Here is a 57,671-nt window from a genome sequence, read left to right as displayed (position 1 = left end):
GCTGACCACGGTGGTGGTCAGCAAGGCTGGCAACGTGCAGTTCGAAGCCCTGGAAGTCGATGCGGCCCGGGCACAGCTGGACACCCTGCTGGCGGCCTGGCGGGACGGCATGCGTCGGCCGCTGCCCCTGGCGGTGCGCACCGCCTTTACCTGGCTCGACGACCAGGCCGGCCAGCGCAACAACGCCCCGGCCAGCTACGACGGCGGCTTCAACTTCGATGGCGAAGGCCCCGGCAGCCCCTACCTGAGCCGGATCTGGCCCGACTATGCGAGCCTCGTCGCCAGCGGTGAATTCGCCGAGCTGGCCGTCCGCCTCCTCAAGCCTCTGTATGAGGCGACCTTCGCCCGCAAATCCACCGCCACCCGTCAGGAGGGCGCCCAGTGATGCCCACGCGCCCCAGCCCTACAGCCCTGGACCCGCTGCGCTTCCCCCTGCGCGGCAGCCGCCTGATCGAAGCCAGCGCCGGCACCGGCAAGACCTTCACCATCGCCGCCCTCTACCTGCGGCTGGTCCTCGGCCCCCGTGACGAAGCCGATGAGGCGGCCTTCCTGCGCCCCCTGAACCCGCCTGACATCCTGGTGGTGACCTTCACCGATGCGGCCACCAAGGAGCTCCGCGACCGCATCCGGGCCCGCCTGGCCGAAGCTGCCGGCTGCTTCCTGGCCGATCCGGCCGGGGTGGAGGCACGCCCCGCCGGGGAGGACCTGCTCCACGATCTGCGTGCCAGCCATCCCCCCGAGGCCTGGCCGACCTGTGCCCGCAAGCTGCAGCTGGCCGCCGAATGGATGGACGAGGCGGCGGTGTCCACCATCCACGGCTGGTGCAACCGCATGCTGCGCGAGCACGCCTTCGACAGCGACAGCCTGTTCACCCAGCAGCTCGAGACCGATGGTAGCGAGCTGCTCGCCGAGGTGGTGCGCGACTACTGGCGGAGCCACATGTACCCGCTGACACCCGGCCATGCGCGCCAGGTGGCGGACTGGTGGGCGGCGCCCGCAGCCCTGGAGGACGAGCTGGGCCGCCTGCTCGGCCATGTGGATCAGCTCGGTACGGCACCACCGCCAGCCGAGTCCCTGGCGGCGGCCGAGGCCGAGAAGGCGGCCTGCCTGGCCGACCTGAAGGCGCCGTGGGCTGGCTGGCTGGATGAGCTGCGCGGGCTCATCGACGACGCCCGGGCGCGCAAGGCCTGCAAGGGCACCAAGCTGCGCAAGGACTACTGCGACCGCTGGTTCGGCGCCCTCGAAGCCTGGCGTGATGACCCGGCCCTGGCCTGGCCGGCGCTGACCGAGTCCGCCTGGGCGCGGCTGAGCCCGGAGGGCATCGCCGACGCCTGGAACGATCCGTCCCAGGCGCCCGACCACCCTGCCTTTGCCGCCATCGCTGCGCTGCCTGCCGCGCTGGAGGCCCTGCCGGATGCCCGCCAGGCGGTGCTCATCCACGGCGCCGGCTGGGTCGCCGCACGCTTTGCCGAGGAGCAGGCGCGGCGGGCGCAGATGGGCTTCGACGATCTGCTGACGCGCCTCGATACCGCCCTCGCCGGGCCCAATGGCGCGCGCCTGGCGGCGGTCATCCGGCAGCAGTTCCCGGTGGCCCTGATCGACGAGTTCCAGGACACCGATGCCATCCAGTACCGCATCTTCGACACCATCTACCGGGTGGCCGACAACGACCCCGAGACTGCCGTGGTGCTGATCGGCGACCCGAAGCAGGCCATCTACGCCTTCCGCGGTGCCGACATCTATACCTACCTGGCGGCCCGCCGGGCCACTGCGGGGCGGCTGTACACCCTGGGGCGCAACTTCCGCTCCAGCCAGGCGATGGTCGACGCCACCAACCGCTGCTTCGCCCTGGCGGAAGCGCGGGAGGAGGGGGCCGGGGCCTTCCTGTTCCGCAACGCGGACGACAATCCGGTGCCCTTTCTGCCGGCCGCCGCCGCCGGCCGCAAGGAGGTCTGGCAGGTGGACGGCCAGGCGGCGCCGGCCCTCACGGTGTGGCGCCTGCCCCCGCCCGAGGGGGCGGAGTCCCTTACCAAGGGTGCCTACCTGCACAGCATGGCCGGGGTGTGCGCCAGCGAGATGGTGCGCCTGCTGCAGCTGGGCCAGCGCGGTGCGGCGGGCTTCGCCAGTGCGGACGGCCTCAAGTCGCTGCGTCCGGCCGACATGGCGGTGCTGGTCAACAACCGCAACGAGGCCGAGGCCATCCGCAGCGCCCTCGGCGAGCGGGGCGTGCGCAGCGTCTACCTGTCGGAGCGCGAGTCGGTGTTCAAGCGCCCGGAGGCCACCGAGATGCGCCGCTGGCTGGCGGCCTGTGCCGAGCCGGACGACGGCCGCTGCCTGCGGGCGGCCCTGGCCAGCAGCCTGCTGGGCCTGGACTGGGCGACCCTCGACCAGCTCAACCGCGACGAAGTGGCCTGGGAGGCACGTGTGCTGCAGTTCCGCGCTTACCGGGAGTGTTGGCAGCGTCAGGGCGTGCTGCCCATGCTGCGCCGCCTGCTCAACGACTTCCGGGTGCCTGCCCGGCTGCTGGCGGCCGGCGGCACCGGCGAGCGCAGCCTGACCGATCTGCTGCACCTGGCCGAACTGCTCCAGCAGGCCAGCACCCTGCTGGACGGCGAACACGCGCTGATCCGCCACCTGGCCGAGCAGTGCAGCGAGGACAGCGGTGGTGAGGCCCGCCAGCTGCGCCTCGAGAGCGATGCCGACCTGGTCCAGGTGGTCACCGTGCACAAATCCAAGGGCCTGGAGTACCCGCTGGTCTTCCTGCCCTTCGCCTGCGCCTTCCGCGCCACCTCACCCGGCGATCTGCCGCTCAAGTGGCATGACCAGGCCGGCCGGCTGCAGCTGGCCTTGGCCGACGAGGATGGCCTGCTGGTCGAGCGGGCCGACCGGGAACGCCTGGGGGAGGATCTGCGCAAGCTCTACGTGGCGCTGACCCGCGCCTGCCACGCGACCTGGATAGGCACCGCGCCCCTCGACCGGATGGAGATCAGTGCGCTGGGCTACCTGCTCGGCGGCACGCTGGGCGCCGGCCTCGATGCACTGGCCGCGGGCAGCCCGGCGATCCGCGTGATCGACGGGCCGGAAGCCTCTGCCGACGTCTACACGGCGACCGGGCTGGCCCGGGTCGAGGGCGCGGCCCGCCAGCCTCGCCGCAGTGTCCGCGAGAACTGGTGGATCGCCAGCTACTCGGCCCTGCAGACTGCGGCAGGGGAGGGCGCGGATACCCCGGCCGAGGATGTCTTCCGCGAAGCCGCGGCGGCCACGCCGACGAGCCCGGCGGCCCCCGTGCGACCGCCCGCAGCCGGTACGCCCCATGCCTTTCCCCGCGGCGCGGCGGTGGGCACCTTCCTGCACGAATTGCTGGAATGGGCCGGCGCCCAGGGTTTTGCACGGGTTGCCGAGAGTCCGGCCCTGCTGCGCGATGCGGTGGCCCGGCGCTGCGCCCTGCGTGGCTGGGAGGCCTGGATCGAGCCGCTGTGCAGCTGGATCCAGACCCTGCTGGCCTTGCCCCTGGGCGCCGATCCAGGGGATGGCTTCAGCCTGGCCGGGATCGACAACTGGGTGGTCGAGATGGAGTTCTGGATCGCCGTGCACGAAGCCGACCTCACGGCCATGGATGCCCTGGTCTGTCGTCAGACCCTGGACGGCGCCTCCCGCCCGGCCCTGCAGCGTGGGCAGCTCAATGGCATGCTCAAGGGCTTCATCGACCTCGTCGCGGAACACGACGGGCGCTATTACGTGATCGACTACAAGTCGAACTGGCTGGGGCCCGATGACGCCGCCTATTCTCCGGCGGCGATGACCGAGGCAGTGCTCGGCCATCGCTACGAACTGCAGTACGTGCTCTACCTGCTGGCCCTCCACCGCCTGCTGCGGCTACGCCTGCCCGATTACGACTATGACCGCCACGTGGGGGGCGCGGTCTACATCTTCCTGCGCGGCGCCGCTGCCCCCAGCCGCGGGGTGCATCTGGAGAAGCCGCCGCGCGCGCTGATCGAGGCCCTCGACCGGCTGTTTTCCCGCGCCCCTGTTCCGGAGATGTCATGACCCATCCCGCCCTGAAGGACCGGGCCAGCCTGCTGGCCCTGCTCGACGCCTGGGCTGCCCGCGGCTGGCTGCGCAGCCTGGATGCCGCCTTTGCAAGCTTCCTCGCCCGCGAAGTGGCGGAGGCGCCGGCCCTGCTGCTGCTGGCGGCCGCGCTGGCAAGCCATCAGCTTGGTCGTGGCCACGCCTGCCTGGACCTGGCCGACACCCTGGGCGATCCGGGCTTTGCCCTGTCCCTGCCGCCGGAGGGCGAAGGCGCGGATGCGGATGCGGATGCGGAACGCCCTGTCCTGCCGGCCGACCTCCTCGAGGGCCTCAGTCTCGAGGCCTGGCGGGCCGCCCTGGCGCTGCCCAGCCTGGTCGGGCAGGGCGAGGGCGACACGCCCTTGCTGTGCCTCGGCCAGCGGGTCTATCTGCGCCGCTACTGGCAGTATGAAGGTGCAGTGGCCTCGGGTATCGGCTGCCGCCTGGACCCCGCCCGCGAAGGCCCGGTAGGGTTGCCGGCAGACCGGCTGGCGGCGGCCCTGACCGCCCTGTTTCCCCAGGTGGCCGGCGTGACCGGGCCGGACTGGCAGAAGCTGGCCTGTGCCCTGGCGGCGCGCAGCGCCTTCGCCATCGTCACCGGCGGACCGGGAACCGGCAAGACGACGACGGTGGTGCGCCTGCTGGCGGTGCTGCAGGCCCTTGCGCTCGGCGCTGGTGAAGGCGAGCCGCCGCTGCGCATCCGCCTGGCGGCGCCCACCGGTAAGGCCGCGGCGCGCCTCAATGAATCCATCGCCGGTGCCGTGGCGAGTCTCGATCTGGCTGCCCTGGCTGACGGCGACGCGGTGCGCAAGGCCATCCCGACGGAGGTCACGACCCTCCATCGCCTCCTCGGCAGCCGGCCCGGCAGCCGCCATTTCCGGCATCACGCCGGCAATCCGCTGGGCGTGGATGTACTGGTGGTGGACGAAGCCTCGATGGTGGACCTGGAGATGATGGCCGCCGTGCTCGACGCCCTGCCCGCCGGGGCGCGGCTGGTGCTGCTCGGCGACAAGGACCAGCTCGCCTCGGTGGAGGCGGGGGCGGTGCTGGGCGAGTTGTGCCGGCGGGCCCGGGAGGGGCACTACAGCCCGGCCACCGCGGACTGGCTGGCCGCCGTGAGCGGTGCCAGGGTGCCGACTGAGCTGGTCGATCCGGCGGGGCAGCCCCTCGATCAGGCGGTGGCCATGTTGCGCCACAGCCACCGCTTCGGTGCCGCCAGCGGCATCGGCCAGCTGGCGGCGGCGGTCAACGCCGGCGCCGCGGAGAAGGCGGCGGCACTGTTCGACGCGGGCCTGCCCGACCTGGCCCGGTTGTCTCCGGGCGCGGGGGAGGCGGCATTCCGCCGGCTGGTGGTGGAGGGTGACCCGGCGCATGGGCGGGCCGGCTACCGGACCTATCTTGAAACCCTGCAGGCCACCCGGCCGGCCGATGACGCCGGCCAGGCTGCCTTCGATGACTGGGCGCGGCGGGTCCTCAAGGCCCATGGCAGCTTCCAGCTGCTGTGCGCCCTGCGGCGCGGCCGCTGGGGCATAGAAGGGCTCAATCCACGCATCGCCGGCTGGCTGCGCGAAGCCGGGCTGATCCCCGCGGCGGAAGGCTGGTACCTCGGCCGTCCGGTGCTGGTGACGCGCAACGACTACGGCCTGGGCCTGATGAACGGTGACATCGGCATCACCCTGGCCCTGCCCGGGCCGCGGGGCGCCGAGGTGCTGAGGGTGGCCTTCCCGGCGGGGGACGGGCAGAACGGCATCCGCTGGGTCCTGCCCAGCCGCCTGCAGGCGGTGGACACGGTGTATGCGCTGACCGTGCACAAATCCCAGGGCTCCGAGTTCGTGCATGCGGCCCTGGCGCTGCCGGACACTCTCAGCCCGATTCTCACCCGGGAGCTGGTCTACACCGGCATCACCCGTGCGCGCAGTGGTTTCACGCTGGTGGATCAGGCCGCCTCGGGGGTCCTCGAGCGGGCCATCGGCCGCCAGGTGTTGCGGGTCTCGGGGCTGATGGAGCGGCTCGACCGCCATACCGGCGAACAGGCATAAAGGACGGAAATCTTGAAGCTGAGCAATGGACGCTGGCGAGGCCTCGCCTTCGTCGATATCGAAACCAATGGCGGCATGCCGACCATCGATGGGATCACCGAGGTCGGCATTGTAGAGGTGGACGAGGACGGGGTGCGGGAATGGTCGCACCTGGTGCGTCCGGAGGGCCGCATTCCGGAGTTCATCCAGCGCCTGACCGGCATCACCGACGATATGGTGGCCGACGCACCGCGTTTCGCCGAGCTGGCCGAGGAGATCTACAACCGTCTCGATGGCCGCCTGTTCATTGCCCACAACGCCCGCTTCGACTACGGCTTCCTGCGCAATGCCTTCGAGCGCGCCGGCATGCCCCTGCGCCTGCCGGTGATGTGCACCGTCAAGTTGTCACGGGCGCTGTTCCCCGAACACAAGCGGCATGGCCTGGACGCCCTGATCGAGCGCCATGCCCTGGTGGTGGGCGACCGTCACCGGGCGCTGGCCGACGCCCAGCTGGTCTGGCAGTTCTGGCAGCACATCCATGGCTGCTTCGAGCAGGCGGTGATCGACGCCGCGGTGGCCCGCATCGCGGCGCTGCCCAGTCTGCCGCCCCATGTGGATCCCGCGGTGCTGGACGAGATGCCCGAGCGGCCCGGGGTATATCTGTTTTTCGGCGAGAACGATCTGCCCCTCTACGTGGGCAAGAGCAAGGACATCCGCAGCCGGGTGCTGTCGCACTTCAGCGCGGACCACCGCAGTGGCAAGGAGATGAACATGTCGCAGCAGCTCCGCCGCATCGAGTGGATCGAGACCGAAGGCGAGATCGGTGCCCTGCTGCTGGAAGCCCGCCTGGTCAAGGAGCGCCAGCCCATCCACAACCGGCGCTTGCGCCGGGCCAGTGAGCTGTGTGCCTGGCAACTGGTGGAGGACGGGCAGGGCGGCTGGCGGCCGGAGCTGGTGCGGGGGGCCGACCTGGATCCGGGTCGGCAGGACAATCTGTTCGGTTTCTTCACCAGCAAGACTGCGGCCACCAAGGCCTTGCGTACCCTGGCCGAAGATCATGACTTGTGCCAAGTGTGCCTGGGCCTCGAGAAGGTGAGAGGCGGCCAGCCCTGTTTCGGCTACCAGTTGAAGCGCTGCAAGGGGGCTTGCATCGGTCAGGAGGCCCGTCCTGTGCATGGCGCCCGCCTGATGATGGCCTTGCACAAGCTGCGGGTGGAGCGCTGGCCTTACGCCGGGCCGGTCGGCCTGCGGGAGGGCAAGGTGCTGCACCTGGTGGATCACTGGTGCTGGCTGGGGACGGCACGGGACGAGGAGGAAGTCCATGCGTTGCTGGCTTCCGGCCGCCCGGTGTTCGATCTGGATATCTGGAAGATCCTCTCCAGGGCCCTGGCCCGCGGACGGGTGGTCCCCCTGGGCAGCGGGGTGCCCGTGGAGGCGTGAGGGAGGTCCGGGCGCCGGTCGGGGATCCCGCCCCGGCGCCTGCCTGTCTGGCGGGGTTCAGTCCTTGCGGAAGCTGCCGGGAATCGGGCGGGGAGCGAGCTTTTCGGCCGCAACCTCAAGGGCGTACAGGGTGCCGCCGGTGGTCAGCCAGGCCTGGATCCAGTCGGGCGTACCGCCCTGGCCGTCCCAGGTGAGGGCCCGGTTGGAGGGGTGCATGTAGCGGACGTGGCCGGGGATGGCCGGAGGTGTTGCGCCCGTTGCCGGGGCGGCGGCAGCTGTTTCGGGGCCCGCCGTGGCGGCTGTCTTTGCTGCAGCTTCCTGAGCGGCGGCCTGCTTCTCGGCGGCTTTCTTCTCGGCCGCTTCGCGGGCGACGGCCTCTTTCTGCGCTGTTGCGAGGGCCTTGGCCTCGACCTTGGCCTGGGCCCGGGCCTCGACGCGGGCCGCCACCTCGGCGACCTTGCGCGCGGCGGCTTCCTCGGCTGCGAGGCGGGCCGCCTCGGCGTCTGCGATGGCGCGGCGCTCGGCTTCCGCTGCAGCTTCGGCGGCGGCTCGGGCCTGGTCGGCTTCTTCCTGCTCCCGTTTGGCGATCTCGGCCTGGATCTGTTCGGCGAGTGCTTCCAGCTCAGGGAGTTCGTAGGACTTCAGGTCTGTCATGAATGCGTCGGGGTCGGCTCGGGCTGGGGCGGTCGTGCGGGTGGGGCCACCCGGGGGTGGCCCCCGTTGCTTCAGTCGGTGGCTTCCGGGCGCATCTGCGGAAACAGGATCACGTCGCGGATGGCGGGGCTGTTGGTCAGCAACATGACCAGCCGGTCGATGCCGATGCCGCAGCCACCGGTCGGGGGCAGGCCGTATTCCAGGGCGCGGATGTAGTCGGCGTCGTAGAACATGGCCTCCTCGTCACCGGCGTCCTTGGCCTTGGCCTGGGCCTGGAAGCGGGCGGCCTGGTCTTCGGGGTCGTTCAGCTCGGAGAAGCCGTTGGCGATCTCGCGGCCGACGATGAACAGCTCGAAACGCTCGGTGATGTCCGGGTTGGCGTCGGAGGCGCGGGCCAGCGGGCTCACTTCGACCGGATAGTCGATGATGAAGGTGGGTTCCCAGGTGTCGGCTTCGGCGCAGGCTTCGAAGAGCTGCAGCTGCAGGCTGCCGAGGCCGCCCGGCTTCACCTTCTCGCCGAAGTCCTGGATCTTCTGCTTGAGCCAGTCGGCATCGGCCAGTTGGGCGTCGGAGAAGCCGGGGTGGTGTTTGCGGATGGCTTCGACGATGGTCAGGCGGTGGAAGGGCTTGGACAGGTCGAGCACGCGGCCCTGGTAGTCGAACACTTCGGTGCCCAGGGCCTCGCGCGCGGCGTGGCGCAGCAGGCCTTCGGTGAAGTCCATGAGGCTGCGGTAGTTCGCATAGGCCTCGTAGAACTCCATCATGGTGAACTCGGGGTTGTGGCGGGGCGAGAGCCCTTCGTTGCGGAAGTTGCGGTTGACCTCGAAGACCTTCTCGAAGCCGCCGACCACCAGGCGCTTGAGGTAGAGCTCCGGCGCGATGCGCAGGAACTGCTGCATGTCGAGGGCGTTGTGGTGGGTCACGAAGGGCTTGGCCGAGGCGCCGCCGGGGATGGGGTGCATCATCGGCGTCTCGACCTCAAGGAAGCCGTGGCCGGTCATGTAGTTGCGGATGGACTGGACCAGGCGGCTGCGGGCCACGAAGGTGTGGCGCGACTCCTCGCTCATGATCAGGTCGACATAGCGCTGGCGGTACTTGGTCTCGGTGTCGGTGAGGCCGTGGAACTTGTCCGGCAGCGGGCGCAGGCTCTTGGTGAGGAGGCGCAGCTCGGCGCTCTTGACCGACAGCTCGCCGGTCTTGGTGCGGAACAGCACGCCGACGGTGCCGACGATGTCACCGATGTCCCAGTGCTTGAAGTCGGCATAGACGTCCTCGCCGACGCTGTCGCGGGTGACGTAGAGCTGGATGCGCCCGGACAGATCCTGGATGGTGACGAAGCTGGCCTTGCCCATCACGCGCTTGAGCATGATGCGGCCGGCGACCTTGACCTCGACGGGCAGGGCTTCGAGCTCCTCGGCGGTTTTCTCGCCGTAGACCTCGTCGAGTTTGCCGGCGGTGTTTTCCCGGGAGAAATCGTTCGGAAACGCCTTGCCGGTGGCGCGCCATTCGGCGAGCTTCTGCCGGCGTTCGGCGATCAGGTGGTTTTCGTCCTGGGTGGGCGAGGAGGTCTGGTCGGACATGATGGGCTCTTAAATCAACGGAATCGGAGGGCGGCGCAGCCGCGGCAGCATAAACAAAGTGCTGCAAAGCTCTGAATTTTGACACATTCCGAGGCGTGCGTCGCGGCCGGCGGGGCTCCGGAGGCTGCTTTGGCCCGCTCTACAGGAAGATTTCGTCGATGTCGGACTGGATCTGGGCCTGGCCGGCCGGGGTGGTGACCCGTAGCTGGCCGCGCATGATCAGTTCGTCGAAGCCATTGACCTGGTTGCGGCCGTGCTCCTTGGAGTAGTAGAGGGCCTCGTCGGCGCGGCCCAGCAGCTCGGCCGGCGACAGGCGCGGGTCGATGCGCGAGAAGCCTACCGAGCAGCGCACCTGGCCGACGCGGGGGAAGTCGTGCTCTTCGACGGCCTGGCGGAAGCGGTCGAAGATGCTGTTGACGTGGTCCTCGGAGACGTTGCGCAGCATCACCACGAACTCTTCGCCGCCGAAGCGGAAGAGCTTGTCGTGGCCGCGGAAGCTCTGCCGCATGAGGTCGGCGACGCGCAGCAGGACTTCGTCGCCGAAGAGGTGGCCGAAGCTGTCGTTGATCTTCTTGAAGTGATCGATATCCACCACGCCGAGCCAGCAGGGCTGGGTGAAGGTGTGTTCCGTGTCGCGCCGTTCCTGGGGCTCGAGGCGGGCCCGCTCGGCCAGCTCGGCGGCGGCGATGAGGCGTTCGAAGTCGTCGTCGAAGGTCTTGCGGTTGAGCAACCGGGTGAGGGTGTCGAGATTGGCGTATTCCCAGGCGTGGTGCTGGTTCTCGAAGCAGCGCAGGAACAGGCCGAAGGCCTGGAGGTCGGCGGCTTCGGGCTTGCGGGCGCTGTGCAGCTCGAGCACCCAGCGCGCCTGGCCAAGCGCGCCGACGGCGAAGGCGATGCGCCAGGATTCGCCGTCGTGGGCGATGGCGTGGCCGAAGTCGGTGTGCAGGCAGTTGGCCAGCAGGGGATCGACGGGCAGCCAGGAGTGCCCGTCGCAGACATCGTCCCAGTAGGTGTCGGTGCCGTCCGAGACGCAACAGCCGAGCAGCCCCACGGTAAGGTCGGGTGGGGTGAAGCGCACCGCGAAGAGCAGGCAGAAGCCGCCTTCGAGGAAGCGCATGGCGGTTTCGGCGGTGCTCCGGAAGATCTCGCGCAGATCCCGCGTTCTGGACAGGCATTCGGCGCCGGCCAGAAGCTCGATGAGACGGGAGGGGGGCAGCTGGGCTGCCGGGGAGGCGCGCATGAAACTTTCCGGGCTGGGTTGGATGGACGTTATAACGTCTGCCCCCCGGGAATCTGAAGGCCGTTCCTGGCGGGCTGTGTGGACCATGAAGAGGATGGCATCACAGGGCGCGCTGGATCAGCCCGATCGGCGGTGCCCAGTCGTCGCCGGGCTTCTTCTTGCGGGTGACCAGGGTCAGCTGGGCCGGGGCGAAGACGTTGGCGTTGTGGGTCACAGGGGTGGTGATCAGGTATTGGGCGCGGGTGGCGCGCAGGAAGGTGCCGACCCGGTCGATGTTGGCGATGTCGAGGTGGGCGAAGGGCTCGTCGATGAACACGAAGCCGCCGGGGCGGGCTTCGTCCATCAGCAGGGCGATCAGCAGGATGAGGGATTTCATCACCTGCTGGCCGCCGGAGGCCTCGCCGTCGTTGAGGCCGACAGCGCCCTTGCGGTCGAAGTCGAAGCGCACTTCCAGGCCGGCGCCGGCCAGGGCGCGGTCGTCGTTTTCCAGGTGCGGCAGGGGGCAGTCCACGTCCACGTTGGCGAGCTCGCCGAGGGCATGCAGGTTCTTGCCGTACTGGCGGACCGTGGCGCGCAGCTTGGCGATGTAGGCGGCGCGGGCTTCGGTGGTGATGTGGCGGGCCGCATTGCAGTGGCGTTCGCGTTCGCGGTACTGGCTCTCCCGTTCGGCCACGTCGGCCCTGAGGCGGGAGGCGAGGGTCAGCACGGTGTCGTCGGTGACCCAGTCGCCGTCGCCGAGGCGGGTGCGCAGGCGTTCCAGTTCGGCGCGGGCGCCGCGGGCGTCGCCATATTTTTCGGCGAGGCGCGCGTTGTCGTGGGGGTCCCGCCAGGCGGCCGGCATGCCGCGGCGCAGCTTGCGCAGGCGCAGGATGCGGCGGGCCTGTTCGCCGCGGCGCGGGGCGGCCTCGGCGGCCAGTTGATTGACCCGCCCGGCGAGGGCGGCGATGTCGCGCTTGCGGCGGTCCAGTTCGATGTCGATGCCGCGCAGGCTCTGCTCGATGCGCTCCACGTCACCCTTGGCTTCGGCACGGGCGCCGATGGCTGCGGTCAGGCGGGCCCGGGCTGCGGGCAGCGCGGCTTCGGCGGCATCGAAGGCTTCGGCGCGGGCCGCCAGCAACTGGGCGGCCTCGATGCCGTGCAGGCGGGCACGCAGGGCGTCGGCTTCCTCCTTGGCGGCGTCGAGCTGTGGCCGGATCTCGCGCAGGCGGGCGTCGAGGCTGTGCATGTCGGCGTCGAGCTGCTTGAGGCGGGCGGTGCGGGCCAGTTCGCCGAAGTGGAATTCGGTGGGGCTGCCCAGGTGGCGGGCGCCGCGACGCTCCCGGTGGTAGCCGTCGCGGGTGATCCATTCGGTCTCGCGGGGCAGGCGGCGGGCGGCGTCGGCGTCGTCCACCCGCTGGATGCGGTTGAGCAGGTCGGCCAGCCAGCGGGGCACCGCGTCGGCGAAGCGGATGACCTCGGCCAGGGCGCCACGGGTGGCGGGTGGCGCGGTCTCCAGTTCGGGCACGATGAAGTGGCGGAAGCGTTCCTGCTCGCCCAGGCCCCAGGCGGCGTGGCGGTCCTGCTCGCGTTCCAGCAGCAGCACGTGGCGATAGGGGCGCAGCACGGCTTCAACGGCGCCCTGCCAGGCTGGGTCTGTGACCTCGATGATCTCGGCGAGGGCCCGGTGGGCGATGCCGGCTTCCTGCAGGCGCTTGCGGAAGCGATTGACTTCCGGGTCGCCCGGCGGGCCGCGGTGCTCGCGGGTGGCACGCAGCTGGGCGGTCTTGTCTTCGAAGGCGGCGATGGCCTCGCGCTCCTGGCGCTGCAGGTGGAGCAGGCGGGCGTCGGCCTTGGCGTGGGCGCTTTCCAGGTCCACCGCGGCGTCGCCGGCCTCGCGGGCCAGGCGGGCGCGCAGGGCGCTGCGCTCGGCCAGCAGCTTCTCTGCGTCGCGGACTTCGTCGTGGGCGGCGAGGTGTTGCCGTTCGGCTTCCAGGTCGCGGCTGCGGGCTGCCTTGCGCTCGGCCTCGGCGGCGGCCTTCTCGGCCTCGACGCCGGTGCTGCGGGCCTTGAGGGCGGCGAGTTCATCCTGGCCGCGCTGGAATTCGGCGCGGGCGCGGGCGATGTCGTCACGGGCCAGCACGATGTCGCGGGCCAGCTCGCCGGCTTCCAGGCGCGGCACGATCTCGGCGCCGAGGGCGCGGGCTTCGTCGTCCAGCTGTTTCCATTCGAGGAAGCGGTCGGCCTCCAGGCGCTTGGCTTCGGCCTGGGCGCGCAGGCGGTCCAGGTCGAGGCCGAGGGCGGCCAGTTCCTTCTCGGCGTTGTTCTGTTCTTCCCGGGCGGCGGCGTAGTTGTCGAGCACCTCCTTGTCGCCGAAGACGTCGAAGACCAGCTCGAGCAGGGCCTTGGGGGAGTATTCGCAGAGCTTGTCGGTGTCGCCCTGCTCGAGGGCCAGCACCTTGGCGATGGCCGGGGTCAGGCCGCCCCAGGCCAGGCGGCTCTGGTAGTCCCGGTAGCCGACCCATTCGACGACCTTGTCCTCGCGGGCCTCGAGGGCCTCGATGGAGACGTCACCGTCGGCGATGGCGTAGTCGCGGGTCCAGTCGCCGCCGGCGCGGCGGATGCGGCAGGCGAGGGTGACCTCGTCCTTGAGGCAGGGGAAGAAGGGGCGCTTGCCGGTGCTGCCGGGACGGTTGGCCACCACCGCGCGGATCCACGCAAAACTGCGGTTGGCGCGGCGCACGTAGCGGCGGAAGTCGCGCTTGCCGGAGCAGCGCAGGCCGAAGAGGGTGCGCAGGGCGTCGAGCAGGGTTGTTTTGCCGGAGCCGTTGGGGCCGACGATGGTGATGATCTGGGCGTCCAGGGGCAGGTTGAAGCGACGCCAGTAGTCCCAGTGGACCAGTTCGAGTTGCTTGATGTGGAACATCAGGATTCCTCCTGCTCGGAGTCGGCGTCGTCGGGCATGTCGTCGGCGGGCGTGAAGGCGTCCTGGCCGGGGGGCGGGTGGCCGGCCTGGGCCAGGACTTCGCCGAGGGTGCCGTAGATGATGCGGTCGGCCAGCAGGCGGTAGTCGAGCAGCACGTCAAGCAGCGGGCCTTCGTGGATCATGCCGCCGCGCCGCTCGATGAAGCCGAGCTGGGCCAGGCGCGACAGGAGCTTGCCCTGCACATAGGTCTTGTGGCCGAGCACCGGGGCGAAGTCGGCCAGCACGGAGGCTTCGGACAGCGCGCCGGAGACTTCTTCGCCATGGGCCAGCGGGGCGGCCTTGCCGAACATGTCTTCCTGGCCGTCGTCGCCGAGCTTCTGGCGGTTCACCTGGCGTTCCCGCTTGGGCAGGATGATCAGGGACCACAGCACCACCAGCAGGGCCAACTGGTCGCGGGTCAGGCCGATGTTGCTGGCAGCGTATTCGCGGCTGGCGCCGAACACCGGCTCGTGCATGTCGCCGGCCAGGGCCACCGCCACATGCTCGGCGTAGGGGTTGTCGATGAGCTGCAGGCCCACGGCGGCGAGGCGGGCGTCGAGGTCCACGCGGAAGCTCTCGTCCACCAGCGCGCGACGCACCAGCGGGTCGGTGCGCGGCAGGCTGCGGTTGGCCAGCAGGCGGGCGGTGAGGGTCCGGATCTGGTGTTCCATCAGGCTTCGTCAGGCAGGGTTTCGGTGGCGTCGAGCACGGGTACGGCCTCGGCGGCGGGCAGGCTGCCCCTGGCGCCGACCAGGCCGGTGGACATGGCGGCGATCTCGTCTTCGCCGACCTTTACGGTGGTGGCCTCGAAGAGCACGTCGAGGGGCAGGCGCATGAACTCGCCGATGGGGCCGTCGGCCGGGGTGGCGCCGCCTTCGCCGCCGCCATCGGCCAGCAGGGCCAGCAGCGACAGGCGGTAGGAGGCCGCCGGAAAGCCGCCGCCGGCCACCATGCGGGCGAGGCTGGCGGGCTCGCTGCCGTCTTTGGCGAGGCGGGCCAGGCGCTGGCTGAAGTGCTGCAGCAGGCGCAGGTCTTCCTGCTCGGGTTGATTACGGCTGGGGGCTTCCTCGGCGGGGGGAAGGGCGATGTCGGCCTCGATCTGGCGGGCCTCGTCGGAGAGGGCCAGCTCGGCCCGGTCGAGGAGCTCGTGGCCGCCAGCCAGCAGGGTCAGCTCCGGTGCCGGCAACAGGCCGCCATCGGCGGCCAGGGCGGCCAGGGCGCGGGCATCCAGGCGGCGCAGCCAGCCTGCCACGTCGCTGGACGAGATGCCGGAGCCGCCCAGGGTGACCCGCTGGGCTTCGATCTTGTTCAGGGCCCGCTGGAAGGCCGCGTCCACCCGCGCCAGGCGCGACTGGGCCAGGCCGATGCGCTGGGCCACCCGGGCGAGGTCGAAGGGGACCTCAGGGTCTGCCAGCAGCTGGTGCAGCACCTCGGTGCCGCGCTCGATCCAGCGGGTGTTGGCGGAGAGCTTGCGGCGGGCGTCGGCGATGCGGAATTCCGAGCCGGAGGCGATGGCCTCCTCGAAGTGCCAGGCCAGGTCGTTGAGCTTGCCGAGCAGGTGGCCGAGGGCTTCCGGGGTGACGCTGCCGACAGCCTGCAGGCCGGCCAGCTGGGCGGTGAGGAAGCCCAGCTCCAGGTCGTCCTCGGCGCTGAAGCTGACCAGCATGCCGACCGCCGCCACCGCGTTGCGGCCCAGGTCGGAGAGGGCGTAGTGGCTGTCTTCGCCGATGTCGAGCAGGCCGTTGCCGCGCAGGCGGCGCAGCACGGTCTCGAGCTTGACGGTGTCGAGGAAGGCGAAGCGCTGGCGCAGCTGCTCGGGGCTCCAGCGCGGCGATTCGGATTCACGGCCGATCTCGCGCAGTACCAGCAGGCGCATCAGGACTTCGGCCTCGCTGCCATGGAAGAGGGTGCTGAAGGCCGACAGCAGGGCGCGCGCGGCCAGCAGCGGGGCCAGTTCAGGCACGTCGTCGGCGGCGACGCCGGGGGCCAGCAGTTCTTCCAGGCGGACTTCGGACATGGCGGGAGGCTTGGCGGACCAATCAGCGGAACAAGGCGAGGGCCGCGATGCGCCGGTCGATCTCGTCGCTCAGGCGGGTGTAGGCCGGGCCACCCACACCGCCGAAGCGGCGCTGGAATTCGGCGTTCTGCATGGATTCGGGCAGGCCGTGGATGGGTGGCAGCAGGGCGCTGTCGCTGAGCCCGGCGGCCACCGCCGCGGCGAGGCGCTCGGGGTCGCGGGCCGCCAGCTCGCCGAGGCGGGTGCCGGCCTTGTCGGCGGCCAGGTCGACAAAGGAAAAGCCGCTGCCGCCGCGGGAGTCGTCCACTTCCTTGCCGATCCCGATGGCCTGGGCAAGGGGCTCGCCAGCCCACGCGGCGAGGGCCGCCGAGACCAGGAAGTGCTGGGCCAGGTCTTCGCGGCCCCGCAGGATCAGGGTGGTGGGGCGCGGCTGGGGCCATTCCCGGGCTTCGGGAATCAGCTGGGCGATGTTGCGGCCCGATACATGGAAGGCGGCGACGAGCAGGATGTTCCGGTAGGCCTGGCCGAGGGCCTCTCCACCGGTCTGGCCGGGGTCCTGCAGCAGGGGGGCGAGGAGTTCGGCCAACGGGGTCCGGGGGCGCGCGGGCAGGCTGTCCATGCGCGCCACCAGGCGCAGGTGGGCCCGTGCCAGGCCGGCCTTTTCGTCGTGGGTGAGGGCGTGGGCGCGGGCAGAGTCCAGGAGCTCGGGCTGCCAGGTGTAGCGGAGCCGCAGCTCGCCCGGGGTGATCGCCACCTGGTCGATGGTCTTGCCCAGCAACGCCAGGTCGGGGGCCAGCTGGGAGTGGCGTGCGCCATACAGGAGGGCGGCACGGAACAGGGCGCCGGGAACGGGGATCGAGCCGATCCGGACCTTCTGGAACTCCACGCCGTCGGCGCCCACAACGACCCGGGCCCACAGGTTGAGGTAGCGGCCCAGCGGGCTGGGAGGTACGGCGGTGGTGTAGCGCAGATCGGCAATGCCGTCCTCGAGGACGACCGTTGACCGGCCACGGCGGGCGGCGAGCCGGACCAGGGTCTCCACGTCGCGGGCGGCGATGCGGGCTTCCCGCCGTTCGTCCCGCACCAGGCGACGCGGGTCGTTGCGCCGGATCAGGTCCTTGGCGCGGCTGAGGTCTTCGGCCGACAAGGGCGCGTCACCGGTCACCAGCGGCTCGTCCTGGACGGCCCGGAAGGCCAGCAGGGTGACTGCCGCCAGCAGGAGCATGAGGCCGGCCAGCAGGCCGGCGAAAAGACGCTTCATGACTGCTCCCGCGGCGACAGGTGTCAGACGCCCTGCTTCAGGCTGGCCTGGATGAAGCCGTCCAGGTCGCCGTCGAGAACGGCCTGGGTGTTACCGACTTCGTAGCTGGTGCGCAGGTCCTTGATGCGCGACTGGTCGAGCACGTAGGAGCGGATCTGGTGGCCCCAGCCGATGTCGCTCTTGGCGTCCTCGAGCTTCTGCTGCTCGCTCTGGCGCTTGCGCAGTTCGGCTTCGTAGAGGCGGGCGCGCAGCATCGACCAGGCTTCGTCCTTGTTGCGGTGCTGGGAGCGGTCGTTCTGGCACTGCACGACGATGCCCGTGGGGACGTGGGTCAGACGCACCGCGGAGTCGGTCTTGTTGATGTGCTGGCCGCCCGCGCCGGAAGCCCGGTAGGTGTCGGTGCGTACGTCGGAGGGGTTGATGTCGATCTCGATCGAGTCGTCCACCTCGGGGAACACGAACACCGAGCAGAAGCTGGTGTGACGGCGCGCGTTGGAGTCGAAGGGGCTCTTGCGGACGAGGCGGTGGATGCCGGTCTCGGTGCGCAGGAAGCCGTAGGCGTACTCGCCGCCGACCTTGATGGTGGCGCTCTTGATGCCGGCCACTTCACCTTCGGACTCTTCGAGCAGCTCGACGTTGAAGCCCTTGCGTTCGCAGTAGCGCAGGTACATGCGCTCGAGCATGCCAGCCCAGTCCTGGGCCTCGGTGCCGCCGGCGCCGGACTGGATTTCGATGAAGCAGGCGTTGCCGTCCATCGGGTTGTTGAACATGCGGCGGAATTCGAGTGCGCCGACACGGGCTTCGAGGGAAGCCACGTCGCCCTCGACGGCCTGCATGGTGTCCTCGTCCTCTTCCATGGAGGCGAGTTCGAAGAGGTCCTTGCCGTCGGCGAGGCCTTGTTCGATCTCCTGCAGGGTCACCACGATGCCTTCGAGGGTCTTTTTTTCCTTGCCGAGCTCCTGGGCGTACGCGGCGTCGTTCCAGATGGCCGGGTCTTCGAGTTGCTTGCTGACTTCGATCAGCTTTTCTGCCTTGGTATCGTAGTCAAAGATACCTCCGAAGTTCGAGCTCCCGGGACTTCAGGTCGGCGAGCTTGTTGGAGATGGCGTTGAGGCGTTCTGCTTCCATGATCGTGCCCTGCATGTTCGGGAAAACCGCGCATTATACCTTCAGACGCGGTTTCCGGCGGATTGCAGGGGCTGTCGCTTGCGCGGTGGGAAGCGATCAGTCGCCCGCCGAACCGGCGCCGGTTCCGCCGCTGGCAGCCTTGCCCTTGCAGGCCTGGAAGCGCTGCCGGCAGCGGTTGGCGCACAGGAACTCGGCGTTGTAGTCGCCCTGGGGGCAGGCGACCAGGCAGCGGGTGTTGGCGTTGAGGCAGGCGGTCAGCGGGTTGAGCAGCGCGGCTCCCTGATGCGGGCTGCCTCCGGCCTTGCGGTCGAGCCGGAAGTTGCCGGTGCTGCCCTGGGTGCTTGAGCTCAGCGTGTATTTGCCTTCGAAGATCCTGGTCTGGCAGCTTCCCGACATGCGCAGGGTGGTGCCCGGGGTCAGCTGCACCCGCAGGTTGCAGTTTCCGCCGTTGTAGTCGCCGGCCGATACAGGGCCTGCTCCGGCCAGGGGCTGTTCGGTGCGCACCCGGCCTGTCAGTACGCCCTGGGCATCTCGCAGCTCGACGCTGATCGGGATGCTGAGCTCACCCGAGTCCGACACCAGGTTGCCCTCGTAGCGTCCGTCGAAGGTCGACGATTGGGCTCCTGCGGGCAGGGACTCCAGGGCGGCCAGCCCGATCAGTGCGGTGCTGGCCAGGCGGCGCAGGCTGTGGTGCGCGGTGAGGGGCATTGGGGGGATCCGGTTCGGGGTCAGAAGGACTCGTTGGGCCCCAGGTAGCGCCACTGGCCTGGCGGCAGGTGGCCCAGCATCACGCGGCCGATGCGGACCCGCTTGAGGCCGACCACTTTGAGGCCGACCAGCTCGCACATGCGGCGGATCTGGCGCTTCTTGCCTTCCCGCAGCACGAAGCGCAGCTGGTCTTCGTTGAGCCAGCTGACCTTGGCTGGGCGCAGGGCCGCGCCGTCGAGGGACAGGCCGTGGTTGAGCAGCTTGAGCCCGGCCTCATCGAGGCGGCCTTCCACGCGGACGTGGTATTCCTTCTCGATACTGGAGTCGTCGCCGATCAGGGCGCGGGCGACCCGACCGTCCTGGGTGAACACCAGCAGGCCGATGGAGTCGATGTCGAGGCGGCCGGCAGGGGCGAGGCCCCGGTGGTGGGTGTTCAGGTAACGGGTTTCGGACGGGTCCTCGGCCCAGCGGTTGTCGGCGGTGATCAGCACGCTGGCAGGCTCGTAGCCGTCCTCGGCCTGGCCGGAGACGTAGCCGACGGGCTTGTTGAGGAGGATCGTGACGCGCCGTTCCTGGGCGGTCTGGCCGCGACGGTCGAGCTCGACCTCCTGGCCCGGCTTGACCCGCGAGCCGAGTTCGCTGACGACCCGGCCGTCCACCCGGACCCAGCCCTTTTCGATGTATTCGTCGGCTTCCCGGCGGGAGCACAGGCCCAGTTCGGTCATGCGCTTGGAGAGGCGGATCGAGCCGTCGGCAGCCAGTGGTGACGGTGCCTGGGCAGGGCGGGGCTCGCCGTTGCCGCTGCGGCGCTCGTGGCGTGGGGGGGCGTCGCCGGCAGGGCGACGCGGGCGGTCCTGGGGGGCACCCTCTGCGGCGGGGCGGCGCGGGCGGTCGGAAGCGTAGCCTTCGCCAGCGGGGCGACGCGGGCGGTCCTGGGCCGTGCCCTCGGCGGCGGGGCGGCGGGGACGGTCCTGCTGTGAGGACGGGCGTTCGCGCCAGTCGGTCTGGCGCGTGGCGTCGCGGCGCGGGTCATCACGACGCGGTTCGTCGCGGCGGGGCGCATCGCCGCGCGGCTCCCTTGGTTCCCGCGGTGTGGTGGAGCGTTCCTGGCGGGGATCGGCCTGGGCCTGATCCGGGTGCGAGGCCTTGCCGCGGCTGCGGCCGGACGCAGCCTTGCGGCGGTCGGGCACGACGGGTGCGGCAGCGGGCGCTGCATCGGCGCGGGGTTTGATCTTGAGGGTGCCTTCTCGGGTCGGCAGGGGCGGGCGGCGGCGGGGCGTATCAGTCATGTCGGCCCTTTCAGGCGGCGGGATGCAGTTGTCGGAGGTCGGCCTCTTCGAGGTAGACCCATTCGCCTTCGGCCACGCCGGCCAGGGGGCCTTCGCCCAGCGTGAGCCCGCCGAAGCCGCTGCGGTGCAGCGCGACCACGTGGTTGCCGGCAGCGGCGATCATGCGCTTGACCACGTGGTACTTGCCCAGGTCGATGGACAGCTCGAGGCTGCGCGGCGCCAGCAGCTGTGCCGTGAGGGCACGCACCGGCAGGGCCTCGTCGATCAGGTCGACGCCGGCCAGAAGCTGCTGCAGGAGGGCCTCGCTGCCGTCCTCGGCCAGTTCGGCCCGGTAGGTCTTGGGAACATGCTTCTTGGGGGACGACAGGTTGTGGATGAAGGCGCCGTCGTCGGAAAAGAGCAGCAGGCCGGTGGTGTCCACGTCCAAGCGCCCGACGCTCTGCACGTTGCGCACCACCAGGGGGTGGGGCAGCAGGGAGTACACGCTGCGGTGGTGCTTGGGCTCGTGGGAGCATTCGAAGCCGGCCGGCTTGTGGAGGGCGACGTAGGTCTTTTCCCGGTAGGTCCAGGTTTCACCCTCGATGTCGAGGACGAGGCCGGCCGTGGCGATGTCGGCGCCGGGGTTGTCGACTACTTCGCCGCCGATGCGGACTTCACCGAGTTCGATCAGCTGGCGGCACTGGCGCCGGCTGCCGAAGCCCTGGTTCTGGAGGATGCGTTCGAGTTTCACGGAATGCGGGTTCTGGCGATTGCTGGAATAACCCGCCATTGTCGTCCTTCGCAGGAGGTCGGGCAACTCCGCAGGGGGGTCAGCGGCCGCGCAGGAACAACTTGTCGAGGTCGGCCATGCTCAGGGCGGTCCAGGTGGGGCGGCCATGGTTGCACTGGTCGGCGCGCTCGGTGGCTTCCATTTCGCGCAGCAGGGCGTTCATTTCGGGCAGGGTCAGGCTGCGGTTGGCACGCACCGCACCGTGGCAGGCCATGGTGGCGAGCAGCTCGTTGCGCCTGGCGGTGATGACCTCGGTGGCCGGGTAATCGCGCAGTTCGGAAAGCAGGGCGCGTACCAGTTCGGCCACCGGGGCGGAGGCCAGCAGGGCCGGCACGCTGCGTACCGCCAGTTCCTGCGGGCCGGCCGGGCCGATCTCGAAGCCCATCCGTTCGAGCAGTTCGGCGTGCTCCTCGGCGCTGGCCATGTCCTTGCTGCCGACGCCGAACACCGCGGGGATGAGCAGGCGCTGCACCCCGGGGCTGCCGTCGAGGAGGGTCTTGAGGCGCTCGTAGAGGATGCGCTCGTGGGCTGCGTGCATGTCCACCAGGATCAGCCCGCCCTCGTTCTGAGCCAGGATGTACACCCCGTGGAGCTGGGCCAGGGCGTAGCCGAGGGGCGGGGCGAGGTCGCCGGCGGGCAGGGTGGGGGCCGGCATCGGTGACGTGCCGGCAGAGGTGCTGCGGAGCGGGAAGGCGGTGGCGGAGAATCCGGTGGTCGCAGCTCCGGCGGTGGACGGGCCGCTTCCGGCCGGCTCGGGGCGGGCCGAGGCCGCAAATTCGAAGTAGGCCCGGGAGGCCGGCTCCATGGCCAGGCGGGTCTGGTAGGGCTGGGGGGCGTGGGTGTAGCCGGTGGTGGCGGCCGGGCTTGCCGGGCGCGCCTCGTCATCCACGGCAGGGCTGCCGCTTCCCAACGCGCTGCCGGCACCGGCACCCGAGGTGGCGAGGGTCCGGTTGAGGGCGTGGTACACGAACTGGTGCACCGCCCGGGAGTCGCGGAAGCGCACTTCGATCTTGGCCGGATGCACGTTCACGTCCACGCCGAAGGGGTCCAGCTCGAGGAACAGGACGTAGGCCGGGTGGCGGCTGCCGTGCAGGATGTCGGCGTAAGCCTCGCGGATGGCGTGGGTGACCAGCTTGTCGCGCACGAAGCGCCCGTTCACGTAGAAGAACTGGGCGTCCCGGCTGCTGCGGGAATAGGCCGGCAGGGAGGCGAAGCCGTGCACGCGGAGCAGGCCGGACTCGGCCTCCACGGAGCGGGCGGCGGCCAGGAAGTCGTCGCCGAGCAGGGCCCGCACGCGGGCTTCGCGGGTGCCGGCGGGCAGGCGCTGGCTGACCCGGCCGTTGTGGCTGAGCTGCAGGGCCACGTCCGGGCGGGCCAGGGCGACGCGGCGGAAGACGTCGTCGCAGTGGGCGAACTCGGTGCCTTCGCTCTTCAGGAACTTGCGCCGGGCGGGGGTGTTGAAATACAGGTCGGCCACGTCGATCACGGTGCCGTGGTTGAGCGCCGCCGGCGCGAGTTCGCGCGGGTCGGCATCGATGCGCCAAGCGTGGGGGGCGCCGTCGGCGCGGCTGGTGATGCTCATCCGCGAGACGGCGGCGATGGCGGCCAGGGCTTCGCCGCGGAAGCCCATGGTGCCGACCCGTTCGAGGTCGTCGAGGCTGGCGATCTTGCTGGTGGCGTGGCGCTCCAGGGCCAGGGGCAGCTCGTCCTTCGGGATGCCGCAGCCATCGTCGGCGACCCGGATGCGCCGTACGCCGCCTTGCTCGAGCTGCACGTCCACCACCGTGGAGCCAGCATCCATGGCGTTCTCCAGGACCTCCTTGAGCACCGACGCGGGGCGTTCGACGACCTCGCCGGCGGCGATCTGGTTGATCAGGTGGTCGGGCAGCAGGTGGATGGGCATGGCGTGGTCCTGGTCGGCAGGGCGCGCATTGTACTGCCCGGCGGGATCGGCTTCAGCTTTTGCGGGATAGCCAGCGCAGGATGACGGCGTAGAACTGCTCCGGCTCGAAAGGCTTGGAAAGGAAATCGTTCATGCCGGCGTCCTGGCAGCGCAGGCGGTCCTCGGCAAAGGCGTTGGCGGTCAGCGCGACGATGGGGATCTGCTGCCCTTCAGGCAGGGCCCGGATCGCCCGGGTGGCGGCGAGGCCGTCCATGCGCGGCATCTGCATGTCCATCAGGATCAGGTCGAAGTGATGGTCCCGGAGCAGTTCCAGGGCAGCCTGGCCGTCTTCGGCGAGGTGCACGGCGAGGCCGGCATCCTCCAGGACCAGCTTGCCGATCTCGCGGTTCACCGGCTCGTCCTCGACCAGCAGGACATGGCGCCCGGCGTGCTCGCGCTGCAGCACCAGGATGGCCTGGCCGGGGGCCGGCGGGGTGTCGTTGTCAGTGCTCTGCACCGACTTGCGCAGCCGCACGCTCAGCCAGAAGGTGCTGCCGATGCCGGGCTGGCTGCGTGCCCCGGCGTCGCCGCCCATGAGTTGCGAGAGTTTGCGGGACAGGGCCAGGCCGAGGCCGGTACCGCCATATTTGCGGGAGATGCTGTTGTCGGCCTGCTCGAAGGCGCTGAACAGGCGGGCCAGGGCTTCGGGTGCGATCCCGATGCCAGTGTCTTCGACCTCGAAGCGCAGCATGGCGTCCTGGTCGGACTGTTCGACCACGCGGGCACTGATATGCACGCTGCCTTTCTCGGTGAACTTGATGCCATTGACAGCGAAATTCAGCAGCGCTTGGCGGATCCGGGTGGGGTCGCCGAGCAGGTTGTGTGGCATCGGCCCGCACTCGGTGGTCAGGGCGAGGCCCTTGCTGCGCGCCCGGTCGTGGATCAGAGAGGCGACGTCGGCCAGCAGGGCCTCCACGTGCACGGGGGCTTCGTCGATGAAGAACTTGCCGGCCTCGATCTTGGACAGGTCGAGGATCGCATTGATGACCCCCAGCAGGTGCTTGCCGGCCATGTCCAGCTTGTTGAGGCGCTCGTGCTGTTCGGGGGGAAGGCCGGCCTGGCGGATCAGGTGAGTCAGGCCGGCAATGGCGCCCAGCGGCGTGCGGATCTCGTGGGACATGTTGGCCAGGAAGGCGCTCTTGGCAATGTTTGCTGCCTCGGCGGATTCCTTGGCGGCACCGAGTTCAGCGGTGCGCTGGGCCACCAGACTTTCGAGGCGGGCCCGATGGCGGGCCAGTTCGTCCTGAACCTGCTTGCTTTCGGTGATGTCCCGGGAAATTCCGAAGGTGCCGAGGACCGTGCCGTCCTCGTTCAGGAGGGGACCCTTGGTGGCGAGGAAGATGCGCGGGCCGCTGCTGGTGTCCACGGCCTCCTCGTGGGTGCTGGTGATCCTTTCAGCGACGATGCGCGCGTTGATGGCGAGGAGCATTTCCGCCTGCTCCGGCGGAAAGAGGGCCCGGTCGTCCTTGCCGATGACTTCGCGGGGCGGCTTGCCAATGAAGCGGCTGGCGGCCCGGTTGAGGACCAGGTAACGGCCTTGCCGGTCTTTCGCGAAGATGGCGTCTTCGGAGGCGTTGGTCACCGTTTCGAGGAGGTTCAGCGCATTCACGCGCTCGGTGAGGGCGCGAGTGTGGCGTTCCCAGGCGCGGCGCTGCATGCCGTAAAGCAGCAGCGAGGTGACGGCCACGAAGAACAGGCCCTTGAGGATGCTGATCAGCGCCGTATCGGATTCGAGACCGGCCAGGAAGAGGAGCCTGTCCGACAGGATGATCCAGGCCCCTGCCGCCAGCGCATACACCAGCACGATGCGGAGGATCGCGCGGTGGGGGGCGGTCAGGCTGCGCGGGTGAGGCATTGGCACGGCACTCGGAGGACGGGACTCATTCACTCTAGTGGATAGTGCTTCCGTCCGAATGTGAATGAATTCCGGTGGCGGCGGTGGACGCCGCCTGGAGTTGGAGATGGAGCGGGTCGTCGCGCCATACCAGCACCTGGCTGGCGAGGTCGTAATCGGCCAGATGAGCCAGGGGGCCTCCGATTTCCGCGGAAGCGTAGCTCATCAGGCTGATCCGGTCGACCGGGCACAGCACGGGTCGAGCCGCATGCGCATCCAGCCGGGCCTGGACCTTCGGAGTGGAGTAGCGCCCGTTGTAGAGGCCCACCGTGACGTGGGGTACGTAGGGGCTGCCGGTCGGGTGCGTCGTAGCGGACAAGGCATCGCGAAGCACGCCGAGTCCACCTTCCAGGTCCTGGACGGCCAGAAAGGGGGCAGATGAAAAGCTGGCGAGATGGCCGATCTGCAGCATGAAGGGGGCACAGGCTGCGGCCCGCAAGGCCTTGAGCTGGGCCAGCAGCGCCGTGGGCCCGAAGTCATCGTCCTGCCGGGGTTCGTCGGTGGGAAACCCGCACAGGGCGAGGGTGAGGTGTGGCTGGCGGACGTAGCCCGCGAGAAGCAGGTCCTGCAGGTGGTGGGTGGCACGGGCCACCTGCTCGCGAACAGCGGGTTGGTCGGCGTCGATGGCCCAAAGCAGATACCGGGGACGCCCCCTGTGCCATTCGGGGAAGTCCCGGCGAACGTTCTCGAGAGTATGGCCGGCAGCCAGGAAATCGGCACGGGCAAGGTCGAACACGGAGGCCATACGCTTGAATGGGAGGGGGGCTGGAGAGGCGCTATCGTAAATCAAGCGGCCTGTTCCCGCCCTGCTTATCGCCTGAGTATGAGCTTTGCCCAGCTTTGTGAGTGACTACCGTCTGGAGCCCTGCCCGGCTGCGACATGGTGTCGCAGAGGCCCCGATTCTGGCCTGGATCAAGTTTCCGCACGGCCGGGGCTTGTTAGAGTCCGCACCCGTTGCCGACTCTCCAGGAAAAACGATGTCCGTCCTCCGCCCCATCCCCCTCGCGCTTGCCGTGGCCCTCGCTGGCGGCTTGTTTTCCGCATCCGGTGCCATGGCCGCCGACGCCGCGCCGGGCGACAGCCCCGTGCTGACCCTCGGCCAGGTGGTTGTCAGCGGCAGCGCCGGCGGCCCCCTGGAGGCGAAGCGTCTGCTGACCTCGGTGGATGTGCTGCCGACCGAGCGCATCGAGAGCCAGGTGGTGAGCAACAACTGGGAGCTCTTCGGCCAGGTGCCCGGAGTGATGCTGACCCAGTTCGGCCAGGGCACCACCTCGGGCAAGTTTTCCCTGCGGGCCTTCAACGGCGAAGGCGAGATCAATGCGGTCAAGCTGCTGATCGACGGCGTGCCGTCCAACAGCAACGACGGCAACATGCCTTACATTGATCTGGCGCCGCGCCTGGATATCGAATCCATCGAAGTGGTGCGGGGCACCAACGATCCGCGTTATGGGCTGCACAACATCGCCGGCAACGCCAACATCTCGACCAAGAGCGGCGGCAACTACCTGCTGGGCCGGGCCACCGTGGGCAGTTTTGCCACCCGTGAGCTGCAGGCGGCCGCCGGCATCGAGAAGGACGGGTTGGCCCAGAACTATGCCGTCTCCCTGAACCGGACCGACGGCTACCGGGACCATGCCAATGCCGAGAGCGGCAGCTTCTCGGGCAAGTGGTTCGTCACCCCGGCCGGCGGAAACTCCCGCTTCGGCCTGATCGCCCGGCACTACACGGCCACTGCCGACGAGGCGGGCTATTTGACCCAGGCTCAGGTCAAGGCCAATCCGGACCAGTCGCCGGCCCACAATGCTACGGACGAGGACCGCCGCCAGGTGAGCCAGTTTGCCCTGCAGGGCGAGTCGGAACTGGGCGAGCGCCTGTTCTGGACGGGCCAGGTCTATTTGAACAACCTGGACGACCGGCGTTTCGTGAAGTTCTCGGCCGGGGCGGCCCAGCAGGAACGCATCGTCGCCGAAACCCACACCGGCGCCTCCACCACCCTGACCTGGCGCGCCGGCAAGACACTTTTCGGTGACCTCGCCGTGATGGGCGGCGTGGATGCCGAGCATCAGGACAACCGCAGCCAGCGCTTTACCACCGTGGCCCAGGTGCGCCAGAGCCAGACCCGCAACCAGCAGTTCGACTTCAACACCGCCGGGGCCTTTGTGCAGGCCGTGGTGAAACCCCTGCCGGGCCTGACCCTGACGCCCGCCTTCCGCATCGACCGGGTGGACGGCAGCTATACCAACCAACTCAATGGTCGGACCTACGACGTCAACGACTACGGCAACATCAAGCAGCCCAAGCTGTCGGCAGTGTATGCACCGTCGGAGGCGTGGTCGGTGTATGGCAACTGGGGGCGCAGCTTCCAGGTGGGGGTGGGTACGGCCTCCTACAAGGTGAATCAGAACGCCAGCCTGGCACCCTCGATCAACGAGGGACTGGAGGCCGGCCTCAAGTTCCGGCCCCTGGCCTGGCTCGACGGGCGCGTCGCCGTGTGGCGCCAGACAGCGTCCAACGAAGCCCGCCGCAAGCTCAACGACCCGGCCAACGACGCCGAGAACATCGGCCAGACCCGTCGCCAGGGCATCGACCTGCAGATCAACGCGCGGCCCACCGCGAGCCTCGGCCTGTGGGCGTCCACGGCCATCCAGCGCTCTAAGATCCTGCAGGCGGATTCGTCTTCGCCGGCCAGCCTGGGCAAGGAAATCGACCACGTGCCGCAGCTGCTCTACGCCGCCGGCTCCGACTACCAGGCCAGCGAGGCCCTGCGTCTGTCGGCCTGGCTCAACGGCCAGACCAGCTATTACCTGGAGCGCACCAACGCCACCGGCAAGTTCGGCGGCTACACCCATGTCAACCTGTCCGGCGCCTACCGCCTGAGCCCGGCGCTGAGCGTCGAACTGACGCTGCGCAACCTGTTCGACCGCTACAGCGAGTACGTGTGGTGGGACGGGGCCCAGAGCCTGCACGCACCGGGCGCCCCGCGCAGCGTGTATGGCACGCTGGCCGTGAAGTTCTGAGCCCGGCGGAGCCGCCGTGCGCGCCGCCGTCCGCCGCTGCTGGCTGAAAGTCCACCTCTGGCTCGGCCTGGCGGCCGGCCTGCTGTTCGCACTGCTCGGGCTGACCGGCAGCGTGCTGGTGTTTTACCCGGAGCTGGATGGCCTGCTCAACCCGGCGATCCGGGTGGATCGGCCGGCCGCGCCGCCGTCGCCGGATGCGGTGCTGGCGCGTCTGCACGCGCTGCATCCGGAGCGGACCGGCCCGTGGCGGATCGAGATGCCGCCGGGGCCGCAGCGGCCCCTGATGGTGCGCTACTACAACCCGCCGGAAACCGCCGGGCGGGGCTTCGCGCCGCTGATGCTGACCCTTGACCCGCACACCCTGAAGGAGACCAGCCGGCGCTTCTGGGGCGATTACGCGGTCACCTGGCTGTACGACCTGCACTACAGCCTGCTGCTCGGGCAGACCGGCAAGGACGTGGTCGGCTACGCGGGGCTGGTGCTGCTGGCGTCGCTGCTCAGCGGCATGGTGCTGTGGTGGCCCAGCCGGGCCCGCCTGGCGGCGGCCCTCAGGCCGCAATTGCGCCCGGGCGCGGTGCGCCGCACCTACGACCTGCATGTGCTGTCCGGCGTCTATGGCGGTTTGGTGCTCATCGTGCTGGCCTTCACCGGCAGCGTGCTGGGCCTGCCGGAACTGGCCCGTGGCGGGATTGAAGCCTTCTCGCCGCTGACCCCGTTCTACCGTGCGCCGGCCGGCCTGGTGGAGGAGGGCGCGCCGATGCTGTCCCTGGACGAGGCCGTCGCCATCGCCCGCCGCGAGTTTCCGCAGGGCGAATTGCGCTGGATCGAGACGCCGGGGGCGGCGGGAAAGCCCATCTCGGTGCGCTTCCACACGCCGGGCGAACCGGGCCGGCGCTTTCCCCGCGCCCAGGTGTGGATCGACCCGTCCAGCGGCGCCGTGCTGCAGGTCCGCGACCCCCGGGCCGGGAGCGCCGGCGACGGCTTCATGGCCTGGATGCACCCCCTCCACAACGGCGAGGCCTTCGGCCTGGGTGGCCGCCTGCTGGCCTGCATCGCCGGCCTGCTGCCCGCCGTGATGCTGGTGACCGGCTGGCTGCGCTGGCGGCAGAAGCGCCGCGCCAAAGCCAGGGCCAGGGGCCAGGCAGGCGAAGCTTCAGCCCGTGGACTTCGATCCTGCACCTGAGGGCGGCTGAAGCCCCTCGCCTCAGTCTGCCCGGTGGGGGGCCTGGCTCTTGCGTTCGCGCTTGATCACGTACATGGCCTGGTCGGCCTTTTCCAGCAGGCTGTCGATGTCGGTGGCGTCGTTGGGGTAGAGCGCGGCGCCGAAGCTCGCGCCCAGGTCGATCTGGCGGCCGTCCACCACCAGCGGCCCCTGCGCCTGGCGGATCAGGCGGTCGGTGCTGGCGCGCAGGCCGTCGGAGCTGGCGGTGGGGCTGAGGACGATGCCGAACTCGTCGCCACCCAGCCGCGCCACCGTGTCGGAGCGCCGTGCGCCGCCCAGCAGGCGGTTGCCGAACTCGCGGATGGCGATGTCGCCGATGCGGTGGCCGTAGCGGTCGTTGATCTGCTTGAGCTCGTCCATGTCCACCATCAGCACACCGGTCTGGTTGCCTTCCCGGTCGGCCTGCAGCAAGGCGTTGCGCAGGCGGTCGATGAACAGGGAGCGGTTGGCCAGGCCGGTCAGCAGGTCGTGGGTGGCCCGGTGGAAGAGGGCGTCCTTGCCGCAGCGGGCGGCGAAGTACATGGATGCGGCGAGCAGGTCGGCCATCAGCTTGAGAATCTCGATCTGGCGGGGGCCGAAGGCGGCGGGCTGCAGGGACAGGACCTTGAGCACACCCACGGTCTCGCTGTCATGGCGCAGGGGCACCACGGCCATGGAGCGCAGGCCGACCCGGCGGCAGGCCTCGATGTCGACCCGCGGATCGTCTTCTGCGTCGTCGCACCACAGGGGGACACCGGTCTGCACGCAGAGGCCGGACAGGCTGTGCCCGGCATTGACGCTCAGGCCGACCTGTGCCGAGGCGGAGCCGGCGGCGGCCTTGTAGATCATCAGCGGACCTTCGGCGATCTCCACGGCGGCGCCGTCCGCACGGGAGAGCTCCATGCAGGCCCTGACCGCCAGCGCCATGACTGCGTCCAGATCGAGGCCGAGGCGTGCAATCTCGGTCTGTACGCGGATGATGGACAGCAAGTCCTCTGAGCTGGGCTGCGAGGGGGCCGGCACAGGCGGCATCGTGTAGTTCTCCAATTTGATGTGCACTGCAGCACTCTTTGACTATGATTCAAATCCCCTACGACGGGAGGGTTAAAACGTCAAAAAAAGTGTCTCACAAGCATTGCGCACAGCGAAGAGGCTGAACGTGTCTATTTTGCAGTGCGGGGATCGTTTTCCGGGGGCTCCGGTCAGTAGGCAGTCGCAAAGGCCCATCGTGTAGCATTCGTGTCCTGCCGATCCGGCCCGCGAGCCGGAATCTTCCCTGAAAGCCATTCATGTCCAGCCCGTCTCCTGCAAGTGCATCCCCCGCTCCCAAACGTAATCGTCTGTGGCCCTGGATCGTGGGCCTGGCGCTCGCCGCGGGCGGGGGCTACTACGCCTATCGCGGCGGCGTGCCGGGAGAGGGCGGCGGCGGGGGCAAGGAGGCCGCCGGGCCGCGGGGTGGCCCCGGCATGCGCGGCGAGCGTCCAGTGCCGGTGACCCTCGAAACCCTGGGGACCGGCGAGCTGCGGGTCACGGTGCCGGCCCTCGGCAACGTGGTGCCGCGCAACCTGGTCACCGTGCGCAGTCGGGTGGACGGGCCGCTGCTGGAGGTGCGCTTCACCGAGGGCCAGGCGGTCAAGGCCGGCGACTTGATCGCCCGCATCGACCCCGAGCCCTTCAAGGCCGCCCTCGACCAGGCCCGCGGCCAGCTGGCCCGGGATGCCGCGCTGTTGAAGAACGCGAAGCTCGACCTCGAGCGCTACAAGGGCCTGCTGGCCCAGGACTCCATCGCGAAGCAGCAGGTCGATACCCAGGACGCCCTGGTGCGCCAGTACCAGGGCACGGTGCAGGCCGACGAGGCGGCGGTGAAGAGCGCCGAGCTGCAGTTGTCCTACACCACCATCAAGGCGCCGATCTCCGGCCGGGTCGGTCTGCGCGCGGTGGATCCGGGCAACATGGTCAAGGCTTCGGATGCGGCCGGCCTGGTCACCATCGCCCAGATGACGCCGATCACCGCGGTCTTCGCGGTGCCCGAGGAGCGCCTGCCGGGCATCCGCAAGCGGCTGCGCGAGGGCAAGGGCCTCAAGGTCGAGGCCTGGGACCGGGAAATGAAGAGCCGCCTGGCCGAGGGGCGCTTGCTGGCGGTGGATGCGCAGATCGACTCCGCCACCGGCACCGTCAAGCTCAAGGCCGACTTCGACAACAAGGACGGCAGCCTCTTCCCCAACCAGTTCGTCAATGTGCGCCTGCTGCTGGACACCCTGACCGACGTGGTCACCGTGCCGACTGCGGCGGTGCAGCAGGGCAGCAAGGGCAACTACGTGTATCGCCTGGGTGAAGAGGGCAAGGTCAGCGCGGTGCCGGTCCGGCTCGGCCCGGTGGATGCGGGCAAGGCCGCCGTCGAGGAGGGCCTGGCCGTCGGCGACAAGGTGGTGGTGGACGGCCTCGACAAGCTCAAGGACGGCGCGAAGGTGGAGCCCATCGACGCCGGCGCGGTGAACGCCCCCGGACGGGAAAGGAAGCGCGGCGGCCCCGGTGGCCGGCCGGCCCACTGACGGGCGGTTGCGATGAATCCGTCCCGCCTGTTCATCCTGCGGCCGGTGGCGACCTCGCTGCTGATGGTCGCCATCCTGCTGGTGGGCTTCGTCGCCTACCGGCTGCTGCCGATCTCGGCCCTGCCCGAGGTGGATTACCCCACCATCCAGGTCAAGACGCTCTACCCCGGTGCCAGCCCGGACGTGATGACCTCGGCGGTCACCGCGCCGCTGGAACGCCAGTTCGGGCAGATGCCGGGGCTGGACGAGATGTCGTCCAGCAGCTCCGGCGGCGCCTCGGTGATCACCCTGCGCTTTGCCCTCACGATGGGCCTCGATGTGGCCGAGCAGCAGGTCCAGGCGGCCATCAACGCAGCCTCCAGCCTGCTCCCCAACGACCTGCCGGCGCCGCCCACTTACAGCAAGGTGAACCCGGCCGACGCGCCCATCCTGACCCTGGCGGTGAGCTCGCCCAGCCTGCCCATCACGCGCATCCACGACCTCGTCGAGAGCCGTCTGGCCATGAAGATCTCCCAGGTGCCGGGGGTGGGCCTGGTGAGCATCGCCGGCGGGCGCCGCCCGGCGGTGCGGGTGCAGGTCAATCCCACCGCGGCGGCGGCCTACGGGCTGGGCCTGGAAGACATCCGCACGGCGGTGGCCAATGCCAACGTGACCCAGGCCAAGGGCAGCTTCGACGGCCCCCAGCGCGCGTCCACCCTCGATGCCAACGACCAGCTCAAGTCGGCCGATGAATACCGCGGCCTGATCGTCGCCTACAAGAACGGCAACCCGGTGCGCCTGTCCGACCTGGCCACCCTCAAGGACGACGCCGAGAACATCCGCCTCGCCGCCTGGGCCGACCAGACCGCCGCGGTGATCATCAACGTGCAGCGCCAGCCTGGCGCCAACGTCATCGAGGTGGCCGACCGGGTCACCGCGCTGCTGCCTCAGATGACCGCCAGCCTGCCGGCTTCGCTGGAGCTGCGGGTGCTGTCCGACCGCACCACCACCATCCGCGCCTCGGTGCACGACGTGCAGGTCGAGCTGATGTTTGCCGTCGCCCTGGTGGTGATGGTGATCTTCCTGTTCCTGCGCAGCGTGCCGGCCACCCTTATCCCCAGCGTGGCGGTGCCCCTGTCCCTGGTCGGCACCTTCGGGGTCATGTACCTGGCTGGTTTCAGCCTCAACAACCTCACCCTGATGGCCCTCACCATCTCCACCGGCTTCGTGGTGGACGACGCCATCGTGATGATCGAGAACATTGCCCGCTACGTGGAGGAGGGCGAATCCCCCATGCAGGCGGCCCTCAAGGGGGCGAAGCAGATCGGCTTCACCATCATCTCGCTGACCTTCTCCCTCATCGCCGTGCTGATCCCGCTACTCTTCATGGGCGATGTGGTGGGGCGGTTGTTCCGCGAGTTCGCCATCACGCTGGCCATCGCCATCCTGATCTCCGCCTTCGTGTCCCTGACCCTCACCCCGATGATGTGCGCGCGCCTGCTGCACCATGTGCCGGAGCATGAGCAGGGGCGGCTGAACCGGGCGGTGGGGGCCTTCCTCGAGCGGGTCATTGCCCGCTACGGGGTGATGCTGGAATGGGTCCTCGAGCGCCAGGGCCTGACCCTGCTGGTGGCGGCGGCCACCCTCGGCCTCACCGTGCTGCTCTACGTGGCGGTGCCCAAGGGCTTCTTCCCAGTGCAGGACACGGGGGCCATCCAGGGCATCACCGAGGCCGACCAGTCGATCTCCTTCGGTGCCATGGCGGAGCGCCAGCAGGCGCTCGCCGAGGTGGTACTCAAAGACCCGGCGGTGGCCAGCCTGTCGTCCTTCATCGGGGTGGATGGCAGCAACACCACCCTCAACAGCGGCCGCATGAACATCACTCTCAGGCCGCTGGCCGAGCGGGATGCCAGCGCCAGCGAGGTGATCCGCCGGCTGGCGCCGGAGGTGCGGAAGGTGGCGGGCATCACGTTGTACATGCAGCCGGTGCAGGACCTGACCATCGAGGACCGGGTCAGCCGCACCCAGTACCAGTTCTCCCTGCAGTCGCCGGACAGTGCCGCCCTGGCCGAATGGGTGCCGCGCCTGGTGGACAGCCTCAAGGCGCTGCCGCAGCTCGCCGACGTGGCCAGCGACCTGCAGGACAAGGGCCTGCAGGCCTGGGTCGAGATCGACCGGGCCGCCGCGGCGCGCCTCGGGGTGAGCACCGCGGCCATCGACAACGCCCTCTACAACGCCTATGGCCAGCGCCTCATCTCCACCATCTTCACCCAGGCCACCCAGTACCGGGTGGTGCTGGAGGTGCAGCCCGAGTTCCGCAAGGGCCCCGGCGCCATCGCCAGCCTCTATGTGCCCGGCACCGGCGGGGTGCAGGTGCCGGTGTCGTCGGTGGCGCGGGTGGTGGAGCGGCCGGCGAGCCTGGCGGTCAATCACATCGGCCAGTTCCCGGCGGTGACGGTGTCCTTCAACCTGGCCCCCGGCGCGGCGCTCGGTGACGCGGTGGAGGCGATCCGCGGGGTGGAGAAGGAACTGGGCATGCCGGCCAGCATCGAGACCAGCTTCCGCGGCGCGGCGCTGGCCTTCCAGGCCTCGCTGACCAACACCCTGCTGCTGATCCTGGCCGCGGTGGTGACCATGTACATCGTGCTGGGCGTGCTCTACGAGAGCTACATCCACCCGGTGACCATCCTGTCCACCCTGCCCTCGGCCGGGGTGGGGGCGCTGCTGGCGCTGCTGCTGGCGCGCAGCGAGCTGGGCATCGTCGGCATCATCGGCATCGTGCTCTTGATCGGCATCGTCAAGAAGAACGCCATCATGATGATCGACTTCGCCCTCGACGCCGAGCGCAACCAGGGCCTGGCCCCGCGGGAGGCGATCTTCCAGGCCTGCCTGCTGCGCTTCCGGCCGATCCTGATGACCACCCTGGCGGCCTTGCTGGGCGCGCTGCCGCTGATGCTGGGCACCGGCGTCGGCTCCGAACTGCGCCAGCCGCTGGGCATCACGATGGTGGGCGGCCTGCTGGTCAGCCAGGTGCTGACCCTGTTCACCACGCCCGTGATCTACCTGGCCTTCGACCGGCTGGCGCGGCGGTCGGCGTGAGGGCTGTACGGGCATGAACCTCTCCCGCCTGTTCATCTTCCGGCCGGTGGCCACCACCCTGTTGACCCTGGCGGTGGCCCTGGCGGGGGCGATCGCCTTCCGCCTGCTGCCGGTGTCGCCGCTGCCCCAGGTGGACTACCCGACCATCTCGGTGTCGGCGAACCTGCCCGGGGCCAGCCCGGAGACCATGGCGGCCACGGTGGCCGGGCCGCTGGAGCGGATCCTCGGGCAGATCGCCGGGGTCACCGAGATGACCTCCAACTCGTCCCTCGGCACCACCCGCGTGACCCTGCAGTTCGAGCTCTCCAAGAACATCGACAGTGCCGCCCGCGAAGTGCAGGCGGCCATCAACGCCTCCCGCGGCCAGCTGCCGACGAGCCTGCCCAACAACCCCACCTACCGCAAGGTGAACCCGGCCGAGACGCCCATCATCATCCTGGCCCTCACCTCGGCGACCCTCACCCAGGGCCAGCTGTACGACGCGGCCTCCACGGTGCTTGCCCAGCGCCTGGCCCAGGTGGATGGGGTGGGGCAGGTGTCCATCGGCGGCGCCTCGCTGCCGGCGGTGCGGGTGGAGGCCGACCCGGCCCGCCTGGCCGCGGCGGGGCTCAACCTGGATGATGTGCGCACGGCTCTGGTCGGCGCCAACGTGAACCGCCCCAAGGGTGTGCTGGAGGATGGCGAGCAGGCCTGGCAGGTCGGGGCCAACGACCAGGCCCGCACGGCGGCAGAATACAGGCCGCTGATCATCTCCTGGAAGAACGGCTCGGCGGTGCGCCTGGGCGATGTGGCGCGGGTCCGGGACGGGGTCGAGAACGACCGCAACTACGGCTACGCCAACGGCCGCCCGGGTGTGCTGCTGATGGTCAACCGCCAGCCCGGCGCCAACATCATCGAGACGGTGGACCGGGTCACCGGCTTGCTGCCCCATCTACGCGCCAGCGTGTCGCCGGCCATCGACCTGGACGTGGTGATGGACCGCACCCCCACCATCCGCGGCTCCCTGCGCGAGGTGGAGCGCACGCTGCTCATCTCGGTGGCCCTGGTGGTGATGGTGGTCTTCCTGTTCCTGCGCAACTGGCGGGCCACCGTCATCCCCAGCGTGGTGGTGCCGGTGTCGCTGGTGGGGACCTTCTCCATCATGTACCTGGCCGGCTTCAGCCTCGACAACCTGTCGCTGATGGCGCTCACCATCGCCACCGGCTTCGTGGTGGACGACGCCATCGTGGTGCTGGAGAACATCTCCCGCCACGTGGACGAGGGCATGCCGCCGCGTCAGGCGGCCCTGCGCGGGGCGCGGGAGATCGGCTTCACGGTGCTGTCGATGAGCCTGTCGCTGATTGCCGTGTTCATCCCCATCCTGGCCATGGGCGGGATCGTCGGGCGGCTGTTCCGGGAGTTTGCGGTGGTGCTGTCGGCGGCCATCCTGGTGTCGATGCTGGTGTCGCTCACCACCACTCCGATGATGTGCGCCCGCCTGCTGCGCCCGCGTCCGCCGGAAGGGGAGCGCGGCCGCCTCGACCGGGCGGTGGGGCGCGCCCTCGAGGCCCTGGCCGGCGGCTACCGGCGCAGCCTGGGCTGGGCCCTGGACCACCGCTGGATCGTCATGCTGGTGCTGCTGGCCACGGTGGGCCTCAACGTGCATCTGTACCAGATCATTCCCAAGGGCTTCTTCCCGCAGCAGGACACCGGCCGCCTGCGCGGCTTCGTCGAGGCCGACCAGGCCATCTCCTTCCAGGCGATGAAGGAGAAGATGGACATCTTCCTGGCCATCGTCGGGGCCGACCCCGCGGTGGCCACCGTCACCGGCTTCACCGGCGGCTCCCAGCGCAACTACGGGTCGATGTTCGTGACCCTCAAGCCGATCGCCGAACGCCAGGAATCCGCCGAGGCGGTGGTGGGGCGCCTGCGCAAGAAGCTGGCGCGGGTGCCGGGGGCCAGCCTCTACCTGAGCGCCGTGCAGGACATCCGGATCGGCGGGCGTTCCAGCAACTCCGCCTACCAGTTCACCCTGCAGTCCGACAGCCTGGACGAGCTGCGCCTGTGGGAGCCGCGCATCCGCAACGCGATGAGCCGCCTGGACGAGATCACCGACGTGAGCACCGACCAGCAGGACGCCGGGCCGCAGACCACCCTGGTGTTCGACCGGGACGCCCTGGCCCGCTACGGCATCACCATGCGGGCCGCCACCACGGCGCTCAACAACGCCTACGGCCAGCGCCAGGTGTCCACCATCTACAACCCCCTCAACCAGTACCGGGTGGTGCTCGAGGCCGCCCCGGAATACCTGCAGGGGCCGGAATCCCTGTCGCGCCTCAACCTGGTCAGCCCCACCGGGGCGCGGGTGCCGCTGTCGGCGCTGGCCCGCTTCGAGACCACCCTGGCGCCCCTGTCGGTCAGCCACCAGGGCGGGGCGGCGGCGTCGACCATCAGCTTCGCCCTGCCGGAGGGGCGTTCCATCGGCGAGGCCACCGTGGTGATCAACCAGGCCCTGGCCGGCATCGGCGTGCCGGTGGGGGTACGTACCAGCTTCGAGGGCTCGGCGGGGGCCTTCCAGAAGTCCATGAGCTCCCAGCCCATCCTGATCCTGGCCGCCATCATCACCATCTACATCGTGCTGGGCATGCTCTACGAGAGCCTGATCCATCCCATCACCATCCTGTCCACCCTGCCCTCGGCCGGGGTGGGGGCCTTGCTGGCCCTGATGGCGAAGGACACCGAGTTCGGCCTGATCGCCATGATCGGGGTGATCCTGCTGATCGGCATCGTCAAGAAGAACGCCATCATGATGATCGACGTGGCCATCGAGCGCATGCGCCACCACGGCGAGAGCGCCCGCGATGCCATCCACCATGCCGGCCTGCTGCGTTTCCGGCCCATCCTGATGACCACCCTGGCGGCCCTGTTCGGCGCCATCCCGCTGGCCATCGGCACCGGCGACGGCGCCGAGCTGCGCCAGCCCCTGGGCATCGCCATCGTCGGCGGGCTGATCCTCAGCCAGATCCTCACCCTCTACACCACGCCGGTCGTCTTCGTGCTGCTCGACCGGCTGCGCCGCAAGCGGAGCCTGCCTGCCCATGCCTGACCAGACCCCACACAACCTGGCAGGGCCCCCTGTAGGGGCGGCTTCGGCCGCCCGCAGCACGTTGAATCGGGAGCCAACATTGATCGATGTCCGATGGGCGGCTGAAGTCGCCCCTGCAGTTCGCCCCACCGTTCTCGCCTTTCTCTGTGCCCTGAGCCTGGCGGGCTGCAGCATCGGCCCGGACTACGTGCGGCCGGTGGTGGACACCCCCGCAGCCTTCAAGGAGGCCGGTGAATGGAAGCCTGCCGTTCCGGCCGATCCGCTGGCCTCCGACACCTGGTGGAAGGCCTTTGGCGACCCGCAGCTGGACGCGTTGCAGGACAAGGTCGACATCTCCAACCAGAACCTGCGCATCGCCGAGGCCCAGTACCGCCAGGCCCGGGCCCTGTCCGATGCGGCGCGGGCGTCGTGGTTCCCGACCATCAATGCCACCGCCGGGGCGACCCGCTCGGCCACCTCGGCCGCCACCGATGCTGCCGGCAGTGCACCGCCACGCAACAGTTTCAGCCTCGGTGCCAGCGCCAGCTGGGAGGCTGACGTGTGGGGGCGCATCGCCCGCAACGTGGAGGCCGCCGACGAGCGGGTCCAGGCCAGCGAGGCCGACCTCGCTGCGGCGCGCCTGTCGGCCCATGCCACCCTGGCCCAGACCTACTTCCAGCTGCGTGCCGCCGAGCGCCAGCTGCAGCTTCTCGATGCCGCCGTGGCGGCCTACGCGCGTTCGCTCGAGCTCACCCGCAACCGCTATGGCGCCGGCGTGGCCAGCAAGGCCGATGTGGTCCAGGCCGAGAGCCAGCTGCGCAGCGCCCGGGCCTCGGCGCTGGATGCGAGGCTGTCGCGCAGCCAGTACGAGCACGCCCTGGCCGTGCTGGTCGGGCAGGCGCCGGCCGGCTTCAGCCTGCCGCCGTCCAGCGCGGCCTTGCCGATCGCCCCGGCGGTGGTGACCCTGCCGTCCACGCTGCTGGAGCGGCGCCCCGACATTGCCGCGGCCGAGCGCCGGGTGGCCGCCGCCAACGCGGCCATCGGCGCGGCTCAGGCCGCCCGCTTCCCGGTGCTGGGCCTGAGCGCCTCGACCGGCTTCCGGCGCTCGCAGATCGAGGACTTGCTCACCGTGCCCAGCCGCTACTGGTCTTTGGGCCCCACGCTGGCGGCGACGATCTTCGATGCTGGCGCAAAAAAGGCCGCCGTGGGCCAGGCCCAGGCCAGCTGGGAGCAGGCTGTCGCCACCTATCGCCAGACCGTGCTGGTGGCCTTCCAGGAGGTGGAGGACAACCTGTCGGCGGCCCGCCTGCTGGACGAGGCGGCGGTCGAGCAGGCTGCCGCGGTGGCCGCCGCCGCCGAGGCCGAGGCCATCGCCCTCAACCAGTACAAGGCCGGCACGGTGAGCTTTCTCAACGTGGTGACGGCCCAGGCCACCCACCTGTCGGCCCAGCGCAGCGCCAATGATCTGGCCGCCCGGCGCCTGGTGGCGGCGGTGCTGCTGGCCAAGAACGCCGGGGGCGGGGTGGGCCCGCGCCCGGACTGAGGGCCGCCGCCGGTCGGCTTTTGCGCGGCGTGGGCGCTGTGCGGGTGGAGAGTCGCGTCATAATGTGTGCCGCCACCCGTCTGCCACTCATCTGTTCCTGCCCGGAAGCCTGGCCCCATGCCCATGTTCATTCCAGCCCCCCGCCACCGCCTTGCAGCGAGCGTCTCCATCGCGCTCGCCGCCCTCGTCACCCCCTGTGTGCCCGCCGGCGCCGCGCCGGCTGCGGCGGATCCGCCCGCCGCGGTGGGCACGGCGGGGGTGCCCGATTTCGCCCGGATCACCCAGCGCTACGGCCCGGCGGTGGTCAATATCAGCGTCAGCGGCGTGCGCCAGGTGACGGTGGGGCCGGAAACCGCCGACCCGACCAGCGACGATGCCGACGCGGACTCCATGCAGCAGTTCCTGCGCCGCTTCCAGCAGCAGTTCGGTGGCAGCGGGGCCAGCATGCAGGTGCCGGTCAGGGGCCAGGGCTCCGGCTTCATCCTCAGTGAGGACGGGTTGATCCTGACCAACGCCCACGTCATCGCCAGCGCCCATGACGTGGTCGTCAAGCTGACCGACAGGCGTGAGTTCCGGGCCCGGGTGCTGGGCAGCGACAAGCGCACCGACATCGCCGTGCTGCGCATCGACGCGAAGCAGCTGCCGACCGTGAAGGTGGGCAACCCCACCGAGCTGCAGGTGGGACAGTGGGTGCTCGCCATCGGCTCGCCCTTCGGCTTCGAGAACAGCGTCAGCGCCGGGGTGGTCAGCGCCAAGGGGCGTTCCCTGCCGGACGGCAGCGGGGTGCCCTTCATCCAGACCGACGCGGCGGTCAACCCGGGCAATTCCGGCGGGCCGCTGTTCAATGCGCGCGGCGAGGTGGTGGGCATCAACTCGCAGATCTACAGCCGCACTGGCGGCTTCCAGGGGCTCAGCTTCGCCATCCCCATCGACATCGCCCTCAAGGTGCAGCAGCAGATCGTGGCCACCGGCCATGTCTCCCACGGCCTGCTCGGGGTGACGGTGCAGGAGATGAACCAGCCGCTTTCAGAGGCCTTCAAGCTGCCCGCCCCGGCGGGCGCGCTGGTGCTCGACACGCAGCGCGGCAGCCCCGGCGCCCAGGCGGGCCTGCTGCCCGGCGACGTGATCCTCAAGGTGGGCGGCCGGCCCATCGCCGCCGCGGCCGATCTGCAGACCCTGGTCACCCTGGCCCAGCCCGGCCAGCATCTGGTCTTCGAAGTGTGGCGCGATGGCCACGCCCTGCGCCTGGAGGTGACCCTCGGCGACGCCGGCAAGCCGGTCAGCCCACCGCCGCAGCCGCCGCGCGACGCCTACCTGCAGGGGCGCTTCGGCCTGCAGCTGCGCCCGCTGCTGCCCGCCGAGCGCCTGGCCATCGGGGTGGTCGAGGGGGTGCTGGTCGACGTGGTGGAGGGCCCGGCCCAGCTGGCCGGCGTGCAGGCCGGCGACGTGATCCTGGCGGTGGCCGGCAAGCCCGTCGCCACCATCGACCAGGCCCGCGAGGTCTTCAAGGCCAGCGGCGGCACCATCGCGCTGCTGGTGCAGCGGGGCAATGAACGGCTGTTCGTGCCGGTGAGGCCGGTGGAGACTCCGCGCTAGCCCGCCGCATCCCCCTCTGCAAACACTTCACGGGCGGCCGCGAGGCCGTTGAGGGCGGCGGGGAAGCCGGCGTAGACGGCCATCTGCATGATGATCTCGACGATCTCCGGGCGCGTGACGCCTACATTGAGGGCGGCCTGCAGATGGACCTTGAGCTGGGGCGCGGCGTTGCCCATGGCGGTGAGGGCGGCGACCACCGCGATCTCGCGGCTGCGCAGATCCAGGCCTGGCCGCGAGTAGATGTCGCCGAAGGGAAACTCGATCAGGTAGCGGGCGAAATCCGGCGCGATGTCGGCGAGGCTGTCGATGACCCGCTCGCCGGCTTCGCCGTCTATCTCGCGCAGCCGGGCAAGCCCTTGCTGGTAGCGGGTCGGGGTAGGGGAGGTGTTCAGGGGCATGGCGTTTTCCTTGCGGTGATGCGGGTTGAGGGCTGCAGGGACGCTTCGAGCGCCCGGTAGTGCTCGATCTTGGCCTGCAGGGCCTGGGCTGCGCGCTGCATGGCCGCGATCGATGTCTCCACCTCGGCGAGATGTGTTTCCAGCATCTGCCGGCGCTGCGGCGCGCTGGCCGTCCCTTCGGCGCGCAGCCTGGCGAAGCCCTGCATCTGCCCGATGGGCATGCGGGTTTCGCGCAGGCGCAGCAGGAAACCTATCCATTCGAGGTCTGCGGCGGCATAGCGGCGCTGGCCGCCGGCCGCCCTCGCCACGGGGGCGATCAGGCCGGCGCGCTCGTAGTAGCGCAGGGTGTGGGCGCTGAGGCCGGTGCGCCTGGCAACCTCGTTGATGCTCAGATGGGATTCCATGGATCGATTCTGGAAGTTTGAGTGCACTCAAAGTCAAGCATGTCCGCGGCACAGCTCCGTCCGCCGGATATGAGGCCTGCCCGGGTGGGGTGTGATCTTGCCGGGTTTCACACTTTGCCACCATCTGGTGGCCTACCTGAGTGACATTGTTGTATGACGAAGTAGTATTCTCGTCCTGCCGCTGCGGAGGGGATTCGACCGTTCTCGTGGCGTCATCCCAGACCTCATTGCCAGGAGCCCGATCATGACCCAGAACCTTGTTTCCCTGACCCTTTCCGCCAAGAACCTCGACGCCATGGATGGGGCCATCGCGACCCTCGAGCAGGAGGTGGCGGCCTTCGTGAGCCTTTCGCCGGAGGTCGTGCGCGGCCTGGTGAAGATGGGCGACAAGTCCGAGCAGTTCTGCCGCCAGACCGCCATGGTGCTGGCCCAGAACGGGGACATCCTGCCGCCGTCCTTCCTGGCGACCGAGATGCAGGCCGACCTTACGGCCTTCGATGCGCTGCGCCCGCGCCTGCTGCGGCTGCAGGAGGTGGTGGCGAAGATGGAGGACACCCGCATCGCCCTGGGCAGCGACATCCTGATGGCCTCGCTGGAGGGCTATTCGCTGATGAAGATGTTCGGCAAGGGCGAGGGCCTGGAGGCCCTGCGCCAGGCCATGCTGGTGCGGCGCCCGGCCCGCCGCGGGCGGGGCGGGGAGGGCGACCAGGCGTCGGTGGCCTGAGCCAGGCCGGGGGGCGGCCCCGCTGTCGCCCCGCGGCCGGGTGGCCGGGGGCCTTGCAGGGCCGTGTGGGGTGATTTCATGCTCCGCTGGGTGATTTTCGGGCAGGGCTGCATGCCCGTCGTCCAGGTCTGGACGCGCGCTGTCCAGGGGTGGGTGATGTGCGTCCAGGCCTCAGTGATTTTTGTCCAGGTCCGGGTGATTGCCGTCCAGGTCTGGATGATTTTTGTCCAGCCCTGGACGGCGGCGGTCCACGTCTGCGTCTTTTTCGTCCAGCCCTGGATGAATTTTCTCCAGCCTCTGACAAACCGGCTCCAGCGCTGCATGAATGGCGTGCAGGGCTGGAGCGGGGGGCTCCCGCTCTGAATGGCGGGGCGTTGACAGGGAATAAATCCAATGTATGATTCAAACAAACGTTTTAATGAATTGCGGCGGCGAGTGGTGCCCAGGCACGCCGCCAGGATGCAGCCCCCCAACCGAGGGGAGCGATGAACCACAGGGAGGCTGGACATGGCAGAAGCTGGCAGCAGGACGACGGATACCCGCAGCCGCATCCTTGATGCGGCCGAGGTGCTGTTCATGGAGAACGGCTTCGACGGCACCTCCATGCGCATGATCACCAGCCGGGCCGAGGTGAACCTGGCGGCGGTGAATTACCACTTCGGCACCAAGGAGCTGCTGATCCAGGAAGTCTTCCGGCGCCGCCTGACCAGCCTCAACCAGGCGCGGATCGCGGCGCTCGAAGTGCTGGAAGTCGAGGCCGCCGGAGCACCCATCAAGCCCAGCCGGATTGTCGATGCCTTCTTCGGCACGGCCCTGCGCATGGCGGCCGACGTGGAGGGCGGCGGCCACACCTTCATGCGCCTGCTCGGCCGCACCTACACCGAACCCAGCGAATTCGTCCGCCAGTTCCTCGCCGAGGAATACGCCGAGTGTGTCGACCGCTTCCTTACCGCGCTGTACCGCGCCGTGCCGGAGGTGGATCGCAAGGAAATCCTCTGGCGCTTCCATTTCATGATGGGCGCCATGTCCTACGCCATCGCCGGCACCGACGCCCTGCAGCTGGTGACCGGCAAGTTCGATGACGAAGACCCCTCCCAGCTGGCGCCGCGCCTGATGAGCTTCCTGCTCGGCGGCCTGCGCGCGCCCCTGGCGGAAGCGTCACTGCGCTAGCCATAACGCAACACCCCTTATTTATAAAAGTGCGCTGCAAAGACGGCGCCGAGTAAAAGGAGATCGCTCATGTCGTACTGGTTCCTGGTTTCCCTCCCTCCCCTGGTGGTCGCGCTCGCCTACGGGCGAGCGCCTCTTTTTGCCTGGTGTGGAGTGTTGTTGTTGTGGCTGGCGGCCCTCGGCGGGCTGGCCGGCTGGCCGGTGGCGGTGACGGCAGGCGTGCTCGCCGCCGTGGCTGTGGCGGGCGCGGTGTTCCTGCTGCCGGGGCTGCGCCGCAGCCTGGTGACGGCGGGCATCTTCAAGGCCTTCCGCAAGGCCTTGCCCTCCATGTCGCAGACCGAGAAGGACGCCCTCGAGGCCGGTACGGTGTGGTGGGAGGGTGAGCTCTTCGCCGGCAAGCCCGACTGGACCAAGCTGCAGGCCTACCCGGCGCCGCGCCTCACCCCCGAGGAGCAGCGCTTCCTCGACGTGGAGACCACCGAGCTGTGCCGCCTGACCCGCGACTGGGAATGCACCGAGGAGGGCGACATGCCCGCCGAGGTGTGGAGCTACATCAAGGAAAAGGGCTTCCTGGGCATGATCATTCCCCGGGAGTACGGCGGCAAGGGCTTCTCGGCCTATGCCCATTCCCAGGTGGTGACCAAGCTGTCCACCCGCTCGTCGGCACCCGCCGTCACGGTGATGGTGCCCAACTCCCTCGGCCCCGCCGAGCTGCTGCTGCACTACGGCACCCCCGAGCAAAAGAAGCACTACCTGCCGCGCCTGGCCCGCGGCCAGGAGATCCCCGCCTTTGCGCTGACCAGCCCGTGGGCCGGCTCCGATGCCGCCTCCATCCCTGATGCGGGGGTGGTCTGCAAGGGCCTCTACCAGGGCCGCGAGGTGCTGGGCATGCGGGTCAGCTTCGACAAGCGCTACATCACCCTGGCGCCGGTGTGCACGGTGTTCGGCCTGGCCTTCCGCCTGTACGACCCGGAGCACCTGCTGGGTGGCCAGGAAGACCTGGGCATCACCTGCGCGCTGGTGCCCCACGACCACCCGGGCGTGGACATCGGCCGCCGCCACTTCCCGCTCAACGCGGTGTGGATGAACGGCCCGATCCGCGGCAGCGATGTGTTCATGCCCCTCGACTTCATCATCGGCGGCCCGAAGATGGCCGGGCAGGGCTGGCGCATGCTGATGGAGTGCCTGGCGGCAGGCCGCTCGATCTCCCTGCCGGGCTCCAACACCGGCATGCTCAAGATGACCGCCCGCACTGTTGGGGCCTATGCCCGGGTGCGCTACCAGTTCAAGACCGCGGTGGGCAAGTTCGAGGGGGTCGAGGAAGCCCTCACCCGCATCGGCGCCAACGCCTACCTGTGCGACGCCGCCCGGGTCATGACCGCCGGTGCCATCGATCTGGGCGAGCGGCCGTCGGTGGTCTCGGCCATCGTCAAGTTCCACGTCACCGAGCGGGCCCGCCAGTCGGTCAATGACGGCATGGACGTGATCGGCGGCAAGGGCATCTGCCTGGGGCCGCAGAACTTCCTCGGCCGCGCCTACCAGCAGATCCCGGTGGGCATCACGGTGGAGGGCGCCAACATCCTCACCCGCAGCCTGATCCTCTTCGGCCAGGGCGCGATCCGCTGCCATCCCTATGTGCTCAAGGAGATGGACGCCGCCCGCGCGGGCGACCTGAAGGCCTTCGACGCGGCCTTCTGGGGCCACATCGGCTACACCGTGAGCAACGCCGCCCGGGCCCTGGTGATGGGGCTGAGCGGCTCCCACTTCGTGTCGGTGCCGGCCGACGTGGCGCCGGAAACCCGCCGCTATTACCAGCAGCTGACCCGCTTCTCGGCCGCCTTCGCCTTTCTGTCGGACCTGTCCATGGGTACCCTGGGTGGCGCCCTGAAGCGCAAGGAAAAGCTCTCCGCCCGCCTCGGCGACATCCTGTCGCTGATGTACCTGGCCTCCGCCACCCTCAAGCGCTACGAGACCGAAGGGCGCCAGGCTGCCGACGCGCCGCTGATGCACTGGGCCATCTGGGACTGCATGTTCAAGGCCCAGAACGCCTTCGAGGGCGTCATCGCCAACTTCCCGAACCGCCTCTTTGCCACCCTGCTGCGGCGGATCGTGGTGTTTCCCCTGGGCCGCCCGTACTTCGTGCCCTCCGACCGGCTGGGCCACGAGGTGGCGCGCCTGCTGATCGAGCCTTCGGCCACCCGCGACCGCCTGACCTCCGACGTGTTCGTGCCGGACGACGTGGAAGAGCCGGTGGGCGCCCTGGAGGCCGCCCTGCGCGCCACGCTGGAGGCCGAGCCGGTCGAGGCCAAGGTGCGCAGGGCGATCAAGGAAGGCCAGTTCAAGCCCGGCCTGCTGGTCGGCGGCGGGGTGGATGCGCTGTATGACGCGGCCCTCGCGGTCGGCATCATCAGCCGCGACGAGCACGACGTGATGGTTCGCCGCGGGGTGCTGCGCGACAAGGTCATCCGGGTCGACGACTTCCCGCACGACCTCGGCCTCTCCGCGCGGCTCGCCGGGCAGGCCGCGGAGCAGCGCGAGGCGGCCTGAGCGCTCCCCGGAACCCGCCACCGACGGATCGGAACCATGAAGCAGCCCATCTACATCATCGACGGTGCCCGCAGCCCCTTCCTGAAGGCGCGCAATGCACCGGGCCCGTTCGCCGCCTCCGACCTGGCGACGGCCGCCGGCAGTGCCCTGCTGGCCCGTCAGCGCTTCGCGCCGGAGCAGCTCGACGAGGTCATCCTGGGCTGCGCCAGCCCCTCGCCGGACGAGGTGAACATCGGGCGGGTGGTGGCCCTGCGCATGGGCTGCGGCATCAAGGTGCCGGGCTGGACGGTGATGCGCAACTGCGCCTCCGGCATGCAGGCCATCGATTCGGCCATCGCCAACATCTTGTGCGGGCGCTCGCAGCTGGTGCTGGCCGGCGGGGTGGATGCCCTGTCGCGGGCGCCGCTGCTGTATTCCGACGCGATGGTGCGCTGGTTCGCCGGCTGGATGCAGGCCCGTGGCCTGGGGCAGAAGCTGGCCATGGCCGGGCGCTTCCGGCCCGGCTACCTGGCGCCGGTGATCGCCATCATGAAAGGCCTCACCGACCCTATCGTCGGGCAGCTGATGGGGCAGACCGCCGAGAACCTGGCCTGGAGCTTCGGCATCAGCCGGGAGGAGATGGACGCCTTCGCCGTGGAGAGCCACCGGCGCGTGGCGGCCGCCCATGACGCGGGTCACTTCAGCCGCGAGCTGGTGCCCCTGATCGGCCGGGACGGCAGCGTCTTTGCCGAGGACGACGGCCTGCGCCGCGATGTGTCGATGGCCGGCCTGGCCAAGCTCAAGCCTTTCTTCGACAAGAAGTACGGCCGGGTCACCCCCGGCAACAGCTCCCAGATCACCGATGGCGCGGCATGGCTGGTGCTGGCCTCGGCCGAGGCCGTCGAGCGCTTCGGCCTCGAGCCCCGCGGCCGCATCGTGGACAGCCACTGGGCCGGGCTGGAACCCGAGCGCATGGGCCTGGGGCCGGTGCACGCAGCCACACCCATCCTGCAGCGTCAGAGGCTGAGCCTGGATGACCTGGATCTGCTCGAGATCAACGAAGCCTTTGCAGCCCAGGTGATAGCCTGCCAGCGCGCCTGGACGGATGCGGACTACTGCCGTACCCGTCTCGACCTGCCCGGCGCCCTGGGTGAGGTGGACCCGGCCCGCCTCAACGTGGATGGCGGCGCGGTGGCCCTGGGCCACCCGGTCGGGGCCAGCGGTGCGCGGATCGTGCTGCATGTGCTGGAGGCCCTGCGCCGCACCGGCGGCAAGCGCGGCCTGGCGAGCATCTGTATCGGCGGCGGCCTGGGTGGCGCCATGCTGGTGGAGGCGGTCTGATGATGGATCTGAAACACTGGAAGCTCGAGCGCGACGCCGATGGCATTGCCTGGGCCACCCTCGACGTGGCGGGAGCCGGCACCAACACCCTGGGCAGCGCCGTGCTGACCGAGCTGGCGGCCGTCCTCGACCGGCTCGAAGTACAGCCGCCCAGCGGGCTGGTGATCCGCTCTGGCAAGGCGGTGGGCTTCATTGCCGGGGCCGACATCGAGGAATTCACCCGCATCGATTCCGCGGCGGCCGCGCGCGCGCTGGTGGAGAAGGGCTGGAACCTGTTCGAGCGGCTGGCGGCGGTGCGCTACCCGACGCTGGCCCTGGTCCGCGGCCACTGCATGGGGGGCGGCCTGGAGCTGGCCCTGGCCTGCCGCTACCGGATCGTGGTGGATGAGCCCGGCACCCGGCTGGCCCTCCCCGAGGTGATGCTCGGCATCTACCCCGCGTGGGGCGGCATGGCCCGCCTGCCGGCGCTGATCGGCCCCGCCGCGGCCCTCGACCTGATGCTCACCGGCAAGGGCGTGGATGCCGGCAAGGCGCGCCGCCTGGGCCTGGCGGATGCCTGCGTGCCGGCCCGGGTGATGGACAACGCGGCCCGCCTGACGCTGCTCTCCGGGCAGCCGGCGCGGCGTCCGCCCCTGCTGCAGCGCCTCCTCAACGGCCCGCTGCGCGGCGTGGTGGCGGCCGGCGCCCGCCGGCAGGTGGCGGCCAAGGCCCCGCGCCAGCACTACCCGGCGCCGTGGGCGATCATCGATGTGTGGCAGCACTACGGCGGCAACGCGCTGGCTGTGCCGAATGGTTCGCCCGTGTCGCTGGGGGCCCTGTTCGGCTCCGACACCGCCCGCAACCTGATCCGCGTGTTCTTCCTGCAGGAGCGCCTGAAGGGCTTCGGCAAGGGCGCCGATTTTGCGCCGCGCCGCGTGCATGTGGTCGGGGCAGGAGTGATGGGCGGTGACATCGCCATCGAATGCGCCCTGCGCGGCATGACGGTGACCCTGCAGGACCAGTCCGTCGAGCGCATCGCGCCGGTGGTGGCACGGGCCGCCAAGCGCTTCGAGCGCAAGTTCAAGGGCAAGCCGCGGGAAGTGAGCTTCGCCCTCGACCGCATCATCGCCGACCCCCACGGCCACGGCGTGGCCCGCGCCGACGTGATCATCGAGGCGATCTACGAGAACCTCGAGGCGAAGCGGGCGCTGTTCGTCGAGCTGGAGCAGCGGGCCCGGCCCGATGCCGTGCTGGCCTCCAATACCTCGAGCCTGCGCATCGGCGACATCGCCACCGCCCTGCGCGAGCCCGCGCGGCTTACCGGCATCCATTTCTTCAACCCGGTGGCGGTGATGCCGCTGGTCGAGGTGGTGCGCGGCGCGCTCACCGACGAGGTGGTCTTCCGGCAGGCTGCCGCCTTCGTGCGCAGGCTCGACAAGCTGCCCCTGCCGGTCAAGGACGCACCCGGCTTCCTGGTCAATGCGGTGCTCGGCCCCTACATGTACGAAGCCCTGCGCTGTGTGGACGAGGGCATCGCGCCGGCCACCATCGACGCGGCGCTGACCGCCTTCGGCATGCCGATGGGGCCCATCGAGCTGATCGACACGGTGGGGCTCGACATCGCGGTGGCGGCCGGCAAGGCCCTCGCCGGCGCTGACGCCACCCTGCCGCGGGGGCTGGCCGAGCGGGTGGCCGCCGGCCAGCTCGGCAAGAAAAGCGGGCAGGGCTTCTACGCCTGGCCCGGTGGCAAGCTCAGCCGGCCGGCCACGGGCACGCCGCCGGCCGGACTGGCCGGGCGCATCGTCGCCCCCTTGCTGGCGGCTGCGCAGTCATGTGTTTCAGATGGTGTCGTGGAAGACGAGGACCTGGCGGATGCCGGGATAATCTTCGGCACCGGCTTCGCCCCCTTCACGGGCGGGCCTTTCAACCATCTCCGGACGACGCGTCGCGCCGGATAGTCATTCCAGGAGTCCATCATGTGCAATCAGCCTACCCGTCTGCCCCCCAATGAGATGCCGGTGCTCCGCGTGATGCCGATGCCGGCGGACACCAATCCCGCGGGCGACGTCTTCGGTGGCTGGATCATGTCCCAGGTGGACATCGCCGGCGCACTGCCGGCCCGCCAGCGGGCGCGGGGGCGTGTGGCGACGGTGGCGGTGAACGCCTTCGTCTTCAAGCAGCCGGTGTCGGTGGGCGACATCGTCAGCTTCTATGCGCGCATCGTGCGCATCGGCCGCAGCTCGGTGACGGTGGATGTGGAAGTGTTCGCCGAACGCAATCCCGACGCGCCGGTGGTGGTCAAGGTGACCGAGGCCACCCTGACCTACGTGGCGGTGAGCGCTGACGGCGTGAAGCAGGATCTGCCGGCCGAGAGCGCCGCGTGAATGCAAGGGTTCAAACCGGTGCTGCAAAGCCGCAGGGCTGCGCAGTTCTCGAATCCCCCGGGGTTGGGGCAGCCTACGGTGGGACTACATGCCTATTGCCCACATGTGAGGAGACGCATAAATGAAGATGAAAACGATCGCCCGCCTGATGTCCTGCCTTGCCATGGGGCTGGCCGCAGGGCAGGCCGGCGCCGCGGGCTTTCAGCTGCTGGAACAGAACGCCAGCGGGATCGGCAATGCCTACGCGGGCTCTGCCGCAGTGGCCGAGAACGCCAGCACCATTTATTTCAACCCGGCCGGCATGACCCAATTGCAGGCCCGCGAGGCCTCCGCGGGCATTGCCCTGGTGCGCCCGACCTTCAAGTTCAGCGACCGTGGATCCAGTACCGGTGTGCTTGCCGGCACCGGCACCGGGAATGATGCGGGCAGCTGGGCTTTCATTCCCAATGGCTACCTGTCGTGGGGGCTGACCAAGGATGTCTATGTCGGGGTGGGCTTCGGCGCGCCCTTCGGTCTGGTGACCGAATACGACAGCCCCTGGCTGGGCGGCGCCCAGGCGCTCAAGTTCGACATCAAGACCTATAACATCAACCCCAGCGTGGCATGGCGGGTGAATGACATGGTTTCCCTGGGGGCGGGTCTGAACTACCAGCGCATGGAGGCTGAGTACACGCGTCTCGCCACCGTGACCTCGGCCGCCCTGTCGGCCACCCGGGCCACCCTGGATGCGGGCGACAACAGCTGGGGCTGGAACGTGGGTGCGCTGTTCACCGTCAGCCCCACCACCAAGGTGGGGGTGTCCTACCGCTCCAAGATCAAGCATGAACTGACCGGCAGCCTGGCCGTCTCCGGCCCGGCCGCGGGCGCCTCGCCGGCCCTCTCCACGGGTAGTGCAAAGGCGGACGTGGAACTGCCCGACACCTTCATCCTGTCGGTGGTGCAGCGCCTCGACAACAAGTGGGAGATGCTCGGCGACATCTCCTGGACAGGCTGGAGCAGCATTCCCAAGGTGGACATCGTGCGGACCGCCGGCGCCCTCAGCGGTGCCACCGTGCAGACCCTCGATACCCACTTCCGCGACACCTGGCGCTATGCGGTCGGGGCCAACTACCGCTATACCGAGGCCATCAAGCTGAAGTTCGGCGTGGCCTACGACCAGACGCCGGTGCCTGATGCCCAGCATCGCCTGGTGTCCCTGCCGGACAACAACCGGACCTGGTTCTCCACTGGCGCCCAGGTGAAGTTCGACAAATCGTCGGTGCTGGATGTGGGCGTGGCCTATCTTCACGTGCCGGAGTCGAAGATCGACAATAACCAGGCGGCCTTGGGCCGGGGCTACGTGAAGGGTGCTTACGATGCCCGCGTGTGGATCCTCGGCGCGCAGTATTCCGTGGCCTTCTGACCTGTCCTGCCGGTCGTGGGGGTGCCTGGGCATCCCCGCGTGACAAACTCTTCCGAATCCCGACCCATGGCTGCATCCGATCCTGCCACCCCCGACGCCAAGACCCGCATCCTCGATGCGGCCGAACGCCTGTTCATGGAGAACGGCTTTGCCGCAACCTCCGTGCGCATGATCACGGGGGCTGCCGGGGTGCCGGTGGCCCTGGTGAACTACCACTTCGGCACCAAGCAGGGGCTGATGGAGGCAGTCTATGAACGGGCCCTGGGCAGCCGCGGCGCCAGCCGGGTGACTTACCTCGACAAACTCGAGGCGGAGGCCGCCGGTCAGCCCATCGCCGTCGATGTGCTGGTCGATGCCTTCCTGTCTTCGGCCCTGCGCCTGACCCGCAAGGATTCGGTGACGGGGGAGGTCTTCAAGCAGCTCATCGCGCGGGCCTTCTACGAACCCGGGCCGGGCACCGAGGCCTTCTTCCCGGCCGAGTACCGTGAGGCGGTGGACCGCTACCGCCAGGCCTTCATGCTGGCGCTGCCGGACCTGAGCCAGGACGACGTGGTGTGGCGGATGTATTTCTTCGTGGGCATCGTGGCCTATGCCATGGCCGGAAAGGATGTGATGCGGATGACCGAAACCTACTCCCTGGCCGATGCCGGCGATCCGGAAGCCGTCCTGGCCAGGCTGAGACCCTTCATCGTCGCCGGCTTTCTGGCCCCGGCCGGTAGCCTGCAGGGCCTGCCAAGACCCTGATTTATTTAAAAGTTGTTGTGCCCCGAGGAATCATTGCGCTAAGATTTGAACAGTTGTTCAAATTCTGGCCATGGGAGCCCCGGGGCCGGATCCCGATAACAAGGGCCCGACACAGGGCCGAGTCAGCCGAGTCAAAGGAGACACATGTGAGCAGACTGATCATTCGCAAGGTGGCCGTGCTGGGTGCCGGTGTCATGGGGGCGCAGATTGCCGCCCATTGCGCCAACGCCGGCGTTCCGGTCATCCTCTTCGACCTTCCGGCCAAGGAAGGCGACCCCAACGGCATCTCGAAGAAGGCCGTCGATGCCCTGCGCAAGCTGGAGCCGGCGCCGCTGGCCACCCGCGACCGCGCCCAGTTCATCGACGTGGCCAATTACGGCAGCGACCTGGACAAGCTCCGCGAATGCGACCTCATCATCGAGGCCATCGCCGAGAAGATGGAATGGAAGCTGGACCTGTACGCCAAGGTGGCGCCCTTCGTGCGTGCCGATGCGATCTTCGCGTCGAACACTTCGGGGCTGTCCATCGAGGCCTTGTCCGACGGCATGCCCGAGGCTGCCCGCGCCCAGTTCTGCGGCATCCACTTCTTCAATCCCCCGCGCTACATGGCGCTGGTGGAGCTGATCGCCACCCGCAGCACCGACCCGGCCATGCTCGACGGCCTGGAGACCTGGCTGACCACCCGTCTCGGCAAGAGCATCGTGCGGGCCAAGGACACCCCCAATTTCGTGGCCAACCGCGTCGGCGTGTTCTCCATCCTGGCGGTGATGCACCACACCGCGCGGCTCGGCCTCGGCTTTGACGAGGTGGATGCCCTTACCGGCCCGCTGATCGGCCGGCCCAAGAGCGCCACTTACCGCACCGCCGACGTGGTGGGCCTGGATACCCTGGCCCACGTGGTCGGCACCATGCAGGCAACCTTGCCGGACGACCCCTGGTTCCAGTATTTCAAGAACCCGGAATGGCTCGCCGGCCTGATCGCCCAGGGCGCTCTCGGCCAGAAGACCAAGGGCGGCATCTACCGCAAGGATGGCAAGACCATCACCGTGCTCGACCTGGCCAGCCAGGGCTATCGCCCCAGCGGCGGCGAGGTGGCCCCCGAGGTGCTGGCCATCCTCAAGAACCGCAATCCAGCCGACAAGTTTGCCCAGCTGCGGGCCAGCGCCCATCCCCAGGCGCGCTTCCTGTGGGCGATCTTCCGCGACGTCTTCCATTACTGCGCCTTCCACCTGGGAAACATCGCCGACAACGCCCGCGACGTGGACCTGGCCATGCGCTGGGGCTTCGGCTGGGCCTTGGGGCCCTTCGAGACCTGGCAGGCAGCCGGCTGGCAGGCCATCGCCGAGGCCATCCGCGCCGATGTGGCGGCCGGTGAGGCGATGAGCCCGGCGCCGCTGCCGGACTGGGTGTTCGACGGTCGCCAGGCGGTGCATCAGGCTGAGGGCTCCTGGAGCGCCGCCAGCAGCAGTCTCAAGCCGCGCTCGACCCTCGCCGTGTATGGCCGTCAGCTGTATCCCGAGCAGGTGCTCGGCGAAACCGCGCCGGATGCCGGCCAGACCCTCTGGGAAAACGAGGGCGTGCGCCTGTGGAACCTGCCGGCCAAGGACGCCCGCATCGGCATCCTGTCCTTCAAGTCGAAGATGCATGCCATCGGCGACGAGGTGCTGGATGGTGTGCATGAAGCCATCGCCCGCGCCGAGCGCGACCTGGATGGCCTGGTGATCTGGCACGAGGCGCCCTTTGCCGTGGGGGCCAACCTCAAACAGGTGGCCGAAGCCTGCCAGGCGGGCCGTTTCGACAATCTCGACAAGATGGTGGCGCGCTTCCAGCAGGCTTCCATGCTGCTCAAGCATTCCCTGGTGCCCACCGTGGCAGCAGTGCAGGGCCTCGCCTTGGGCGGCGGCTGCGAGTTCGCCATGCAGGCGACCCACCGGGTGTTGGCCCTGGAGAGCTACGTGGGCCTGGTCGAAGCCGGTGTCGGCCTGATCCCGGCCGGCGGCGGCTGCAAGGAGTTCGTGCTGCAGGCGGCCTCCATGGCGTCGCGGGCGGCCGGCGGCGACGTCTTCCCCTTCATGCAGAACGCCTTCCAGACGGTGGCCATGGCCAATGTCTCGAAGAGCGCACTGCAGGCCGTGGAGTTGGGCTTTGCGCGCGCTTCGGACGACATCGTCTTCAATGCCCGTGAGCTGCTCCATGTGGCCCTGCATCGGGCCCGGGCCCTGGCCGAGGCCGGCTACCAGCCGCCCCCGGTGCAGCGCGCGGTGCCGGTGGCCGGCCGCAACGGCATCGCCACCTGCGAGATGATGCTGATCAACATGAAGGAGGGCGGTTTCATTTCCGCCTGGGACTACCGGGTTTCCCGTTCGATCGCCATTGCCCTGTGCGGCGGTGAGGTGGAGACCAACGCGAAGGTGTCGGAGCAGTGGATCCTCGACGTGGAGCGGGCCCAGTTCATGGACCTGCTGAAGACCGAGAAGACCCAGCAGCGCATCGTGCACATGCTGGAAACCGGCAAGCCCCTGCGCAACTGATCGCGACGAGATACGGAGACATATCAAGATGAGCAAACAGATCCAGGAAGCCTACATCGTCGCCGCCACCCGCACGCCGGTGGCCAAGCGCAACGGCATGTTCCGCAATGTGCGGCCGGATGACATGCTGGCCCACGTGCTGCGCGCGGTCGTCGGCCAGGTGCCGGGGCTCGATGCCAGCGAGATCGGCGACGTGATCGTCGGCTGCGCCATGCCGGAAGCGGAGCAGGGCATGAACGTGGCGCGCATCGGTGTGCTGCTGGCCGGTCTGCCCAACAGCGTGCCGGGCATCACCATCAACCGTTTCTGCTCTTCCGGCCTGCAGGCCGTGGCGGACGCGGCGGCGCGCATCCGCCTGGGTGAGGCGGACGTGATGATTGCCGCCGGCACCGAGAGCATGACCGTGATGCCCCAGATCATGGGCAACAAGATCTCCCTCAATCCGGCGATCTTCGCCCGCGAGGAGAACCTGGGCATCGCCTTCGGCATGGGCCTCACCGCCGAGAAGGTGGCGCAGCAGTGGAAGGTCAGCCGCGAGGAGCAGGACGCCTTTGCCGTTCAGTCCAACCAGCGCGCCGCTGCGGCGATCGCGGCGGGCGCCTTCCGTGACGAGATCAGCCCTTACACGGTGACGACCCACCTGCCCGGTGAAGGCGGCACGGTGCGCGTGGTCGAGCGCGTCTGTGACACCGACGAAGGCCCGCGGGCCGATGCGTCCATGCAGAGCCTGGGCAAGCTCAAGCCGGTCTTTGCGGCGCGGGGCTCGGTGACAGCGGGCAACAGTTCGCAGATGTCGGATGGCGCCGGTGCGGTGCTGCTGATGTCGGAGGCTGCGGTCAAGCGCTACGGTGTGACGCCGATCGCCCGTTTCTGCAGCTATTCGGTGGCCGGTGTGCCGCCGGAGATCATGGGTATCGGTCCGGTCGAGGCGATTCCCCGTGCCCTCAAGGCGGCCGGCATCGCCCAGTCGCAGCTGGACTGGATCGAGCTCAACGAAGCCTTTGCGGCCCAGGCCATCGCCGTGACCCGGCAGCTCGACCTGGATCCGGCCGTGATCAACCGCCAGGGCGGCGCCATTGCCCTGGGCCATCCGCTGGGGGCCACCGGTGCCATCCGGGCGGCCACGCTGATGAGTGCCATGCGCCGGGGCCAAGCCCGCTACGGGATGATCTCGATGTGCATCGGTACCGGGATGGGCGCGGCTGGGGTCTTCGAGAAGCTCTGACCGGCTGAGGGCTGCGGGGCTTTCGTCCGCCCCGCAGCCGTTCGTGCCGAAATCCTTCGGAGCCCTTTCCAGCGAGCCGGCTTCGCGGTGAAATGGCAGCTGGTGAATCCAATGTCGAAGAAGGAGTAAGGGTCATGACTTCCCCCGTCCTGCTCACGGTGGCCGATGGTGTTGCCACCCTGACCCTCAACCGCCCCGAGGCGCTCAATGCCTTGTCGGTGGACATGATGAAGGCGCTGGCCCTGGCCACCGCCGAGCTGTCACGCCGGGATGACCTGCGCGTGGTGGTGGTGGCGGGCGCCGGCAATCACTTCATGGCGGGCGGTGATCTCCGCGATTTTGCGGCGCATCTGCACTTGTCGCCCGAAAGCCGCCTGGTCAACTTCCGGGCCTTGATCGAGCAGTACATCAATCCGAGCGTAAACGCCCTGCAGGCGCTGCCGGTGCCGGTGATCGCGCGGGTCCATGGGGCCTGCGCCGGCTTCGGCCTGTCATTGGTGCTGGGCTGCGACCTGGTGGTGGCCGCCGAGGACGCCTACTTCACAACGGCCTATTCCAGCATTGCGCTGTCTGGTGACGGCGGCGTGTCGTGGTTGCTGCCGCGCATGCTCGGGCGCCGGCGGGCCTTCGAGCTCCTGCTGCTGGCCGATCGCTTCGATGCTGTCGAGGCCGAGCGCCTGGGCCTGGTCAACCAGGTGGTGATGCCGGACGCCCTCGACGATGCGGTGTCTGTGCTGGTCCGTCGCATCTGTGCCGGGCCCCGCCATACCTTTGCCGAGATGAAGCGCCTGCTCAACGAGTCGCCCGACCAATCCCTGGGCGCTCAGCTTCAGCTGGAGGCCGAGGCCTTTGCCCGCTGTGCGGCCCATGCCGATTTCGACGAAGGGGTGAACGCCTTCCTCGGCAAGCGTCGGCCGCACTTCAAGAGCTGAGCCGGAAAGCCAGCAGACCCAGCCATTCGTGGATGGCGTACCAGCCGGCGTAGGCGGCGCTCATGCTGGGCGCGGCCGCCAGAAACAGGCCGCTGGCGCCGGGTTGTGAGTCTTCTGCGTCGTCGGGGTGCTTGTCCGTGAAGTAGGCGGTGGGGGCGGGCAGCACCTCGAAGCCGGCAGACTTGAACCAGGCCTCGGCCCGGCGCATGTGGGCTGCATGGGTCACCAGGGCGATCCGCCGCAAGCCTTCGGGGTGCAGGATGCGAGCGCTGAGCAGGGCGTTTTCACGGGTGTCCAGTGAAGCCGCCTCCACCCACCGGACGGTGATGCCGAAATCTTCCTGCAGGCTGCGCTTCATCCATTCCGCTTCGGCTGTCCCGCCCTGCGGCGCTCCCCCCGAGACGAGGACCGGCAGGCCCGACTTGCGGGCCAGGCGCGCGCCGTAACGGATGCGCTCGAGGGTCCGCGCGTTCACTGTGCCTTCGCCGAATTCCGGCGCATGACTGCGCATGCCGCCGGCCAGGATCACGATGGCGTCGGCTTGGCCGAGCGCTTCATCGGTGATGGGCGGGTGGCTCTCAAGGTCGGCGAGAAGCAGTCCGACGGACGCCGGCGTCATCAGGACGACGCTCACGATCAGCCCGACAGCGGCAAGGAGTCGCCCGCCACGTGGATGGCGGCGGCCCAGGATCAATCCGGCGAGGATGAGTAAAAGGGGCCCGAGAGGGGGTAAAACCAGGGTCGAGAGGATTTTTTTTAGCAGGAACATACGAAAAGCTGCGGCCCGGCGGGGTGCCGCATTGTCGGTGGAGAGGCGCGCAGCTATTATCCAGCGTCAATCCAACGCCAGCCACCAGGGGAACGATCATCGTCAGCACAGCATGTGGGTCAATGAGCCGCAACGGAATGT

The 57,671-nt window shown here is 69.4% G+C and carries 43 protein-coding genes (2 of these 43 only partly in view); 25 read left to right on the top strand and 18 right to left on the bottom strand.

The window, feature by feature from the left end:
- The 4 genes in view from recC to HHL15_RS12995 are tightly spaced (at most 12 nt apart) and all read left to right on the top strand, a layout consistent with a single transcriptional unit that may run on beyond the window.
- Positions 1-385: the 3' portion of an exodeoxyribonuclease V subunit gamma gene (gene recC / locus HHL15_RS13010; RefSeq protein ID WP_328825037.1), read on the top strand. It extends 3,131 nt beyond the left edge of the window; 385 of the gene's 3,516 nt are visible here — the last part of the coding sequence; the start codon falls outside the window, past its left edge; it ends in the stop codon at positions 383-385.
- Entirely contained in the window at positions 385-4,047 is a 3,663-nt protein-coding gene (gene recB / locus HHL15_RS13005; RefSeq protein ID WP_169146206.1) for an exodeoxyribonuclease V subunit beta, read from the top strand. The genes recC and recB overlap by 1 nt, the downstream gene beginning before the upstream one ends.
- Positions 4,044-6,107, top strand: coding sequence for an exodeoxyribonuclease V subunit alpha (recD, locus tag HHL15_RS13000; RefSeq protein WP_169146205.1), 2,064 nt, complete (start codon positions 4,044-4,046; stop codon positions 6,105-6,107). The genes recB and recD overlap by 4 nt, the downstream gene beginning before the upstream one ends.
- 12 nt (positions 6,108-6,119) lie before the next feature.
- The gene (locus HHL15_RS12995) at positions 6,120-7,526 is read left to right on the top strand and encodes a 3'-5' exonuclease family protein (protein ID WP_268967102.1); all 1,407 of its coding nucleotides are present in this window, start codon (positions 6,120-6,122) and stop codon (positions 7,524-7,526) included.
- A gap of 57 nt (positions 7,527-7,583) precedes the next feature.
- Here the strand turns inward: HHL15_RS12995 and HHL15_RS12990 are convergent, their stop codons facing one another.
- From HHL15_RS12990 to HHL15_RS12925, 14 genes are all read right to left on the bottom strand, one after another.
- Positions 7,584-8,180 carry an H-NS family nucleoid-associated regulatory protein gene (locus HHL15_RS12990; RefSeq protein WP_169146204.1) on the bottom strand — a complete coding sequence of 199 codons (597 nt, stop codon included), beginning with the start codon at positions 8,178-8,180 and terminating at the stop codon, positions 7,584-7,586.
- Positions 8,181-8,251: 71 nt separating this feature from the next.
- The gene (lysS, locus tag HHL15_RS12985) at positions 8,252-9,760 is read right to left on the bottom strand and encodes a lysine--tRNA ligase (RefSeq protein ID WP_169146203.1); all 1,509 of its coding nucleotides are present in this window, start codon (positions 9,758-9,760) and stop codon (positions 8,252-8,254) included.
- Between the two features lie 139 nt (positions 9,761-9,899).
- Complete coding sequence (locus HHL15_RS12980) at positions 9,900-11,000, bottom strand: GGDEF domain-containing protein (protein ID WP_169146202.1); 1,101 nt, start codon at positions 10,998-11,000, stop codon at positions 9,900-9,902.
- Between the two features lie 100 nt (positions 11,001-11,100).
- Complete coding sequence (locus tag HHL15_RS12975; RefSeq protein ID WP_169146201.1) at positions 11,101-13,902, bottom strand: AAA family ATPase; 2,802 nt, start codon at positions 13,900-13,902, stop codon at positions 11,101-11,103.
- Positions 13,902-14,612, bottom strand: coding sequence for a hypothetical protein (locus tag HHL15_RS12970; protein ID WP_169146200.1), 711 nt, complete (start codon positions 14,610-14,612; stop codon positions 13,902-13,904). The genes HHL15_RS12975 and HHL15_RS12970 overlap by 1 nt, the downstream gene beginning before the upstream one ends.
- The gene (locus tag HHL15_RS12965) at positions 14,612-15,958 is read right to left on the bottom strand and encodes a hypothetical protein (protein ID WP_169146199.1); all 1,347 of its coding nucleotides are present in this window, start codon (positions 15,956-15,958) and stop codon (positions 14,612-14,614) included. The genes HHL15_RS12970 and HHL15_RS12965 overlap by 1 nt, the downstream gene beginning before the upstream one ends.
- A gap of 22 nt (positions 15,959-15,980) precedes the next feature.
- Entirely contained in the window at positions 15,981-17,219 is a 1,239-nt protein-coding gene (locus tag HHL15_RS12960; RefSeq protein WP_169146198.1) for a hypothetical protein, read from the bottom strand.
- A gap of 23 nt (positions 17,220-17,242) precedes the next feature.
- Positions 17,243-18,347, bottom strand: a protein-coding gene (prfB, locus tag HHL15_RS12955) for a peptide chain release factor 2 (protein ID WP_169146197.1) whose coding sequence is annotated in 2 segments (ribosomal slippage) — positions 17,243-18,265 and positions 18,267-18,347 — 1,104 coding nt in all. Because the reading frame shifts where the segments join, the coding sequence is not laid out codon by codon here.
- Between the two features lie 96 nt (positions 18,348-18,443).
- The gene (locus HHL15_RS12950; protein ID WP_169146196.1) at positions 18,444-19,055 is read right to left on the bottom strand and encodes a hypothetical protein; all 612 of its coding nucleotides are present in this window, start codon (positions 19,053-19,055) and stop codon (positions 18,444-18,446) included.
- A gap of 20 nt (positions 19,056-19,075) precedes the next feature.
- Complete coding sequence (locus HHL15_RS26535) at positions 19,076-20,344, bottom strand: pseudouridine synthase (RefSeq protein ID WP_169146195.1); 1,269 nt, start codon at positions 20,342-20,344, stop codon at positions 19,076-19,078.
- Positions 20,345-20,354: 10 nt separating this feature from the next.
- Positions 20,355-21,074, bottom strand: a complete 720-nt coding sequence (locus tag HHL15_RS12940; RefSeq protein ID WP_169146194.1) for a pseudouridine synthase — start codon at positions 21,072-21,074, stop codon at positions 20,355-20,357.
- Positions 21,075-21,153: 79 nt separating this feature from the next.
- Positions 21,154-23,016 (bottom strand): DNA mismatch repair endonuclease MutL, encoded by a 1,863-nt coding sequence (gene mutL, locus HHL15_RS12935; protein WP_169146193.1) that lies wholly within the window; start codon positions 23,014-23,016, stop codon positions 21,154-21,156.
- Positions 23,017-23,068: 52 nt separating this feature from the next.
- Entirely contained in the window at positions 23,069-24,910 is a 1,842-nt protein-coding gene (locus HHL15_RS12930) for a PAS domain-containing hybrid sensor histidine kinase/response regulator (RefSeq protein ID WP_169146192.1), read from the bottom strand.
- 34 nt (positions 24,911-24,944) lie between these two features.
- Positions 24,945-25,685, bottom strand: a complete 741-nt coding sequence (locus HHL15_RS12925; RefSeq protein WP_169146191.1) for a 2'-5' RNA ligase family protein — start codon at positions 25,683-25,685, stop codon at positions 24,945-24,947.
- Positions 25,686-25,927: 242 nt separating this feature from the next.
- Between HHL15_RS12925 and HHL15_RS12920 the strand changes: the two genes are divergently transcribed.
- The gene (locus tag HHL15_RS12920) at positions 25,928-27,967 is read left to right on the top strand and encodes a TonB-dependent receptor (protein ID WP_169146190.1); all 2,040 of its coding nucleotides are present in this window, start codon (positions 25,928-25,930) and stop codon (positions 27,965-27,967) included.
- 16 nt (positions 27,968-27,983) lie between these two features.
- Entirely contained in the window at positions 27,984-29,150 is a 1,167-nt protein-coding gene (locus HHL15_RS12915; protein WP_169146189.1) for a PepSY-associated TM helix domain-containing protein, read from the top strand.
- Between the two features lie 21 nt (positions 29,151-29,171).
- Here HHL15_RS12915 and HHL15_RS12910 read toward each other — a convergent pair whose 3' ends face one another.
- Positions 29,172-30,227 (bottom strand): diguanylate cyclase domain-containing protein, encoded by a 1,056-nt coding sequence (locus HHL15_RS12910; RefSeq protein ID WP_206198741.1) that lies wholly within the window; start codon positions 30,225-30,227, stop codon positions 29,172-29,174.
- 230 nt (positions 30,228-30,457) lie between these two features.
- Here HHL15_RS12910 and HHL15_RS12905 point away from each other — a divergent pair, with 230 nt between their 5' ends.
- The 5 genes from HHL15_RS12905 (at position 30,458) to HHL15_RS12885 (ending at position 41,001) form a co-directional block, all read left to right on the top strand.
- Complete coding sequence (locus HHL15_RS12905) at positions 30,458-31,720, top strand: MdtA/MuxA family multidrug efflux RND transporter periplasmic adaptor subunit (protein ID WP_169146188.1); 1,263 nt, start codon at positions 30,458-30,460, stop codon at positions 31,718-31,720.
- Positions 31,721-31,732: 12 nt separating this feature from the next.
- Positions 31,733-34,798 carry an MdtB/MuxB family multidrug efflux RND transporter permease subunit gene (locus HHL15_RS12900; protein ID WP_169146187.1) on the top strand — a complete coding sequence of 1,022 codons (3,066 nt, stop codon included), beginning with the start codon at positions 31,733-31,735 and terminating at the stop codon, positions 34,796-34,798.
- Positions 34,799-34,811: 13 nt separating this feature from the next.
- Positions 34,812-37,883, top strand: a complete 3,072-nt coding sequence (locus HHL15_RS12895; protein ID WP_169146186.1) for a multidrug efflux RND transporter permease subunit — start codon at positions 34,812-34,814, stop codon at positions 37,881-37,883.
- Positions 37,884-37,962: 79 nt separating this feature from the next.
- A complete protein-coding gene (locus HHL15_RS12890) occupies positions 37,963-39,405 on the top strand; it encodes an efflux transporter outer membrane subunit (RefSeq protein WP_235943381.1) in 1,443 nt (480 codons plus the stop codon).
- 117 nt (positions 39,406-39,522) lie between these two features.
- A complete protein-coding gene (locus HHL15_RS12885) occupies positions 39,523-41,001 on the top strand; it encodes a Do family serine endopeptidase (RefSeq protein ID WP_169146184.1) in 1,479 nt (492 codons plus the stop codon).
- On the opposite strand, the gene HHL15_RS12880 is transcribed toward HHL15_RS12885, so the two are convergent.
- Entirely contained in the window at positions 40,998-41,399 is a 402-nt protein-coding gene (locus tag HHL15_RS12880) for a carboxymuconolactone decarboxylase family protein (protein ID WP_169146183.1), read from the bottom strand. The two genes, HHL15_RS12885 and HHL15_RS12880, sit on opposite strands and share 4 nt — an antisense overlap.
- Positions 41,390-41,803: a MerR family transcriptional regulator gene (locus HHL15_RS12875; protein WP_169146182.1), complete on the bottom strand. Its 414-nt coding sequence runs from the start codon at positions 41,801-41,803 to the stop codon at positions 41,390-41,392. Before HHL15_RS12875 ends, HHL15_RS12880 begins: the two co-directional genes overlap by 10 nt.
- A gap of 244 nt (positions 41,804-42,047) precedes the next feature.
- On the opposite strand from HHL15_RS12875, the gene HHL15_RS12870 reads away from it, so the two are divergent.
- The 12 genes from HHL15_RS12870 (at position 42,048) to HHL15_RS12815 (ending at position 56,761) form a co-directional block, all read left to right on the top strand.
- Positions 42,048-42,527 (top strand): hypothetical protein, encoded by a 480-nt coding sequence (locus HHL15_RS12870; RefSeq protein WP_169146181.1) that lies wholly within the window; start codon positions 42,048-42,050, stop codon positions 42,525-42,527.
- 78 nt (positions 42,528-42,605) lie between these two features.
- Positions 42,606-42,890, top strand: a complete 285-nt coding sequence (locus HHL15_RS12865) for a hypothetical protein (RefSeq protein WP_169146180.1) — start codon at positions 42,606-42,608, stop codon at positions 42,888-42,890.
- 144 nt (positions 42,891-43,034) lie between these two features.
- Positions 43,035-43,697 carry a TetR/AcrR family transcriptional regulator gene (locus tag HHL15_RS12860; protein ID WP_169146179.1) on the top strand — a complete coding sequence of 221 codons (663 nt, stop codon included), beginning with the start codon at positions 43,035-43,037 and terminating at the stop codon, positions 43,695-43,697.
- A 69-nt stretch (positions 43,698-43,766) separates the two neighbouring features.
- Positions 43,767-46,244, top strand: a complete 2,478-nt coding sequence (locus tag HHL15_RS12855) for an acyl-CoA dehydrogenase (protein WP_169146178.1) — start codon at positions 43,767-43,769, stop codon at positions 46,242-46,244.
- 36 nt (positions 46,245-46,280) lie between these two features.
- Positions 46,281-47,564 (top strand): acetyl-CoA C-acetyltransferase, encoded by a 1,284-nt coding sequence (locus HHL15_RS12850; RefSeq protein ID WP_169146177.1) that lies wholly within the window; start codon positions 46,281-46,283, stop codon positions 47,562-47,564.
- Complete coding sequence (locus tag HHL15_RS12845; RefSeq protein ID WP_169146176.1) at positions 47,564-49,501, top strand: 3-hydroxyacyl-CoA dehydrogenase NAD-binding domain-containing protein; 1,938 nt, start codon at positions 47,564-47,566, stop codon at positions 49,499-49,501. The genes HHL15_RS12850 and HHL15_RS12845 overlap by 1 nt, the downstream gene beginning before the upstream one ends.
- Before the next feature lie 18 nt (positions 49,502-49,519).
- Positions 49,520-49,927 (top strand): acyl-CoA thioesterase, encoded by a 408-nt coding sequence (locus HHL15_RS12840; RefSeq protein WP_235943380.1) that lies wholly within the window; start codon positions 49,520-49,522, stop codon positions 49,925-49,927.
- Positions 49,928-50,048: 121 nt separating this feature from the next.
- Entirely contained in the window at positions 50,049-51,329 is a 1,281-nt protein-coding gene (locus HHL15_RS12835; protein WP_169146175.1) for an OmpP1/FadL family transporter, read from the top strand.
- 66 nt (positions 51,330-51,395) lie between these two features.
- Positions 51,396-52,073, top strand: coding sequence for a TetR/AcrR family transcriptional regulator (locus HHL15_RS12830; RefSeq protein ID WP_169146174.1), 678 nt, complete (start codon positions 51,396-51,398; stop codon positions 52,071-52,073).
- A gap of 146 nt (positions 52,074-52,219) precedes the next feature.
- Positions 52,220-54,604 (top strand): 3-hydroxyacyl-CoA dehydrogenase/enoyl-CoA hydratase family protein, encoded by a 2,385-nt coding sequence (locus HHL15_RS12825; RefSeq protein WP_169146173.1) that lies wholly within the window; start codon positions 52,220-52,222, stop codon positions 54,602-54,604.
- A gap of 28 nt (positions 54,605-54,632) precedes the next feature.
- Complete coding sequence (locus HHL15_RS12820) at positions 54,633-55,829, top strand: acetyl-CoA C-acyltransferase (RefSeq protein WP_169146172.1); 1,197 nt, start codon at positions 54,633-54,635, stop codon at positions 55,827-55,829.
- 134 nt (positions 55,830-55,963) lie between these two features.
- Positions 55,964-56,761: an enoyl-CoA hydratase/isomerase family protein gene (locus HHL15_RS12815; RefSeq protein ID WP_169146171.1), complete on the top strand. Its 798-nt coding sequence runs from the start codon at positions 55,964-55,966 to the stop codon at positions 56,759-56,761.
- Here the strand turns inward: HHL15_RS12815 and HHL15_RS12810 are convergent.
- Complete coding sequence (locus HHL15_RS12810) at positions 56,751-57,272, bottom strand: YdcF family protein (RefSeq protein WP_328825036.1); 522 nt, start codon at positions 57,270-57,272, stop codon at positions 56,751-56,753. The genes HHL15_RS12815 and HHL15_RS12810 overlap by 11 nt on opposite strands.
- Here HHL15_RS12810 and HHL15_RS26930 point away from each other — a divergent pair.
- Complete coding sequence (locus tag HHL15_RS26930) at positions 57,261-57,473, top strand: hypothetical protein (RefSeq protein ID WP_328825035.1); 213 nt, start codon at positions 57,261-57,263, stop codon at positions 57,471-57,473. The two genes, HHL15_RS12810 and HHL15_RS26930, sit on opposite strands and share 12 nt — an antisense overlap.
- A gap of 169 nt (positions 57,474-57,642) precedes the next feature.
- A protein-coding gene (locus tag HHL15_RS12805; protein ID WP_169146169.1) for a DUF2802 domain-containing protein crosses the window boundary here: on the top strand, positions 57,643-57,671 show its 5' portion. 562 nt of this gene lie beyond the right edge of the window; 29 of the gene's 591 nt are visible here — the first part of the coding sequence; it begins with the start codon at positions 57,643-57,645; its stop codon lies off the right edge, out of view.

The organism is Zoogloea dura (assembly GCF_012927165.1).
In the GTDB taxonomy this organism is placed as follows: domain Bacteria; phylum Pseudomonadota; class Gammaproteobacteria; order Burkholderiales; family Rhodocyclaceae; genus Zoogloea; species Zoogloea dura.
Note: the sequence above shows the minus strand (reverse complement) of the source record. Positions and strands in the feature narration are given on the sequence as shown.

Coding starts and splice junctions, on each gene's coding strand:
- HHL15_RS12840 (WP_235943380.1), top strand. CDS start 49,520: ATGTGCAATCAGCCTACCCGTCTGCCCCCCAATGAGATGCCGGTGCTC.
- HHL15_RS12835 (WP_169146175.1), top strand. CDS start 50,049: ATGAAGATGAAAACGATCGCCCGCCTGATGTCCTGCCTTGCCATGGGG.
- HHL15_RS26535 (WP_169146195.1), bottom strand. CDS start 20,344: ATGACTGATACGCCCCGCCGCCGCCCGCCCCTGCCGACCCGAGAAGGC.
- lysS (WP_169146203.1), bottom strand. CDS start 9,760: ATGTCCGACCAGACCTCCTCGCCCACCCAGGACGAAAACCACCTGATC.
- HHL15_RS12965 (WP_169146199.1), bottom strand. CDS start 15,958: ATGTCCGAAGTCCGCCTGGAAGAACTGCTGGCCCCCGGCGTCGCCGCC.
- HHL15_RS12905 (WP_169146188.1), top strand. CDS start 30,458: ATGTCCAGCCCGTCTCCTGCAAGTGCATCCCCCGCTCCCAAACGTAAT.
- HHL15_RS12845 (WP_169146176.1), top strand. CDS start 47,564: ATGATGGATCTGAAACACTGGAAGCTCGAGCGCGACGCCGATGGCATT.
- HHL15_RS12885 (WP_169146184.1), top strand. CDS start 39,523: ATGCCCATGTTCATTCCAGCCCCCCGCCACCGCCTTGCAGCGAGCGTC.
- HHL15_RS12830 (WP_169146174.1), top strand. CDS start 51,396: ATGGCTGCATCCGATCCTGCCACCCCCGACGCCAAGACCCGCATCCTC.
- HHL15_RS12930 (WP_169146192.1), bottom strand. CDS start 24,910: ATGCCTCACCCGCGCAGCCTGACCGCCCCCCACCGCGCGATCCTCCGC.
- HHL15_RS12990 (WP_169146204.1), bottom strand. CDS start 8,180: ATGACAGACCTGAAGTCCTACGAACTCCCTGAGCTGGAAGCACTCGCC.
- HHL15_RS12895 (WP_169146186.1), top strand. CDS start 34,812: ATGAACCTCTCCCGCCTGTTCATCTTCCGGCCGGTGGCCACCACCCTG.
- HHL15_RS12970 (WP_169146200.1), bottom strand. CDS start 14,612: ATGGAACACCAGATCCGGACCCTCACCGCCCGCCTGCTGGCCAACCGC.
- HHL15_RS12820 (WP_169146172.1), top strand. CDS start 54,633: ATGAGCAAACAGATCCAGGAAGCCTACATCGTCGCCGCCACCCGCACG.
- HHL15_RS12950 (WP_169146196.1), bottom strand. CDS start 19,055: ATGCCCCTCACCGCGCACCACAGCCTGCGCCGCCTGGCCAGCACCGCA.
- mutL (WP_169146193.1), bottom strand. CDS start 23,016: ATGCCCATCCACCTGCTGCCCGACCACCTGATCAACCAGATCGCCGCC.
- HHL15_RS12920 (WP_169146190.1), top strand. CDS start 25,928: ATGTCCGTCCTCCGCCCCATCCCCCTCGCGCTTGCCGTGGCCCTCGCT.
- recD (WP_169146205.1), top strand. CDS start 4,044: ATGACCCATCCCGCCCTGAAGGACCGGGCCAGCCTGCTGGCCCTGCTC.
- HHL15_RS12870 (WP_169146181.1), top strand. CDS start 42,048: ATGACCCAGAACCTTGTTTCCCTGACCCTTTCCGCCAAGAACCTCGAC.
- HHL15_RS26930 (WP_328825035.1), top strand. CDS start 57,261: ATGACTGCGCATGCCGCCGGCCAGGATCACGATGGCGTCGGCTTGGCC.
- HHL15_RS12960 (WP_169146198.1), bottom strand. CDS start 17,219: ATGAAGCGTCTTTTCGCCGGCCTGCTGGCCGGCCTCATGCTCCTGCTG.
- recB (WP_169146206.1), top strand. CDS start 385: ATGCCCACGCGCCCCAGCCCTACAGCCCTGGACCCGCTGCGCTTCCCC.
- HHL15_RS12900 (WP_169146187.1), top strand. CDS start 31,733: ATGAATCCGTCCCGCCTGTTCATCCTGCGGCCGGTGGCGACCTCGCTG.
- HHL15_RS12880 (WP_169146183.1), bottom strand. CDS start 41,399: ATGCCCCTGAACACCTCCCCTACCCCGACCCGCTACCAGCAAGGGCTT.
- HHL15_RS12855 (WP_169146178.1), top strand. CDS start 43,767: ATGTCGTACTGGTTCCTGGTTTCCCTCCCTCCCCTGGTGGTCGCGCTC.
- HHL15_RS12975 (WP_169146201.1), bottom strand. CDS start 13,902: ATGTTCCACATCAAGCAACTCGAACTGGTCCACTGGGACTACTGGCGT.
- HHL15_RS12815 (WP_169146171.1), top strand. CDS start 55,964: ATGACTTCCCCCGTCCTGCTCACGGTGGCCGATGGTGTTGCCACCCTG.
- HHL15_RS12875 (WP_169146182.1), bottom strand. CDS start 41,803: ATGGAATCCCATCTGAGCATCAACGAGGTTGCCAGGCGCACCGGCCTC.
- HHL15_RS12850 (WP_169146177.1), top strand. CDS start 46,281: ATGAAGCAGCCCATCTACATCATCGACGGTGCCCGCAGCCCCTTCCTG.
- HHL15_RS12860 (WP_169146179.1), top strand. CDS start 43,035: ATGGCAGAAGCTGGCAGCAGGACGACGGATACCCGCAGCCGCATCCTT.
- HHL15_RS12865 (WP_169146180.1), top strand. CDS start 42,606: ATGCTCCGCTGGGTGATTTTCGGGCAGGGCTGCATGCCCGTCGTCCAG.
- HHL15_RS12980 (WP_169146202.1), bottom strand. CDS start 11,000: ATGCGCGCCTCCCCGGCAGCCCAGCTGCCCCCCTCCCGTCTCATCGAG.
- HHL15_RS12810 (WP_328825036.1), bottom strand. CDS start 57,272: ATGCGCAGTCATGCGCCGGAATTCGGCGAAGGCACAGTGAACGCGCGG.